Annotated in this window: 56 protein-coding genes, 1 tRNA gene and 2 pseudogenes; 34 read left to right on the top strand and 25 right to left on the bottom strand. The window is 57.3% G+C overall.

The annotated features are described in order from the left end of the window. From CKK19_RS00895 to CKK19_RS00905, 3 genes are all read left to right on the top strand, one after another. Positions 1 to 355 (top strand): response regulator transcription factor (locus CKK19_RS00895; RefSeq protein WP_225455018.1); only part of this gene is annotated, 355 nt, incomplete at its 5' end. After that, positions 352 to 2,139, top strand: a complete 1,788-nt coding sequence (locus CKK19_RS00900) for a hybrid sensor histidine kinase/response regulator (RefSeq protein WP_045623040.1) — start codon at positions 352 to 354, stop codon at positions 2,137 to 2,139. The genes CKK19_RS00895 and CKK19_RS00900, both read left to right, overlap by 4 nt. Before the next feature lie 401 nt (positions 2,140 to 2,540). Continuing rightward, positions 2,541 to 2,867 (top strand): hypothetical protein, encoded by a 327-nt coding sequence (locus CKK19_RS00905; protein WP_023298582.1) that lies wholly within the window; start codon positions 2,541 to 2,543, stop codon positions 2,865 to 2,867. On the opposite strand, the pseudogene CKK19_RS00910 reads toward CKK19_RS00905, so the two are convergent. The 3 genes and pseudogenes from CKK19_RS00910 to CKK19_RS00920 all read right to left on the bottom strand — a co-directional run bounded on the left by CKK19_RS00910 (position 2,845) and on the right by CKK19_RS00920 (position 5,069). Continuing rightward, positions 2,845 to 3,663: pseudogene (locus CKK19_RS00910) on the bottom strand (DUF4225 domain-containing protein). The gene CKK19_RS00905 and the pseudogene CKK19_RS00910 overlap by 23 nt on opposite strands. 521 nt (positions 3,664 to 4,184) lie before the next feature. After that, positions 4,185 to 4,260, bottom strand: a tRNA-Phe gene (locus CKK19_RS00915). Positions 4,261 to 4,355: 95 nt separating this feature from the next. Further along, positions 4,356 to 5,069 carry a DUF554 domain-containing protein gene (locus CKK19_RS00920; protein ID WP_003862452.1) on the bottom strand — a complete coding sequence of 238 codons (714 nt, stop codon included), beginning with the start codon at positions 5,067 to 5,069 and terminating at the stop codon, positions 4,356 to 4,358. Positions 5,070 to 5,250: 181 nt separating this feature from the next. Between CKK19_RS00920 and CKK19_RS00925 the strand changes: the two genes are divergently transcribed. Beyond that, entirely contained in the window at positions 5,251 to 7,386 is a 2,136-nt protein-coding gene (locus tag CKK19_RS00925) for an ornithine decarboxylase (protein ID WP_022649374.1), read from the top strand. A gap of 99 nt (positions 7,387 to 7,485) precedes the next feature. On the opposite strand, the gene CKK19_RS00930 is transcribed toward CKK19_RS00925, so the two are convergent. Together CKK19_RS00930 and CKK19_RS00935 are read right to left on the bottom strand one after the other, a co-directional pair. After that, positions 7,486 to 8,178 (bottom strand): response regulator, encoded by a 693-nt coding sequence (locus CKK19_RS00930; protein WP_022649373.1) that lies wholly within the window; start codon positions 8,176 to 8,178, stop codon positions 7,486 to 7,488. Beyond that, positions 8,168 to 9,805 (bottom strand): sensor histidine kinase, encoded by a 1,638-nt coding sequence (locus tag CKK19_RS00935; RefSeq protein WP_063853781.1) that lies wholly within the window; start codon positions 9,803 to 9,805, stop codon positions 8,168 to 8,170. The genes CKK19_RS00930 and CKK19_RS00935 overlap by 11 nt, the downstream gene beginning before the upstream one ends. Positions 9,806 to 10,150: 345 nt before the next feature. Here CKK19_RS00935 and CKK19_RS00940 point away from each other — a divergent pair, with 345 nt between their 5' ends. From CKK19_RS00940 to citG, 8 genes are read left to right on the top strand one after another with little or no spacing between them, the layout of a single operon-like run. Continuing rightward, positions 10,151 to 11,512 (top strand): 2-hydroxycarboxylate transporter family protein, encoded by a 1,362-nt coding sequence (locus CKK19_RS00940; protein ID WP_022649371.1) that lies wholly within the window; start codon positions 10,151 to 10,153, stop codon positions 11,510 to 11,512. Between the two features lie 17 nt (positions 11,513 to 11,529). Next, complete coding sequence (locus CKK19_RS00945; protein WP_023298578.1) at positions 11,530 to 12,393, top strand: fumarylacetoacetate hydrolase family protein; 864 nt, start codon at positions 11,530 to 11,532, stop codon at positions 12,391 to 12,393. A 13-nt stretch (positions 12,394 to 12,406) separates the two neighbouring features. Next, entirely contained in the window at positions 12,407 to 13,429 is a 1,023-nt protein-coding gene (citC, locus tag CKK19_RS00950) for a [citrate (pro-3S)-lyase] ligase (RefSeq protein ID WP_022649369.1), read from the top strand. A gap of 16 nt (positions 13,430 to 13,445) precedes the next feature. Next, on the top strand, positions 13,446 to 13,739 hold the full coding sequence (citD, locus tag CKK19_RS00955) for a citrate lyase acyl carrier protein (protein ID WP_063853782.1): 294 nt from the start codon (positions 13,446 to 13,448) through the stop codon (positions 13,737 to 13,739). Continuing rightward, positions 13,736 to 14,611: a citrate (pro-3S)-lyase subunit beta gene (gene citE / locus CKK19_RS00960; RefSeq protein WP_023306921.1), complete on the top strand. Its 876-nt coding sequence runs from the start codon at positions 13,736 to 13,738 to the stop codon at positions 14,609 to 14,611. The genes citD and citE overlap by 4 nt, the downstream gene beginning before the upstream one ends. A 10-nt stretch (positions 14,612 to 14,621) precedes the next feature. Beyond that, entirely contained in the window at positions 14,622 to 16,139 is a 1,518-nt protein-coding gene (gene citF, locus CKK19_RS00965; RefSeq protein ID WP_023298575.1) for a citrate lyase subunit alpha, read from the top strand. 2 nt (positions 16,140 to 16,141) lie between these two features. Next, on the top strand, positions 16,142 to 16,681 hold the full coding sequence (gene citX / locus CKK19_RS00970; protein ID WP_022649366.1) for a citrate lyase holo-[acyl-carrier protein] synthase: 540 nt from the start codon (positions 16,142 to 16,144) through the stop codon (positions 16,679 to 16,681). Further along, positions 16,659 to 17,462: a triphosphoribosyl-dephospho-CoA synthase CitG gene (gene citG / locus CKK19_RS00975; RefSeq protein ID WP_063853783.1), complete on the top strand. Its 804-nt coding sequence runs from the start codon at positions 16,659 to 16,661 to the stop codon at positions 17,460 to 17,462. The genes citX and citG overlap by 23 nt, the downstream gene beginning before the upstream one ends. 81 nt (positions 17,463 to 17,543) lie before the next feature. On the opposite strand, the gene CKK19_RS00980 is transcribed toward citG, so the two are convergent. The 4 genes from CKK19_RS00980 to mutY form a co-directional block, all read right to left on the bottom strand. Next, positions 17,544 to 18,800, bottom strand: a complete 1,257-nt coding sequence (locus CKK19_RS00980; RefSeq protein WP_022649364.1) for a nucleoside permease — start codon at positions 18,798 to 18,800, stop codon at positions 17,544 to 17,546. Positions 18,801 to 19,092: 292 nt separating this feature from the next. Then, a complete protein-coding gene (mltC, locus tag CKK19_RS00985) occupies positions 19,093 to 20,169 on the bottom strand; it encodes a membrane-bound lytic murein transglycosylase MltC (protein ID WP_032621902.1) in 1,077 nt (358 codons plus the stop codon). Between the two features lie 124 nt (positions 20,170 to 20,293). Further along, positions 20,294 to 20,566 (bottom strand): oxidative damage protection protein, encoded by a 273-nt coding sequence (locus CKK19_RS00990; protein ID WP_003862425.1) that lies wholly within the window; start codon positions 20,564 to 20,566, stop codon positions 20,294 to 20,296. Positions 20,567 to 20,592: 26 nt separating this feature from the next. Next, on the bottom strand, positions 20,593 to 21,645 hold the full coding sequence (mutY, locus tag CKK19_RS00995; protein WP_169810603.1) for an A/G-specific adenine glycosylase: 1,053 nt from the start codon (positions 21,643 to 21,645) through the stop codon (positions 20,593 to 20,595). Positions 21,646 to 21,789: 144 nt separating this feature from the next. On the opposite strand from mutY, the gene trmB reads away from it, so the two are divergent. Genes trmB through CKK19_RS01010 form a run of 3 tightly spaced genes read left to right on the top strand, consistent with a single transcriptional unit; the run spans position 21,790 to position 23,609 of the window. Next, positions 21,790 to 22,509, top strand: coding sequence for a tRNA (guanosine(46)-N7)-methyltransferase TrmB (trmB, locus tag CKK19_RS01000; RefSeq protein ID WP_022649361.1), 720 nt, complete (start codon positions 21,790 to 21,792; stop codon positions 22,507 to 22,509). Next, entirely contained in the window at positions 22,509 to 22,835 is a 327-nt protein-coding gene (locus CKK19_RS01005; protein ID WP_003862421.1) for a YggL family protein, read from the top strand. Before trmB ends, CKK19_RS01005 begins: the two co-directional genes overlap by 1 nt. Before the next feature lie 57 nt (positions 22,836 to 22,892). Next, the gene (locus tag CKK19_RS01010) at positions 22,893 to 23,609 is read left to right on the top strand and encodes a DUF2884 domain-containing protein (protein ID WP_022649360.1); all 717 of its coding nucleotides are present in this window, start codon (positions 22,893 to 22,895) and stop codon (positions 23,607 to 23,609) included. Positions 23,610 to 23,676: 67 nt separating this feature from the next. Here the strand turns inward: CKK19_RS01010 and CKK19_RS01015 are convergent, their stop codons facing one another. The 6 genes from CKK19_RS01015 to CKK19_RS01040 are packed head-to-tail and all read right to left on the bottom strand — an operon-like array spanning position 23,677 to position 27,416. Next, positions 23,677 to 24,039, bottom strand: coding sequence for an endonuclease domain-containing protein (locus CKK19_RS01015; protein WP_023306916.1), 363 nt, complete (start codon positions 24,037 to 24,039; stop codon positions 23,677 to 23,679). A gap of 56 nt (positions 24,040 to 24,095) precedes the next feature. Further along, complete coding sequence (gene hemW, locus CKK19_RS01020) at positions 24,096 to 25,244, bottom strand: radical SAM family heme chaperone HemW (protein ID WP_063853785.1); 1,149 nt, start codon at positions 25,242 to 25,244, stop codon at positions 24,096 to 24,098. Next, a complete protein-coding gene (locus tag CKK19_RS01025; RefSeq protein WP_022649357.1) occupies positions 25,237 to 25,830 on the bottom strand; it encodes an XTP/dITP diphosphatase in 594 nt (197 codons plus the stop codon). The genes hemW and CKK19_RS01025 overlap by 8 nt, the downstream gene beginning before the upstream one ends. Positions 25,831 to 25,833: 3 nt before the next feature. Beyond that, entirely contained in the window at positions 25,834 to 26,130 is a 297-nt protein-coding gene (gene yggU, locus CKK19_RS01030; RefSeq protein ID WP_022649356.1) for a DUF167 family protein YggU, read from the bottom strand. Continuing rightward, on the bottom strand, positions 26,127 to 26,693 hold the full coding sequence (locus tag CKK19_RS01035; protein WP_003860024.1) for a YggT family protein: 567 nt from the start codon (positions 26,691 to 26,693) through the stop codon (positions 26,127 to 26,129). Before CKK19_RS01035 ends, yggU begins: the two co-directional genes overlap by 4 nt. A gap of 21 nt (positions 26,694 to 26,714) precedes the next feature. After that, positions 26,715 to 27,416 carry a YggS family pyridoxal phosphate-dependent enzyme gene (locus tag CKK19_RS01040; RefSeq protein WP_063853786.1) on the bottom strand — a complete coding sequence of 234 codons (702 nt, stop codon included), beginning with the start codon at positions 27,414 to 27,416 and terminating at the stop codon, positions 26,715 to 26,717. Positions 27,417 to 27,433: 17 nt separating this feature from the next. Here CKK19_RS01040 and CKK19_RS01045 point away from each other — a divergent pair, with 17 nt between their 5' ends. Continuing rightward, the gene (locus CKK19_RS01045) at positions 27,434 to 28,414 is read left to right on the top strand and encodes a type IV pilus twitching motility protein PilT (RefSeq protein WP_022649354.1); all 981 of its coding nucleotides are present in this window, start codon (positions 27,434 to 27,436) and stop codon (positions 28,412 to 28,414) included. 10 nt (positions 28,415 to 28,424) lie between these two features. Here the strand turns inward: CKK19_RS01045 and ruvX are convergent, their stop codons facing one another. The 8 genes from ruvX to metK form a co-directional block, all read right to left on the bottom strand. Continuing rightward, positions 28,425 to 28,841 (bottom strand): Holliday junction resolvase RuvX, encoded by a 417-nt coding sequence (ruvX, locus tag CKK19_RS01050; RefSeq protein ID WP_006811925.1) that lies wholly within the window; start codon positions 28,839 to 28,841, stop codon positions 28,425 to 28,427. Continuing rightward, entirely contained in the window at positions 28,841 to 29,401 is a 561-nt protein-coding gene (locus CKK19_RS01055; RefSeq protein WP_022649353.1) for a YqgE/AlgH family protein, read from the bottom strand. Before CKK19_RS01055 ends, ruvX begins: the two co-directional genes overlap by 1 nt. Before the next feature lie 74 nt (positions 29,402 to 29,475). Beyond that, positions 29,476 to 30,423, bottom strand: a complete 948-nt coding sequence (gshB, locus tag CKK19_RS01060; RefSeq protein WP_003860032.1) for a glutathione synthase — start codon at positions 30,421 to 30,423, stop codon at positions 29,476 to 29,478. A gap of 31 nt (positions 30,424 to 30,454) precedes the next feature. Then, positions 30,455 to 31,186 (bottom strand): 16S rRNA (uracil(1498)-N(3))-methyltransferase, encoded by a 732-nt coding sequence (gene rsmE / locus CKK19_RS01065; RefSeq protein WP_063853787.1) that lies wholly within the window; start codon positions 31,184 to 31,186, stop codon positions 30,455 to 30,457. A gap of 51 nt (positions 31,187 to 31,237) precedes the next feature. Then, positions 31,238 to 31,945, bottom strand: a complete 708-nt coding sequence (gene endA, locus CKK19_RS01070; protein WP_022649352.1) for a deoxyribonuclease I — start codon at positions 31,943 to 31,945, stop codon at positions 31,238 to 31,240. A 94-nt stretch (positions 31,946 to 32,039) separates the two neighbouring features. Then, a complete protein-coding gene (locus CKK19_RS01075) occupies positions 32,040 to 32,537 on the bottom strand; it encodes a SprT family zinc-dependent metalloprotease (RefSeq protein WP_063853788.1) in 498 nt (165 codons plus the stop codon). A gap of 59 nt (positions 32,538 to 32,596) precedes the next feature. Further along, positions 32,597 to 33,994: a galactose/proton symporter gene (galP, locus tag CKK19_RS01080; RefSeq protein WP_023298566.1), complete on the bottom strand. Its 1,398-nt coding sequence runs from the start codon at positions 33,992 to 33,994 to the stop codon at positions 32,597 to 32,599. Positions 33,995 to 34,410: 416 nt separating this feature from the next. Beyond that, positions 34,411 to 35,565: a methionine adenosyltransferase gene (metK, locus tag CKK19_RS01085; protein WP_022649349.1), complete on the bottom strand. Its 1,155-nt coding sequence runs from the start codon at positions 35,563 to 35,565 to the stop codon at positions 34,411 to 34,413. A 660-nt stretch (positions 35,566 to 36,225) separates the two neighbouring features. Between metK and yqgB the strand changes: the two genes are divergently transcribed. The 3 genes from yqgB to speB all read left to right on the top strand — a co-directional run bounded on the left by yqgB (position 36,226) and on the right by speB (position 39,473). Beyond that, positions 36,226 to 36,357, top strand: coding sequence for an acid stress response protein YqgB (yqgB, locus tag CKK19_RS01095; RefSeq protein ID WP_057979949.1), 132 nt, complete (start codon positions 36,226 to 36,228; stop codon positions 36,355 to 36,357). Between the two features lie 8 nt (positions 36,358 to 36,365). Then, a complete protein-coding gene (gene speA, locus CKK19_RS01100; RefSeq protein ID WP_022649348.1) occupies positions 36,366 to 38,342 on the top strand; it encodes a biosynthetic arginine decarboxylase in 1,977 nt (658 codons plus the stop codon). Positions 38,343 to 38,552: 210 nt separating this feature from the next. Continuing rightward, positions 38,553 to 39,473, top strand: a complete 921-nt coding sequence (speB, locus tag CKK19_RS01105) for an agmatinase (RefSeq protein WP_017382921.1) — start codon at positions 38,553 to 38,555, stop codon at positions 39,471 to 39,473. A 68-nt stretch (positions 39,474 to 39,541) separates the two neighbouring features. Here the strand turns inward: speB and CKK19_RS01110 are convergent. After that, positions 39,542 to 39,874: pseudogene (locus CKK19_RS01110) on the bottom strand (MFS transporter); the annotation flags it as partial. A 415-nt stretch (positions 39,875 to 40,289) separates the two neighbouring features. Between CKK19_RS01110 and CKK19_RS01115 the strand changes: the two are divergent. From CKK19_RS01115 to CKK19_RS01180, 14 genes are all read left to right on the top strand, one after another. Next, on the top strand, positions 40,290 to 40,613 hold the full coding sequence (locus CKK19_RS01115) for a Rieske (2Fe-2S) protein (protein ID WP_003860044.1): 324 nt from the start codon (positions 40,290 to 40,292) through the stop codon (positions 40,611 to 40,613). Then, complete coding sequence (locus tag CKK19_RS01120) at positions 40,610 to 40,918, top strand: recombinase-like helix-turn-helix domain-containing protein (protein ID WP_063853790.1); 309 nt, start codon at positions 40,610 to 40,612, stop codon at positions 40,916 to 40,918. The genes CKK19_RS01115 and CKK19_RS01120 overlap by 4 nt, the downstream gene beginning before the upstream one ends. Before the next feature lie 10 nt (positions 40,919 to 40,928). Further along, the gene (locus CKK19_RS01125; protein ID WP_017692695.1) at positions 40,929 to 41,951 is read left to right on the top strand and encodes an aromatic ring-hydroxylating oxygenase subunit alpha; all 1,023 of its coding nucleotides are present in this window, start codon (positions 40,929 to 40,931) and stop codon (positions 41,949 to 41,951) included. Beyond that, positions 41,951 to 42,700 (top strand): SDR family oxidoreductase, encoded by a 750-nt coding sequence (locus CKK19_RS01130; RefSeq protein WP_063853791.1) that lies wholly within the window; start codon positions 41,951 to 41,953, stop codon positions 42,698 to 42,700. Before CKK19_RS01125 ends, CKK19_RS01130 begins: the two co-directional genes overlap by 1 nt. Positions 42,701 to 42,712: 12 nt before the next feature. Next, complete coding sequence (locus CKK19_RS01135) at positions 42,713 to 43,501, top strand: IclR family transcriptional regulator (protein ID WP_003860053.1); 789 nt, start codon at positions 42,713 to 42,715, stop codon at positions 43,499 to 43,501. A gap of 78 nt (positions 43,502 to 43,579) precedes the next feature. Beyond that, positions 43,580 to 44,506 carry a VOC family protein gene (locus tag CKK19_RS01140; protein WP_063853792.1) on the top strand — a complete coding sequence of 309 codons (927 nt, stop codon included), beginning with the start codon at positions 43,580 to 43,582 and terminating at the stop codon, positions 44,504 to 44,506. Continuing rightward, positions 44,503 to 45,690, top strand: a complete 1,188-nt coding sequence (locus CKK19_RS01145; RefSeq protein WP_063853793.1) for an NAD(P)/FAD-dependent oxidoreductase — start codon at positions 44,503 to 44,505, stop codon at positions 45,688 to 45,690. The genes CKK19_RS01140 and CKK19_RS01145 overlap by 4 nt, the downstream gene beginning before the upstream one ends. Positions 45,691 to 45,715: 25 nt before the next feature. Next, positions 45,716 to 46,972: an MFS transporter gene (locus tag CKK19_RS01150; RefSeq protein ID WP_022649340.1), complete on the top strand. Its 1,257-nt coding sequence runs from the start codon at positions 45,716 to 45,718 to the stop codon at positions 46,970 to 46,972. A 10-nt stretch (positions 46,973 to 46,982) separates the two neighbouring features. Continuing rightward, positions 46,983 to 47,513 (top strand): cupin domain-containing protein, encoded by a 531-nt coding sequence (locus CKK19_RS01155; protein WP_022649339.1) that lies wholly within the window; start codon positions 46,983 to 46,985, stop codon positions 47,511 to 47,513. Between the two features lie 9 nt (positions 47,514 to 47,522). After that, a complete protein-coding gene (locus tag CKK19_RS01160; RefSeq protein WP_045308337.1) occupies positions 47,523 to 48,293 on the top strand; it encodes an alpha/beta fold hydrolase in 771 nt (256 codons plus the stop codon). Beyond that, positions 48,277 to 49,071: an SDR family oxidoreductase gene (locus tag CKK19_RS01165; RefSeq protein ID WP_063148693.1), complete on the top strand. Its 795-nt coding sequence runs from the start codon at positions 48,277 to 48,279 to the stop codon at positions 49,069 to 49,071. The genes CKK19_RS01160 and CKK19_RS01165 overlap by 17 nt, the downstream gene beginning before the upstream one ends. A 9-nt stretch (positions 49,072 to 49,080) precedes the next feature. Then, positions 49,081 to 49,851, top strand: coding sequence for an aspartate dehydrogenase (locus CKK19_RS01170; protein WP_023295404.1), 771 nt, complete (start codon positions 49,081 to 49,083; stop codon positions 49,849 to 49,851). A 9-nt stretch (positions 49,852 to 49,860) separates the two neighbouring features. Next, on the top strand, positions 49,861 to 51,330 hold the full coding sequence (locus tag CKK19_RS01175; protein WP_063853794.1) for an aldehyde dehydrogenase: 1,470 nt from the start codon (positions 49,861 to 49,863) through the stop codon (positions 51,328 to 51,330). Between the two features lie 13 nt (positions 51,331 to 51,343). Beyond that, on the top strand, positions 51,344 to 52,984 hold the full coding sequence (locus CKK19_RS01180; RefSeq protein ID WP_063853795.1) for a thiamine pyrophosphate-binding protein: 1,641 nt from the start codon (positions 51,344 to 51,346) through the stop codon (positions 52,982 to 52,984). A gap of 45 nt (positions 52,985 to 53,029) precedes the next feature. Here the strand turns inward: CKK19_RS01180 and CKK19_RS01185 are convergent, their stop codons facing one another. Next, complete coding sequence (locus CKK19_RS01185; RefSeq protein WP_063853796.1) at positions 53,030 to 53,788, bottom strand: M48 family metallopeptidase; 759 nt, start codon at positions 53,786 to 53,788, stop codon at positions 53,030 to 53,032. A 272-nt stretch (positions 53,789 to 54,060) separates the two neighbouring features. On the opposite strand from CKK19_RS01185, the gene tkt reads away from it, so the two are divergent. Further along, entirely contained in the window at positions 54,061 to 56,052 is a 1,992-nt protein-coding gene (gene tkt / locus CKK19_RS01190; RefSeq protein ID WP_041908344.1) for a transketolase, read from the top strand. Positions 56,053 to 56,217 lie beyond the last annotated feature (165 nt).

Below are 56,217 nucleotides of genomic sequence, written 5' to 3' on the forward strand. Positions count from 1 at the left end.
ATATATGGGGTTCACTTCAGGGGGCCACGGTTTTGTATTGAAAAGCGAGCCACCTGAGATGTTCTCGCGGGCCGTTTTCGCACTCAGTGATAATCAGACCTGGTTTCCTGAGGGAAACGAAATTTCCGTTAAGGCAAATAATGAGAAGTTAAGTAAATTTAACTTAACGCCGCGACAAATAGACGTATTAAATATGATTATGCGCGGCCTGCCAAATAAACGAATCGCCGCACAGCTTTCAATTTCTGAGCCCACGGTCAAAGAACACATCAGCAATATATTGAAAAAGATAGGTGTTAACAGCCGGGTCGAAGCCATCACGCTTCTGCACGGCAAGCAGGAACCGTCGGAATGAGGTTTTTCCAGAGCTTACAAAACGAAGGTATCTCTGCTCCGGCGCAGATCCGTTTGCTAAACAACACCTTTCTGCGGCTGGTATTTAGCTTTAGTGCTGTGCCCTTTGTGGGTATTCCTTTCGCCATCTGGATTTATATGCTTGGGGACGACCTCGGCCCAACGATTATCTGGATAATTATTTATCTGCTATGTGCCGTGGCGATACGACTATTGCACCGACGCTATCAGCGTGAAGCGAAAGAAAACGGTGATAGGGACGTCCTGCGACGCTGGCTTCCGCGTATTAATAATATCGCCTTTATTCACGGGCTGGGCATTTCTTCGCTCTATTTAATTACTCCACAGACGCAGAATTTTGACTTTTTCCTGTTACTTAATATCAGCATCGCCGCTATCGTCGCCGCCAATGCGACGCATCTGACGCCGGTCATCAGCACCTTTACGCGTTTTTTCTTCGCCTCATGGGGGGTGCTGAACCTCGGTATTATCTGGCGGCTGGATGAGTTGATGTTCATCGTGCTCATGCTGAATCTGCTTTACGGGTTCGCAATTTACCGCCATGCGTTAACTTCCCATGCGTTCTTTATTCAGCAGGCACTGCTTGAGGAAAAAAGCTCACGCCTGGCGGAACAGTTTCGTCAGGCCAAAGAGGACGCGGAGCAGGCACTGCTGGATAAAAATCAGTTTCTGACCACCGCCAGCCACGATCTGCGCCAGCCCGTACACGCTATGGGCTTTCTGATCGAAGCCATCCTCCACCGAAACCGGGACGACAGCCTGACGCCACAGCTTCTTGACCTGCAGCAGAGCGTTCGCTCGGTACATTTAATGCTCAACTCTCTGCTCGATCTCAGCAAAATAGAATCCGGGAATGTCCTCTCTGTCCCGACCAAAGTGGATATCGGTGCTCTGCTCGACTCGGTCATCACGCTGTTTCGCGAAGAGGCCAACAGCCGCGCGCTTAGGCTGTGCATCCGGCGGCCTAAACGCCGTATCTACGTGATGGGCGATTCGCTGCTGGTACGACAGTCCCTGATTAACCTGATTCAAAACGCCCTTCGTTACACGCTCCAGGGCGGGGTGCTGGTCGCCATCCGACCGCGCGGTGACGAGTGTATGGTGGAGGTGTGGGACACGGGAGTCGGTATCGCCGATGAAGAGAAGGGCAAAATCTTCTCACCTTACTACCGCCCCGAGCTGGCATGGAAGATCGACAGCGCCGGACACGGGCTGGGACTGGCCGTAGTGGCCCGTTGTGCCAAGCTGATGAAGGTGAAATACGGGATGCAATCCATTGAAGGGAAAGGCTCACGCTTCTGGATGCGCTTCACCCAATATGCTGGCGAAGATAGCGCCCTGGATATCCCGCCCGCCGCTGACAACACCGCCACGCCGGTACGCTATGCCCCGCTGCACGGTTCCTGCCTGGTCGTCGATGACGACCCGCTGGTGACGTCTGCCTGGGAGAGCCTGATGAGCGTCTGGGGAATCGACGTACGCTGTGCGGCCTCGGCTGAAGAAGCGTTTGCCATAATCGACGACGGCTTTACGCCGTTCGCCGTGCTGTGCGACCAGCGTCTGCGATCCGGCGAAAGCGGCTTCGATATCCTGAAAGCGCTTTTTGACCGTCTGCCGGATATGAGCGGCGCCATAGTCAGCGGCGAATTTAATTCACCGGTTCTGCTGGAGGCGGAGCAGGAAGGGTATCTGGTGCTGCGCAAGCCTCTGGAGCCGGCTAAACTGCATGCGCTGCTGACGCAGTGGTCAGGGTGTCGTGGATAGGGGAATAGATAATAGCAGCATTGCGCTTCACTGTAGGGCCAGATAGTACGCGGTGTCCTGCTGTGATGCCAATGTGTCGGTATGGTTGAGCCGCTGAGGGAGGATTTCGCGGGCCTGATTAATGATTTCATCGTGCATGATTCAGCCTCCTGTGGTGATCTGCATGTTGCTTCTACCGGGCAGGGCGGGAGATGTTGGAAACGGCCCCGAAGGAGTCATTAGAGTTGCTACCAGCGAAGTTCCGCAGTGGGCAATAATGTCAGTTTTCGAGCGTATACTCTAAGATATCTTCAACTCGTTGATATATATAGATTTGACGAATATCGTCAGGTAGCGATTTATCCGCAAAATTAAGTTAAACTTCGTCACAGGTTTCAGTGAGTTATGGGACGGATAATAGAATGACCAGCGAAGAGGCACTTTTAAAATCAGGTTTTAGCAAACGAGATCTTCAAAAGTTAAAAAACAATATTGAAAATTACGGTGGTTCGTTTGATAGCGTAACTCATGATCTGGCCAATCGTTTTAAGGCTATGAAGTGGATAACTATTATTGCCTTCATCATACTGGCTTTAACTCTTTTACTTGCATCCAAGGATACAAGCCTGACACTTGCGCTCACATTATTGATTGTACTACCTTTCATCTGGTATATAACGCCAGCAAAACTTGGCTACAAATCCTGGCGTTATCGTAAAATGCTGACTAATTCTGGGACGGGTCGCTGACGGACAACAGATCAAAAATAATCTTAGCTTTCACGCCATAACCCGCTATTTTCATTGTAAGCTGCGGGCGGCTCAGTGTGCTCACCTTTCGGTAATAGTCAGCAGGGAGATAACGAAACAGTCGCCAGGTACCAGGTCGCCGTAACAAGCCAAAAATGGTGTACGCATTAGCGGCCAGTGAAATTGATTTGTAGACACCTAACCCATTCTCACGACTAAAGCCCATAAACTCAGCTGTAGACATCGCGGCATTCGCGACCAGCCCTTCACTGGTAGTGTTGTTAGTTGCGTAGCGAGCCACTTCTTTACTGATGCTGTTTGTCCCGTCAGTAACCAGAATCGCACCAGCAAGAACCCCGAGAGGGGTCATAGTGCCTATGAGGGTAAATCCTGCGGCTATTTCAGCACCGGCCAGGACAACACTAACAGCCGAGATCACATACCCAACAATTTTGTTATTCTCTCGGATAAACTCGACTTTAGCGCAAAGCTTCGCTGCCTTCGTTCTTAATTAACGCGCTTGTTCCAGCAGGTTACTGTTTTCTTCTCTGAGAATTTTAACGCATTCCATGCATTCTTCATCTGATTTAGCCCGACGAGCTAACGTAAACTGATGTTCTATGAGGTCCCGAATTTCCTGAACAAACTTCATTCGAGTCAAACTATCGCTGAGATGAAAAGCCGACAGAGTGTTGGCTGTATTTACCAGTTTCCTGGCTTCCATATTCACCATAGTTTCCGCCCAGGCTTTATTTCTTCCATCTGAGCGCATCATGTTAAGTAATGCTGCATCCATTGTAGTTCCTCTCAATTGCTTTACCGGCCTCTGCTTAGACTGATAAACGCCCCCATGACAGCCATGCGTGCCAACGCACACACAATATAGTAGCAATGTGGTTACGGTGTCTGAAGTAGAAGTCGCTTTTTACAGCTTCGTTCCTCGGCCTACTTTACTGCGGTTAGCCAGGGCCTGTTCCAGCAGTGTACGGAACGCCGAAAGGTCACTTTTCAGGATGTCCCGGATGGATTTACCACCGATGAATCTAATAAAACAGTTAGCCGATGGGGGGTAATCACGGATACGTGATGCCGCTCTGTCGGGCTCTGTCCAATTGATATGTGCATTTGTAATGCTCAAATAGATCGGTGAAGGTCAGGTTTTTCTGCTTCTGTGTGGCGGTAAAGGCGGTAAACAACGCCAGTTGTACCACCGGGAAGCGGGGCCGGAGGAGAGATAAGGGCGGTAACTACTGTTCAAACAACGAGTTGCTGACTCAGAAAGCAAAAACCCCCGCCGAAGCGAGGGTTATAAATAAGTGGTGCCCGGACTCGGAATCGAACCAAGGACACGGGGATTTTCAATCCCCTGCTCTACCGACTGAGCTATCCGGGCAACGGGGCGCATTAAACCCGATCCTCCCTCCGACGTCAACGAAATTTGTTGTTTTCGGTGCAGACTGCACACTCTCTCACCATTTCGTCGCAAACTTAAGCGAAAAAGTGCGTCCAGAGCGCGGAAAGCGGCATCGCGAGCAGCAGGGCAGGGAGCATGTTCACCACTGCAAACATCTTAATGCCACAGATGCGCAGCCCTGTCGCCAGCAGCAGCAGGCCGCCGACGGCGGTAAAGTCCGCCATCATCGCAGGCGTCGTCAGCGGCAGGATCAGCGTGGCGCAGGTGGCCAGCGCCAGCTGTATAAGCAGCATCGGTACACAAATCGCCGCCACGGCGATGCCGAGGGTGGTGGCAAAGATGGTGGCAGTAAAGAAATCCAGAAACGCTTTCGCAATCAGTATGCTGGGATCGCCGGTCATCCCTTCCTGCATCGAACCGAATATCCCCGTGCCGCTGGCGCAGAACAGAATAATGATCGCAACGTAGTTCTGAATAAACGACTCGTGCGTGCCGTGCTTTGCCTTGCCCGGTCGGGCAATCAGATTTTTGGCTTTGCCTACCGCGTGATTAATGCCTTTTTCCAGATAGCAAAACTCGCCGATCAGCGCGCCGAGCAGCGTCGCCAGTACCATCACCGGCAGGTTGGCGCATTTCACCACTAAAAGGATACCAATCCCTAACGACGCCAGGCCAAAAATGGAGGGCATGGAGACGCGAATACGCTCCGGCAACCGCTGGCTTAATACTGCCCCAAGTACACCGCCCAGCAATACGGCTCCCGCATTGATAAAGGGTCCAATCACCACGTTTAACTCCTGTTATTTAAGCACTGGCATTGCATGATTATGGCACGTCCGTCCCTGATTATGCTTAGCTTTGGGAGGCGTAACGCATACTGATTCCTTCTTGCACCTGAAAATAAAAGGTGACATGATTGCGCGAATTTTCTCCTTCCTGTCTCACCGTTCGGTGAGGGTATTTGCGCTTATGAAAACCATGAAAATTGCCGTCAGCCGTGAGCTGGTATCCAAAGTTTCTACGCATCGCGAAAAGGTTATGCTGGATAACACCGATTTCACCGATGTGGCGGCAGTCGTCATTACGGTTGTTGAAAGCTACAGCGGCATTCTTGCGTTGCTGAAACGTACGGGCTTTCAGCTACCGGTATTTATGTTCTCAACAGAGCCAGGAGAGGTGCCAGAGGGTGTCACGGCGATCATCTCGGGTAAAGCACAGGAATTGCTGGAACTGGAATCTGCCGCCTGCCGGTATGAAGAGAACCTGCTGCCACCCTTTTTTGACACCCTGAGCCAGTATGTGGCGATGGGAAACAGCACCTTTGCCTGTCCGGGTCACCAGCACGGCGCCTTTTTTAAAAAACATCCCGCCGGGCGGCAGTTTTACGACTTCTTCGGTGAAAACGTGTTTCGTGCCGATATGTGCAATGCCGACGTGAAGCTCGGTGATTTGCTGATCCACGAAGGTTCTGCCAAGCACGCGCAAAAGTTCGCGGCGAAAGTGTTCAACGCGGATAAAACCTACTTCGTGCTGAACGGCACGTCGGCGGCCAATAAAGTGGTGACCAATGCGCTTCTGACCCGTGGCGATCTGGTGCTGTTCGATCGTAACAACCATAAGTCCAACCATCATGGGGCGCTGATCCAGGCCGGGGCAACGCCTGTCTATCTTGAGGCAGCCCGTAATCCGTTTGGTTTTATCGGCGGGATCGATGAACACTGCTTTGATGAGGCCTGGCTGCGGGAACTGATCCGTGACGTCGCGCCGCAGAAAGCCGCCGAGGCGCGCCCGTTCCGTCTGGCGATCATTCAGCTCGGCACCTACGACGGCACGATCTACAACGCCCGTCAGGTGATCGACAAGATCGGTCACCTTTGCGACTACATCCTCTTTGACTCCGCCTGGGTCGGCTACGAGCAATTTATCCCGATGATGGCGGAAACGTCTCCGCTTCTGCTGGAACTGAACGAGAACGATCCGGGAATTTTCGTGACCCAGTCGGTCCACAAACAGCAGGCCGGGTTCTCGCAAACCTCACAGATCCATAAAAAGGATAACCATATTCGCGGTCAATCGCGCTTCTGCCCGCACAAGCGGCTGAACAATGCGTTCATGCTGCATGCCTCCACCAGCCCGTTTTACCCGCTGTTTGCGGCGCTGGACGTGAACGCCAAGATCCACGAGGGTGAGAGCGGACGCAGGTTGTGGGCTGAGTGCGTCGAGCTGGGCATTGAAGCGCGCAAGGCCATCATCGCCAACTGCAATATGATCAAACCCTTTATCCCACCGGTGGTGGCGGGTCGGCCATGGCAGGATCACCCCACGCAGGCTATCGCCAGCGAGCGTCGCTTCTTTAGTTTTGAACCGGGTGCAAAATGGCACGGTTTTGAAGGCTATGCCCGTGAACAGTATTTCGTCGATCCGTGCAAGCTGCTGCTGACCACGCCGGGCATTGATGCGGAAACAGGGCACTATACCGATTTCGGCATTCCGGCGACCATTCTCGCCCACTACCTGCGCGAAAACGGCATTGTGCCGGAGAAGTGCGATCTCAACTCCATCCTGTTCCTGCTGACGCCAGCCGAGAGCGCGGAGAAGCTAATGCAGCTGGTGGCGATGCTGGGGCAGTTTGAACAGCATATTGAAGACGATACGCCGCTCGTGGATGTGCTGCCGACCATCTATCAGAAATACCCGGTGCGTTACCGCGACTATACGATCCGTCAGCTGTGCCAGGAGATGCACGATCTCTACGTCAGCTTTAACGTGAAGGATTTACAGAAGGCGATGTTCCGCCAGGAGAGCCTGCCTGCCGTGGTGATGAACCCGCAGGATGCCAACCAGGAGTACATTCGCGGGAATGTCGAACTGGTGCGTATTCGTGACGCCGAAGGACGCATTGCCGCCGAAGGTGCGCTGCCATACCCGCCGGGCGTGCTGTGCGTGGTACCGGGGGAAGTCTGGGGTGGAGCAGTACAGCGCTACTTCCTGGCGCTGGAAGAGGGCATTAATATGCTGCCGGGTTTCTCGCCAGAGTTGCAGGGCGTTTACAGCGAGAAGGATGCCGACGGGATCAAGCGACTGTATGGGTACGTGTTAAAGTAGGGCCCCTCACCCTAACCCCCTCCCCAAAGGGGAGAAGAGATTGCACGGAGCCGTCTTTTCACCCTCGCCCCTTTGGGGAGAGGGCCGGGGTGAGGGGAGTTAAGTCGCACTACGCCGGTACATCCTTCTCGGATGCCCAATCTTCCCGTACAGCATCTCCACCGTCAGAAAACCCACCTCCACGCAGTGTTCCAGATAGCGCCGGGTGGTGGTTTTACTCAGTCCCGTCTCGCTCACCACCTCATCCACCGTAAAGCAGTGCGCCGCCTTGTTGTTAAACAGCGTTTGCACCCGCGCCAGCGTGTTCTCCTCTATCCCTTTGCTGCCGTTGTCCAGTCGATAATTTTTCGCCTGTAGCTGATAGAGTGAATCCACGTTCTGCTGGTCGACAATCTTCCAGACGCGCTGCTGTTCGGCAAACTGCACAAAACGTTCCAGCGACTGGCTCAGGCGCTTCCAGGAAACCGGCTTGAGGATGTAGTCGAACGCGCCGTTACGAATGGCCTGGCTACAGGTGTCCATATCGCTGGCGGCGGTGATGAAAATCACCGAGCAGTTGGCGCGGGTGAGCATCGGGTTGCTGATAAGGGTGATGCCTTTGCCGTCCGGCAGATAGTTATCCAGCAGCATCAGCTTCGGCTGTTTGCTCTCCAGTTGTACCTGCGCGTCGGCCAGTGACGCGGCAATCCCCACCAGCCTCAGGCGCGGATGTTTACCGATAAGCTCCGCGTGCAGTTGCGCCAGTTCGTTCTCGTCTTCAACAATCAGTACGTCGATAAGTTCATGTTGCATAGTCGGTATCTTCCAGTTCCTGTACGGGGTACCGGACCGTTCCCGTGGCGGGAATAAACAGTGAGAAAATGGCACCGCGTGGGGTGTTATCGGCAACTTCAATTGCACCGCCAGCCTGCGTGACGTAGCTTTCAATCAGATACAGGCCAATACCGTGATCGCCGCGCGTTTTGGTAGTGATGCCGCGCTCAAAGATGCGGTCGCGGATCGCCGGTGTGATGCCGACGCCCTGGTCGGCGACTTCAATAATCAGTTCCTGCTCGTTCAACTTTATTAGCACGTCTACCGGGGCATGCGGGAGCGGGGCGCGCTGGGTCGCTTCGATGGCGTTATCCAGCAAGTTCCCGATGATCGAGACTAGTTCCGATTCGAGCAGCGGCAGGAAGGGTTTGTCCACCCGGCAGGCCGGATCGAAGCTCAGCTCAACGCCTTTTTCACGCGCGCGGGCGGCCTTTCCAAGCAGCAAACCGCACAGCGTCGGGGAGCTAAAGCGGGACGAGATAAAGTCCAGCAGCTCCTGAGCGTGTTCAGACTGCGCCTGTATATAGCGAATTGCCTCGTCATAACGGCCCATATGCAGCAGGCCGGACAGCGTGGTCATGCGGTTCAGCTGTTCATGGCGCATAATGCGCAGGTTATCAACATAGCGCTTCACCTGGCTGAGCTGGGCGCTGAGCGAGTCGATCTCGTTGCGATCGCGAAAGGTGATCACCCAGCCCTGCAACGCATCTTCCAGCATGATCCGCACCCGGCTGGCAATGACCGTGAGATCGTTAAAGCGACAGATCTCATCGTGGGTGTCTTTCGCAAGCATGGTTTGTGCGTTAAAGAACGGGACGGGCGCGATCACCTGGCTGATGAGTTGACCCCGCAGTTCGCGGGCGGGCTGGCGTAAGCCTAATAATTTACGCGCCGCCTGGTTAATCACCTCAATGCGGAGATCGTCGTCGATGGCAATCACCCCTTCATAAATGGATTCCATCATCGCCTTTTGCTGACGCACCAGCAGGCCGATTTCGCGCGGCTCCAGAGAGAATATCTGCTTCTTGATGCTGCGGGTGAAGAACCAGGAGAAAATAAACAGGGCGATAAGCAGCAGCACGGCGGCAATCAGGATATTAACCACCTTGCTGACGGTGATGGTGTCCAGATAGCTTGTGAGATAGCCTACCGAAACAATCCCCACCACCTGCCCGGCATCATTAAAAATGGGCGCTTTGCTGCGCAGCGAAATGCCTAACCCGCCCTTGCGGATGGTGATGGTGCTTTTGCCGTGTAATACCTCGTCGTTGTCTCCGCCAACCAGCGTTTTGCCTACCCGGTCGGCAAACACGGAATGGAAAAGATGCAGCCCTTTATTGTCACCAATCACAATAAAACTGGCGTCGCTGCGGGCAGCTATTTTCTGCATAAAGTCATGGATGCCCTGGATATCCTTTTGTTCGACTTCTTTTCGCAAAGAAGGAATAAGCGCAATTTCTTCGGCCTGTATTTTTGCGCGCGCGCTCATTTCCTGATAAAGCTGCCTGCCGACATCGACATAATAATATCCGCCCAGTAATGCGAACAGCACTGAGAAAAAGGCGACCAGCGAAATAAACAGCTTGATCTGAAACGATACTTTCATAACTATCACGCGAGATATCAACAGGTCGGCTGAATATATCATCTTTTAAGGCCAGGATGCCCGCTTTGCCGAAAACTTGTGATCCCTTGCACAGCGCAGCCTGTAAAAGATTTTTCCGAAAGTCTCATCCTCTTAAGGTTAAATGAATAAATGTTATTTCTTTGTTCAGTTAAGAAAAGAAACCATAAAAACCACGGCAATAAATAAGGCATAAATCACATTAAATAAAAGAAACCATTAAAACCATAGCGGCCATTAAAACTTCGCTTTTAATATGCCATCCCTCACATAAAGTAAGCCTTTGTGACTCTAAGCTGGACGCACAAAATAACTAAGGGGCTTATTATGAGCACAACTGACGATTCATTCTCTGTTACCCACGACCCGATTGATATTCAGCGGCCATCGCTCAAAGAGCGCTGGTGGCATATTATGGATACCTGGAAAATCGGCATTATTCCTCTGCCACTGTTCGTTCTGGCGGGCGCGCTGATTGCGATAGATTGCCTGGGCGGAAAACTGCCGAGCGACATCGTAGTCATGGTGGCCACGCTGGCCTTCTTCGGCTTTGCCTGCGGCGAGTTCGGCAAACGCCTGCCGATTGTCGGCAAGCTCGGCGCGGCGGCAATTTGCGCCACCTTTATCCCTTCCGCGTTGGTCTATTACGGCCTGCTGCCGGACGTGGTGGTCGAGTCCACGACCAAATTCTATAAATCCACCAATATTCTCTACCTCTATATCTGCTGCATTATTGTCGGCAGCATCATGAGCATGAACCGCACCGTGCTGATCCAGGGCTTCCTGCGCATCTTCTTCCCGATGCTGTGCGGTGAAATCGTCGGCATGATTGTCGGCATGGGCGTTGGGCTGGCGCTGGGCCTCGAGCCGTTCCAGATCTTCTTCTTTATCATTCTGCCGATCATGGCGGGCGGCGTCGGGGAAGGGGCGATCCCGCTCTCTATCGGCTATGCCACCCTGCTGCACATGGATCAGGGCGTGGCGCTCGGCCGCGTGCTGCCGATGGTAATGCTCGGCGGCCTGACGGCGATCATCATCTCCGGTTGCCTCAACCAGCTCGGGAAACGCTACCCGCACCTGACCGGTGAAGGCCAGCTGATGCCTAACCGCGCCAACGCCGATGCCACCGTCTCTCAACCCGCGTTCTCCGGCAAAGCGGATGTGACCACCATCGCCTCCGGCGCGCTGCTGGCGGTGCTGCTGTACATGCTGGGCATGCTCGGTCACAAGCTGATTGGTCTGCCAGCGCCGGTGGGCATGTTGTTTATGGCGGTGCTGGTGAAGCTCTGTAATGGCGCCTCTCCGCGTCTGCTGGAGGGTTCTCAGGTGGTGTACAAATTCTTCCAGACCTCCGTGACCTACCCGATTCTCTTCGCCGTTGGCGTGGCGATTACCCCATGGCATGAACTGGTGGCGGCGTTCACCGTCAGCAACCTGCTGGTGATTATCAGCACCGTTTCCGCGCTGGTGGCAACCGGATTCTTCGTTGGCAAAAAGATTGGTATGCACCCGATTGATGTCGCCATCGTCTCCTGCTGTCAGAGCGGGCAGGGCGGTACCGGTGACGTGGCGATCCTGACCGCAGGCAACCGCATGAGCCTGATGCCATTCGCCCAGATTGCTACCCGTATCGGCGGGGCGATTAACGTCTCTGTCTCACTGCTGATTCTGGGCAACTTCCTCGTTTAAGTTTTCAGGAAAGAACAATGAAACTCGCAAGCTTTTTATACCAGGGTAAACGCAGCTACGGCATCGTTCAGGCCGGGGGCGTGATTGATTTAGGCCGCCGCCTGGGCGACCGCTATGGCGACCTTAAAGCGCTGTTGCAGGGGAACGGGCTGGCGCAGGCCACCCGTTTTCTGAACGACGCGGTGGATGTACCGCTGAACGCCATCACCTTCTTACCGGTGATTGTCCAGCCGGAAAAAATTCTCTGCGTGGGCATGAACTATGCCGACAAGCGCAAGGAGTTTGATCAGCATAACCCGGCCCCGACCCTGTTTGTCCGCTTCCCGGATTCACAGACCGGCCACAACGAGCCGGTGCTGAAGCCGCGCCACTCCAGCGAGTTCGACTACGAAGGCGAGCTGGCGGTGATCATCGGCAAAGGCGGGGAGAACATCAGCCGCGACGACGCCCTGCGCCACGTGGCGGGCTACAGCTGCTACATGGACGGCTCCGCCCGCGACTGGCAGCACACCTGGTTCACCGCCGGGAAAAACTGGCGGCAGACCGGGGCGTTCGGCCCGTGGATGGCGACGGCGGATGAGATCCCGGACCCGCACAGCCTGGCGATCCGCACCTGGCTGAACGGCCGCATGGTGCAGGAGGACAACACCAGCAGCATGATCCACAAGGTGGCGGAGCTGATCGAGTACATCAGCACCTTCACCCGTCTCAGCCCGGGCGACGTGATCATCACCGGCTCGCCTGGCGGGGTGGGTAAAAAGCGCAACCCGCCACTGTTTATGAAGGAGGGGGATCGCATTGAGGTGGAGATCGAACATATCGGTCATCTGAGCAACGTGATCGTGGAAGCGCCAGCCGTCGGGCTCGCGGCAGCGCACTGAGTAAGGCGGCAGCATGCAATCGCAACCCATTGATTTTCGCCACACCGTTGTGGCGAAACACCCGGAACGCTTAAGCCAGATCCGCTACCTGCTGGCAGACAGCGGCCTTGGCCTGGACAACGACATCACGCTGTTTGTTGAAGCCTGGTCCGGCGCGCAGCTGGTGGGTTGCGCCGGACTTGCTGCCAACGTCATCAAGTGCGTGGCGGTCAACGAGCAGCTTCGTGGGGAAAACCTCAGCGCGCGTCTGCTGGCAGAGGTGGAAAATGCGGCGCTGGAGCGCGGCCATTTTCACCTCTTCCTCTGCACCCGTCCGTGTAATAAGGAGCGCTTTGGCCGCAGCGGTTTCTGGCCGGTTGCCCAGAGTGGGAACAACGCGGTGCTAATGGAGAACACTCCGCAAGGGATCGTGCGCTACTGCCGATCCCTGCGCGCTAGCCGCAAGTGTGGGGAGAAGATTGGTGCCATCGTGATGAACGCCAACCCGTTCACCCTCGGTCACCGTCATCTGGTGGAGCAGGCGGCGGCGCAGTGCGATGCTCTGCATCTGTTCGTGGTGCGTGAAGACGCCTCGTTCTTCCCGTTCAGCGCGCGCCTTGAGATGGTGCGCGCGGGCGTGGCGCATCTGCCGAACGTGGTGGTGCATGAAGGCTCGCAGTACATCATCTCCCGCGCCACGTTTCCGGCCTACTTCCTGAAGGAGACCGGCAAAGTGCAGCAGGCGTGGAGCGAGATCGACGTGCTGATCTTCCGGGACTTTATCGCCCCGGCGCTGGGCATCACGCACCGCTTCATCGGCTCGGAGCCGTTCTGCGATATCACCCGCCAGTACAACCAGACGCTGCACGATCTGCTGGCCTCGCACATCGACGTGGTGGAAATGCCGCGCATCAAAGCCACCGGCAACGCCATTTCGGCCTCGGAAGTGCGCCGTTTACTCAAGACACAGCAGTTTTCCCGGATCCGGGAGATTGTTCCGGACTCCACCTTCGCGCACCTCGAAGCACATTATCGTGCGAGTGCGGAAGTCGCATAACTATCAGGAATTTATCATGAATATTGTAAGGGAGGCGCTGGCCGGAACGCAGGAGTCCAGCGACCTGATGGTGAAAATCGCCCCCGCTCACGGTGAGCTGGAGATTGTCATCCACAGTGAAGTGATTAAGCAGTTTGGCGAGCAAATACGCCAGGTGGTCAACGACACATTGCGCGCCATGAAAGTGCACCAGGGATTAATCATTATTGAAGACAAAGGGGCGCTGGACTGTGTGATCCGCGCCCGCCTGCAAAGCGCGCTTCTGCGTGCCGCCGATGAACAGGCCATCAACTGGGGGGCGCTGAAATGAGTAAACTCCGCCGCAGTATGCTGTTCCTGCCGGGCGCCAATGCCGCCATGCTCTCCACCGCCTTTATCTACCGCCCCGACTCCATCATGTTTGACCTTGAGGACGCCGTGGCCCTGCGCGAGAAAGACACCGCACGCATGCTGGTGTTCCACGCGTTGCAGCACCCGATGTATCAGGATATCGAAACCGTGGTGCGTATTAACCCGCTGAGCACGCCGTTTGGCCTGCTGGATCTGGAGGCCGCCGTACGCGCGGGCGTAGACGTGATTCGCCTGCCAAAAACCGACACCCCGGACGATATCTACGAGCTGGAAGGCCACCTCGAGCGCATTGAGCAGGAGTGCGGGCGTGAAGTAGGTTCCACCCGCGTGATGGCGGCGATTGAATCGGCCATTGGCGTCATCAACGCCGTGGCGATTGCCCGCAGCTCCCCGCGCCTGATCGGCATCGCGCTGGCCGCCTTTGACTACGTAATGGACATGCAGACCGAGCGCGGCGACGGCACCGAGCTGTTCTACGCCCGCTGCGCTGTGCTGCACGCCGCTCGCGCTGCGGGCATCGACGCTTTCGACGTGGTGTGGTCAGACGTTAACGACGAAGCCGGGTTCCTGCGCGAGGTCGATCTGATCCGCAAGATGGGCTTTAACGGCAAATCGCTGATTAACCCGCGCCAGATTGACCTGCTGCACAACGCCTACGCCCCGACTCAGGAAGAGGTGGATCACGCGAAACGGGTGATTGAAGCGGCAGAAGAGGGCGAGCGTAACGGCCTGGGCGTGGTCTCGCTCAACGGCAAAATGGTGGATGCACCGATTATTAACCACGCGCAGGTGGTGCTGGAGCGCGCGGCGGCCTCCGGCGTGCGTCGGTAAGGATGACATAATGAATCAGACAGAACTTCTCCATGTGAATTTCCCCCATCTGCGGGATCTGAAGCCCTTTGATACCGCCCACAGCGCGACGCCGTGGCTGGCGGACAGCGAGGCGAAACACAACCGTAAGCTTTGCGCCTCCCTCGAAGAAGCCGTCATGCGCAGCGGCTTGCAGGACGGGATGACCATCTCTTTCCACCATGCCTTTCGCGAAGGCGACCGGGTGATCAACACCGTTGTGGCGCTGCTGGCGCGGATGGGTTTTAAAAATTTGACCCTGGCCTCCAGCTCGCTGATGACCTGCAACGACGCGCTGATCGAGCATATTCAAAACGGCGTGATCGCCCGAATTTACACCTCCGGTATGCGCGGCAGGCTGGCGGAGGCCATCTCGCACGGGCTGATGGACGAGCCGGTACAAATTCACTCCCACGGGGGGCGCGTGAAGCTGCTCCAGGATGGCGAGCTGAATATCGACGTGGCATTTCTCGGCGTGCCGTGCAGCGATGAGTTTGGCAACGCCAACGGCACGCAGGGCAAATCGTGCTGCGGTTCGCTGGGCTACGCCATGGTGGACGCACACTTTGCCCGTAAGGTGGTGCTGCTGACCGAAGAGCTGGTGCCGTTCCCGAATATGCCCGCCAGCCTGGTGCAGGATCAGGTGGACTACATCGTGCAGGTGGAGAGCGTGGGCGACCCGGCGAAAATCAGCGTCGGTGCGGCGCGCGTCACCAGCAACCCGCGCGAGCTGATGATTGCCCGCTATGCGGCGGACGTGATTGAGCACTCAGGCTATTTCAAACCAGGTTTCTCGATGCAGACCGGCTCCGGCGCGGCGGCGACAGCCTGCACCCGCTTTATGGAAGAGAAGATGGAGCGCAGCGGCGTGAAGGCGCGCTTCGCCCTTGGCGGTATCACCGGCAGCCTGGTGGATTTGCACGAGAAGGGGCTCATCGAAAAGCTGCTCGACACCCAGTGCTTTGACGGCCAGGCAGCGGCCTCGCTGGCGCGCAACCCGAACCACGTGGAGATCTCCACCAACGTCTACGCCAACCCCGGCAGCAAGGCGGCAAGCTGCGACCAGCTCGACGTGGTGATCCTCAGCGCGCTGGAAATCGACGTCGATTTTAACGTCAACGTCATCACCGGATCCGACGGCGTGATGCGCGGTGCATCCGGCGGGCACTGCGACGTGGCGTCGGCAGCCAACCTGACCATTGTGGTCGCGCCGCTGCTGCGAAGCCGCATCCCGACCGTCGTGAAGCGCGTTACCACGCGCCTCACGCCGGGGGAGAGCATTGACGTGCTGGTCACCGACCACGGTATTGCGGTCAACCCGGCGCGCCCGGAGATCCGCGAACGACTCATGGAAGCAGGCCTGAAGGTTGTAGATATCAACGCGCTCTATGAGCGGGCGATTTCCCTGACCGGCGTACCGAAACCGATTGAGTTCACCGACAAAATTGTCGGGGTGATCCGCTACCGCGACGGCAGCGTGATCGACACCGTTCGACAGGTAAAGGAGTGAATATGACTATTGCGACACCCGTGCGGACGGGTGTCAGCCTGGACGCGCTGCTGGCGGCGAAAGAGCGCCGCGCAGCCCGTCAGGCTGACTGGCTTACGCACCATCAACAACCGGTGATCTCCCTAACGCTGGTCACGCCCGGGCAAATTAAAGACAGCCTTCGCTATCGCAACACCATGGGCGTGGCGTTACAGATGTGCGACCAGCTGCTGTGGGAAAACCGCTGGCAGGTGCTGGACCGCCAGGTGCTCTGGCTACCCACCGGACCTGAAGCGCTGTGGTGCGTCGCGCATCCGGCGGCGGAAATTAAAGCGCACTGTGCTGAACTGGAGCAGACGCACCCGCTCGGCAGACTGTGGGATCTGGATGTGATCTGCCCTGAAAACGGCCACGTTGGCCGTCAGTCGTTGGGTTCACACCTCAGGCGCTGTCTGATTTGCGACGAGCCTGCCCACGCTTGTTCCCGTTCTCGGCACCATCCCGTTGAGCAGGTGGTTTCCCGCGTGGAGAAAATGATAGATGACTGGTTTGCTCGCGACTAAACCGCGCCCGGTTGATGTCCCTGCGCTTGCCGCAGAGGCGCTGTGGCAGGAGCTGGAGCTGACGCCCAAACCGGGGCTGGTGGACAGGCTCAATAACGGCTCACATCGCGATATGGACCATACCTTATTCGTCCACAGCATTGCGGCGATTACGCCGTGGTTTGCCCGTTTTGCGGAACTGGGTGAAGCACATGCGGCCAAACCTGCCGATCAGCAGTTGCGGATTATCCGCCCGATGGGGATGGCCTGCGAGCAGGCGATGTACGCCGCCACGGGCGGGGTGAACACGCACAAGGGCGGGATTTTTGCCCTTGGTTTGCTCTGCTTCGCCGCCGGACGTGTGAAAAATATCTCTGCGGATAGCCTCTGTTGTGAGGTAAGTAACATCTGTCGTGGGCTCGTGGCGCGGGAACTGGGCGGGCGCAGCGGGCAGGCAACGGCGGGAGAGCGACAGTTTCAACAGTACGGTTTAACCGGCGCGCGCGGTGAGGCAGAAAGCGGCTTCAGCACGGTGCGTAAGGCGCTGGCGCAGTGGAAGGGAAACACCCTTCATGACCTGTTATTGCGCCTGATGGCCATCAACCAGGACAGTAATCTCGTTTCGCGCGGCGGCACTGAAGGGCTGCGCTACGTCCAGGATTATGCACAGGAGCTGCTGGCGAACGGCTGGGATCAGGATGCGTTACTTAGGATGGATAACGCGTTGATTGAACGAAACCTGAGTCCGGGTGGCAGCGCGGATTTGCTGTCGGTGGGGTGGGTGCTGTCTGGAATAAAATAGCCGGGTGGCGCTAACGCTTACCCGGCCTACGGTTTGCGGTTTGTAGGCCCGGTAAGGCGAAGCCGCCACCGGGCACAACAATCAATGCGCGATCGGCTGCGCACCGTGTGGTTCGCGTACGTGCTTGTACTTGAACAGCACGATGAACGCGAAGAACAGCACCAGTGAGTACCCGGCGAAGATCAGCCACACTGGCTGCCAGTTGGTGATGCCGTTGGTGGTATACATCTCAACCACTTTACCGCTCACCACGCCGCCCAGAATACAGCCGAAGCCGTTGGTCATCATCAGGAACATGCCCTGCGCACTGGCGCGGATTTCAGGCTTCACCTCTTTTTCTACAAACACCGAGCCGGAGATGTTGAAGAAGTCGAAGGCGCAGCCGTAAACAATCATCGACAGAACCAGCAGCACGGTGCCGAACGCGCTTGGGTCGCCGTAGGCGAACAGACCGAAGCGCAACATCCAGGCAGCGATACTGATCAGCATGACGTTCTTGATGCCGTAGCGGCTCAGGAAGAACGGGATGGTCAGGATGAACAGCGTCTCAGAGATCTGCGAGATGGACATCATCACCGACGCGTGTTCAACGATAAAGCTCCCGGCAAACAGGGGATCGTTATCGAAGCTGTGCAGGAAAGTATTACCGAACATGTTGGTGATTTGCAGTTCCGCGCCCAGCAGCATGGAGAAAATAAAGAAGATCGCCATGCGCTTGTTTTTGAACAGGGCGAAGGCGTCCAGGCCAAGCATGGTGCTCCAGCTCTGGTTTTTCTGCTGGTTAGAAACCGGAATGGTGGGCAGCGTCAGGGTGAACAGCGCCAGCAGCACGGAGAGCGCGGCACCAATATACAGCTGCATGTGGCTCAGCTCGAAGCCCGCGAAGCTCACGCCCCACATTGCCATGATAAAGCCGATGGTGCCCCAGATACGGATTGGCGGGAAGTCGGTGACGATATCCAGACCGGCAGATTTCAGGCGGTAGTAAGAGATAGTGTTGATCAGGCCAAGCGTTGGCATATACGCCAGCGAGTTAAGCAGGATCACCATAAACATCGCCCCCGGCGTGGTCACTTCGGCCGCCATAAACAGCGTCCCCGCACCCACCAGATGGCAAAGCATATACAGCCATTTCGCACTTAACCATTTATCTGCCACGATACCGAGCAGCGTTGGCATGAAAACAGCCGCAATACCCAGCGAGCTGTAGACGGCACCGATCGACGCACCATCGAACTTGAGCGTCACAAACATATAGGAGCCGAGTGTAGTCAGCCAGCTACCCCACAGGCAGAACTGCAGAAACGACAAGATTTTAAGCTGCAGCTTAAGGTTCATGTTACTTTCCTCACAAGTGAGCGGGAGATATGTTGTTTTGGGAACATTCAGGGTTGTTATTTGATGCAATTCTATCAGTTGGCAACGATATGTTTTGTTACCTCCCGCAAAAAAATGCAATCCACATTAATTTGCAGTTTGGATTGTGATGCAAATAGCATTTTTGTATGGGTGGGGTGGAGTGAGTGCGGTCTGATGCCCCCTCACCCTAACCCTCTCCCCAAAGGGGAGAGGGAACTTGAACACCCTCTCCCCTTTGGGGAGAGGGTAGGGTGAGGGATGGTGTTGGTTTCTAGCGACGACGATAGTTCTTCTGCGCCGTATTCACCTTATACAGATAGCGGCGTGATTCCGCAGACGGGTGGCGAGTGGTGAGGGTTGAGTAGACATCCCCCGGCGCCATGCTGTTGATGATGTTCGCGGCCTGAACTTTATCGTTCGAGAAGACGCGCAGGACGCTGCCCGCGCCGCCGTTGTAGGCGGTGATCACCGCATAGCGACGTGAAGTCGGGTTATCAATCCCGCCGAGATAAACATTGTTCAGCATCGCCAGATATGCGGTACCGGTATCAATGTTGCTTTGCGGGTCAAACAGGTAGCTGCGGCTCGGCGTACCGGATTTCCCCTGCGCGCGGAACACGTCTTTACCGGCGCTGTGCTGCACAACCTGCATCAGCCCCAGCGCGTCGGAACGGCTCACCGCATACGGGTTGAACGAGGATTCGGTCTGCATAATCGCCAGGATCAGCGACTCATCCACGCCATACTTACGCGACGCCTGACGCACCATGCCCAGATACTTATGCGCACGCTTGTCGAGGTGGTTCGGCACCAGGTTTATCGTAACGCTATAGATCACCTTCAGGCCATTGGTGCGGCTTTTCAGGCGCGTTTGCAGCAAATAGTCTGCGAAGTTCGTCGCGCGACCTTCCCAGCGAATCGGCTGACCGGTCTGGTCAACGACCTGCCCATACAGGAATGGCTCTTTGGAGATAGTGATGTCATCGGCATCAGAGTAGAGATCGATAGATCCCGGATCGTCGCCCATCAGCAGGGTTTTGATGATGGCCTGACGTAAATGCGCCGCAGGTTCAGTCCCCGCGATGGTTTCAATCGTAATCGTACCGTCATCGAAGTTGATGTGGCTACGGGTCTGATAGGCGTCGGTATACTTAACGTAGTCCTTCGGTCCGGCAATAAGAACTTCGTTAAATCCCCATATGTTCTCGATGTTATGGGCAAACTGCCCCATCAAAATGTCAAAACCGTTGGTGTCCTTAACCCAGGCTTCGTTATAGCTATCGCCCTTTTTGGAAGAACAAGACACAAGCAACGGCGCAACAAGTGCTAGCGCTAATAGTTTTTTCATCATTCCGGGAGTGCGTGTTGTGTTTGCTTTGAGGTTGCTGTTGCCGGGTGGCGCTGCGCTTACCCGGCCTACATAACCGTAGGCCCGTGCAAGCGCAGCGCCGCCGGGCAGCAGCCGCAGAGTATTATTTTTCCGGTGGCGTATAGCCTTCGATGTGGACGTCTTTACCCTCGAACAGGAAGTTCACCATCTCCTGCTCCAGCAGCTTGCGGTGTTCCGGGTTCATCATGCTGAGCTTTTTCTCGTTGATCAGCATGGTCTGTTTTTTCTGCCACTGTCCCCAGGCTTCTTTGGAGATCTCGTTGTAAATGCGTTTACCCAGGTCGCCCGGGTAGAGCTGGAAATCCTGGCCTTCAGCGTCGCGCTGCAGGAAAGTACAAAAAATGGTTCTGGCCATACTCATTCCTCTTTGTCTTGCCGATGCTAAACCATTGCACCGACACGTAATTGCTGTAACAGGCGCTCCACGGGAGCCGCCAGCCCGACTGATGGCGGTTGCGCTAAGTTATACCAGAGAGCGGTGCCTTCATCCATGCAGGAGGTGAATGAGGACACGGGAAGCCACATAGGCACAATATCCAGATGGAAATGGCTGAAGGTATGACGGAACGCGTTGAGTTGCGTCAGGGTATCGGCCGCAATGCCGCGCTGTTCAAGCCATGCCCGAAGCGAAGCTTCATCCTCAAACTGTGGGAAGCAGTATAGACCACCCCACAGGCCACTCGGCGGGCGCTGGGCGAGAAACACCTCGTCGCCATGCTGCATCAGCAGCATGTACCCGGTGCGTTTAGGCAGCGTCTGCTTCGGTTTTTTCCCCGGATACTGCGCCCAGGAGTGGTTCGCATAGGCCACGCAGAGGTTATTTACCGGGCAGAGTTCGCACTTCGGTTTTGAACGGGTGCAGACCATCGCGCCCAGATCCATCATCGCCTGGTTAAAACGTTCCACCCCTTTCGCCGGAGTGACCGCTTCACTGATCTCCCACAGGCGCTTCTCAACCTCTTTCTTGCCCGGCCAGCCTTCTACGGCGTAGCAGCGTGCCAGCACGCGCTTGACGTTGCCGTCGAGAATAGGGAAATGCTTGCCTAAAGACAGGGAAAGGATTGCGCCTGCGGTTGAACGCCCGACGCCGGGCAAATCCGCAACCTCGTCAAAGGTCTCCGGGAATTTACCGTTGTGGCGGGTGGCGACCTGCTGTGCGGCTTTGTGCAGGTTGCGCGCGCGGGCGTAATAGCCGAGGCCTGTCCACAAGTGCAGTACCTCGTCTAACGGCGCGTTGGCCAGATCGGTGATTGTCGGGAAGCGCGCCATAAAACGCTCGAAGTAAGGAATGACCGTCGCGACCTGCGTTTGTTGCAACATCACCTCGGAGAGCCATACTTTGTAAGGCGTTTTTTCAATTTGCCAGGGCAGGGTTTTACGCCCGTATTTGTCGTACCAGTCCAGCACCTGGGCTGAAAATTGAGAGGCTTGCATGGTCATCGATTCGCTTAATCAGGGAGGCAGATTGCAGCACAGCGTCAATCTGCTGTAAACCGGATCTTTCCCATGCTTGCATAGAAGCCTTAACTTTGGATAATGCCCGTTTCCCGTACACTCTCACAAGCAGACAACTCTTTTATGAAAAACGACGTCATTTCACCGGAATTTGATGAAAACGGTCGCCCGCTGCGCCGTATTCGCAGCTTTGTCCGCCGTCAGGGCCGCCTGACAAAAGGGCAGCAACACGCGCTGGACAACTACTGGCCGGTGATGGGCGTTGAGTTCAGCGAGCAGCCGCTCGACTTTACCGAGCTGTTTGGCCGCGATGCGCCAGTGACGCTGGAGATCGGTTTTGGCATGGGCACCTCGCTGGTCACTATGGCGAAAGCGCGACCGGAGCAGAACTTCCTCGGTATTGAAGTGCACTCGCCAGGCGTCGGTGCGTGTCTGGCAACGGCCCATGAAGAGGGCGTTGAGAACCTGCGCGTTATGTGTCACGACGCGGTGGAAGTGCTGCACAAAATGATTCCTGACAATTCTTTGAACATGGTTCAGCTCTTTTTCCCTGACCCGTGGCACAAAGCGCGTCATAATAAACGCCGTATCGTTCAGGCACCGTTTGCCGAGCTGGTGAAAAGTAAGCTTAAGCTGGGCGGCGTCTTCCACATGGCGACCGACTGGGAACCTTATGCGGAACACATGCTGGAAGTGATGTCGTCGCTGGACGGGTATAAAAACCAGTCTGAAAGCAACGACTACGTACCGCGTCCGGATTCACGTCCGGTGACAAAATTTGAACAGCGTGGCCATCGTCTTGGTCACGGCGTATGGGACTTAATGTTCGAGAGGGTGAAATAATGGCAAAGAATCGTAGCCGTCGTCTGCGTAAAAAGATGCACATCGAAGAATTCCAGGAAGTGGGTTTCTCCGTTGCCTGGCGTTTCCCGGAAGGCACCAGCGTTGAGCAGATCGATCAGGACGTTGATGCGTTCATCAACGAGGTGATCGAACCCAACAAGCTGGCCTTCGACGGTAGCGGCTATCTGGCGTGGGAAGGTCTGATTTGCACCCAGGAAGTGGGGAAATGCACCGAAGAACATCAGGCGCTGGTACGCAAATGGCTTGAAGACCACAAACTGGAAGATGTCCGCGTCAGCGAACTTTTCGACGTTTGGTGGGACTAATAAAGCAAGAACGGGGCCAGCATTAGCTGGCCCATTTTGTCTGAGGGAGTGTTGAAGATGCGTAAAACGTTGCTGGCGGTTGCTTTACTGGCAATCGGAACCACCGCCCATGCGGAGTATAAATGTAGCGTCACCCCGCGTGACGACGTGGTATTAAGCCCGCAAACCGTGCAGGTTAAGGGCGAGAATGGCAATCTGGTGATCACGCCGGATGGCAACGTGACGTTTAACGGCAAACAGCAAAACCTGACGGCCGCCCAGCGCGAGCAGGCGATGGACTACCAGGCCGAGTTGCGTACCGCGCTGCCATGGATAAACGATGGCGCGCTGACCCGCGTTGAGAAGGGCCGCGTGGCGCTGGATAAAATCATCACCAAAGAGGTGGGGGAGAGCAGCAATATGCGCACCCGCCTGACGAAGCTGGATAAACAGCTGAAAGAACAGATGAACCGCATTATTGAGACGCGCTCTGATGGCCTGACGTTCCACTATAAGGCGATCGATCAGGTGCGAGCCGACGGTCAGCAGCTGGTGAACCAGGCGATGGGCGGCATTCTCCAGGACAGCATCAACGAGATGGGCGCCAAAGCGGTGCTGAAAGGCGGCGGTAATCCGTTGCAGGGTGTACTGGGTAGCCTGGGCGGACTGCAAACCTCTATTCAGAACGAGTGGAAGAATCAGGAAGCCGATTTCCAGCAGTTCGGCAAAGACGTGTGTAAACGCGTGGTGTCCCTGGAAGACAGCCGGAAGGCGCTGGTGGGGACGCTGAAGTAATTTACTTCACCCCTCACCCTAACCCTCTCCCCAAAGGGGCGAGGGGATGGTTTGCTCCCTCTCCCTTTCAGGGAGAGGGCCGGGGTGAGGGTTGCAGCATTTGCAGTGTTTCAAGGATCTTTTCTAACACCACCTCTTCGTTATCCCAGAGTTCGTTGTTCCAGAAACGAATGACGTACCAGCCCTTTCGATTTAGCCAGAGCGTCCTTTGACGATCGTATTCCTGATTCTCATCATGTTGCCCGCCATCCAGCTCAACAGCCAGACGAGCCGCGCAGCAGGCGAAATCCAGAATGTAATTACCTACCGGATGCTGTCGACGAAATTTATAATTTTCGAAACGGCGGCTGCGCAGTAGATACCAAAGCCGCCTTTCTTCTTTTGTCAGCTCACGTCTGAGCTGTTTTGCATAAGAACGAGTAATTTCCATCCCCACACTCTGCCAGCCTTTCCCTCAACCAGCAGAACGGGATGTAAAATCCTGAATCAGCCTTCAGGATTTTCAGCGAGGAACAGCTCAAGAAGGGAGTTTAGGAACAGCTTACCGTGCTCGGTGATCTGCCAGTACTCATTACACTCGGTCAGATACCCCTGCGCCAGCGCCTCGTCAATCTGCGGACGAATCACCGACTCTGACAACCCGGTGTAGAGCGCAAACTCCGCGCGCGGTGCGGCTTCCAGCAGACGGAAGCGGTTCATAAAGAACTCAAACGGCTTATCCACCGCCTCGACGTCATGCTGACGCTCCAGGTAGCGGCCTTCCATAAACCCGCGCGGATGACGCGTTTTTGCAGTACGCAGAATGCGCCCGTCCGGGAAGGTCACTTTGCCGTGTGCCCCGCAGCCAATCCCCAGATAATCACCAAAGCGCCAGTAGTTCAGGTTGTGCTGACACTGATAGCCCGGCTTCGCATACGCCGAGGTTTCGTATTGCTGATACCCCGCCGCGGTCAAAAGCTGGTGGCCCTGCTCGAAGATATCCCACAGCGCGTCATCGTCCGGCAGCACCGGAGGACGGGAACCAAACAGGGTGTTCGGTTCAATGGTCAACTGATACCACGACAGATGCGGCGGGTTCAGTTCAATTGCCTGACGCAAATCGTCCAGCGCTTCTTCGAGGGACTGATCCGGCAGGCCGTGCATCAAATCGAGGTTAAAACTGCGCAGCCCAAGCCCCGTTGCCAGGTTCGCCGCGCGCTTTGCCTCTTCCGGGCCGTGAATGCGCCCCAGACGCTTCAGCTTTGGCTCGCTAAAGCTCTGCACGCCGATGGAGATACGGTTCACGCCCGCGCGCTGATACTCGACAAAACGGTCGGCCTCAACGGTGCCCGGGTTGGCTTCCATCGTAATTTCAGCATCCGCTGCCAGGTTCAGGCGTGCGCGCACACCGTCCAGCAGCTTCTGCATCGCCGGGCCTGAAAGCAGGCTCGGCGTACCGCCACCAATAAAAATGGTCTTCACTTCACGTCCCTGTGCGTACGGTACATCGGCATCCAGATCGGCCAGCAGATGCGCGACGTAATCATCGTGCGGCACTTCGCCCTTCAGCGCGTGCGAGTTGAAATCGCAGTACGGGCATTTCTGCACGCACCATGGGATGTGAATATAAAGACTCAGAGGTGGCAAATTAGCCATTACGCAGTGCTTCCAGTAACAGTTTCAGGGCGCGTCCACGGTGGGAGATCGCGCTTTTCTCTTCGCGGGTGAGTTCCGCAGCGGTTTTGCCCTCGGTCGGGACAAAGAAAATCGGGTCGTAACCAAAGCCGCCGTTGCCCGCCGCTTCACGGGTGATCACGCCCGGCCAGCTGCCGTGACAGACAATCGGCGTGGGATCTTCCGCGTGACGCATGTAGACCAGCACGCAGTGGAACTGCGCGGTACGCTGTTCGTCAGGGACGTCGTTCAGGGCCACAAGCAGCTTTTCCAGGTTCTGCTGGTCGGTGGCGTCCACCCCGGAATAGCGGGCGGAGTAAATCCCCGGCGCACCGCCCAGAAAATCCACGGCCAGACCGGAGTCATCGGCAATCGCGGGCAGCCCGGTGATCTGCGCCGCATGGCGCGCTTTCAGAATGGCGTTTTCGATAAACGTCAGGCCGGTCTCTTCGGCGGAGTCCACGCCCAGCTCGGTCTGAGCCACCACGTCCAGCCCAAAATCATGTAATAGCGAGGCCAGCTCGCGCACTTTACCGGCGTTTCCGGTGGCGAGAACAACTTTCTGCATGGTTTAGTCCTGTTTTGTCAGAGCCGCGACTTCCGTCGGGATAGATTGCGGGTTAAGGATTTTTACCTGTTTATGCCGGCCAAGTTCACCTTTCTCAATGATGACCTGGCTTTTAGCGACGCGAAACTGTTTTGCCAGATATTTAGTCAGATGCGCATTCGCCTGGCCGTCAACGGGCGGGGCAGTGATGGCGACTTTTAGCTCGTCGCCATGCAGCCCAACAATGCTGTCGCGGCTGGCTTTCGGCTGAATGTACAGCCGTAAAACCAGCCCGTCGGCGCAGGGGCTAACTGCACTCATAACGCCATCCACAGCCCCGGCAGCAGCATATTACCCGTCGCCTGTAACAGTTCCGCGATACCCATATTCAGCACGTACAGTAGCAGAACGAGAAGCATCGGGGAGAAGTCGATTCCGCCCATCGCAGGCAGCAGGCTACGGATCGGACGCAGTAACGGTTCAGTCAGCTGAATCAACGCGTACTCCACCGGGCTACGGCCCCGGCTTACCCAGCTCATAATCGCCATCACCAGCAGGACCCAGAAGATCAGCGAGCCGACGGTTTTAACCAGGATCAGAACGGCTGAAATCCAGATAATCGGCTGGAAAGTGATGACCATAAACAGCACGATCGCTTTGATAACGCTCAGAATAAACGCCATCAGCAGAGATGAACTGTCAATCGGCCCCATTGCCGGAATGATGCGGCGAAGCGGCCCCACAATGGGCTGCGTGATTTTCACGATAAATTGTGAGAATGGATTGTAAAAATCACAACGGGCCCACTGCATCCAGACGCGCAGTAGCAGCGCCATCGTATACAGTTCAATGACCGTTGAAAGCAGGAAAGTCAACGTCTTCATGGCGTTCCTCAGGTTTCCTTATTATTGGGTGTAATCGCGCGCACCGAAAATTGCTGTGCCGATGCGCACCATGGTGCTGCCTGCCGCGATGGCGGCTTCCATATCGTCCGACATGCCCAGAGAAAGCGTGTCTACCGTGTTATAGCGCGCTTTAAGCGCCTCAAATGCTACAGCCATTTGCTGTGCTACGGCAAACTGCCTTTCATAACTTGACTCTGGTGCCGGAATGGCCATCAGCCCGCGCAGGGTTAAGCGCGGCAGCGCCGCCACGTCCGCCGCCAGCGCATCCAGTTCGCTCAGCGTAATGCCGGACTTGCTGTTTTCATCACTGATGTTGATTTGAATCAGCACGTTAAGCGCTGGCATCTCCATAGGGCGCTGGTCGCTCAAACGGGTAGCGATACGCAGACGATCGATGGTGTGACACCAGTCGAAGTGCTCTGCTACCAGACGGCTTTTGTTCGACTGTAGCGGACCGATAAAGTGCCACTGCAGGTCTGTATTTCCCCGCTCCTGGAAAGCGCGAATCTTATCTACGCCTTCCTGCACATAGTTTTCACCAAAGGCACGATGACCGGCGGCTATCGCTTCTGCGATGGCGCTCGCAGGCTTGGTTTTGCTGACTGCAAGCAACGTAATTTCTTCTGAAGCACGGCCGCAACGCGTTGCCGCGGCTGAGATTTTGTCCCGGACCTGTGCCAGGTTATGCGCAATGTCGTTCATTTTCCGAGGAGTTGTCTATGGATGTGGAAGAAATTGTGGCCCTTAGTGTAAAGCATAACGTCTCCGATCTACACCTGTGCAGTGATTCACCACCGCGCTGGCGCAGGTCAGGCCGTCTTGAACCTGCGCCGTTTCCGCCCCCCGATGTGGAGGCGTTATTAAAAGCGTGGCTCAATGACGAACAGCAGGGCGCCTGGTGGGCAAACGGGCAGGTAGATTTTGCCGTTACCCTCACAGGCGGTCAGCGGCTGCGCGGCAGTGCGTTTAAGCATATGCACGGCGTTTCGATCGCGCTACGCCTGTTGCCGCTGACGTGTCCGCAGCTCTCTGCGCTAGGCGTGCCGCGCGCGATCCCGGAGCTTTTGTCCAATGACAATGGCCTGATTCTGGTCACCGGCGCCACCGGCAGCGGGAAATCGACCACCCTGGCCGCGATGGTCGATTTTCTCAATCACCATACGGACGGGCACATTCTGACCCTGGAAGATCCGGTGGAGTTTATGTACCAGAGTGAACGTTGCCTCATCCGGCAGCGGGAGATAGGCCAGCATAGCCCGTCCTTTGCCGAGGCCCTGCGCAGTGCGCTGCGTGAAGATCCGGATGTGATTCTGCTTGGTGAGCTGCGCGACAGCGAGACGATACGCCTGGCGCTGACGGCGGCTGAGACTGGCCATCTGGTGTTGGCCACGCTGCACACGCGCGGTGCGGCGCAGGCGATCGAGCGCCTGGTCGATACCTTCCCGGCGCAGGAGAAAGATCCGGTTCGTAATCAGCTGGCGGGAAGCCTGCGTGCGGTACTGGCGCAGAAGCTGCGTCAGGATGTCCAGGGCGGGCGCGTGGCGCTGTATGAGCTACTGGTGAATACGTCGGCGGCGGCAAACCTGATCCGCGAAGGCAAAACCTGGCAACTGCCGGGCATTATTCAAACGGGGCAGCAGGCGGGGATGCAGAACTTTGAGCAGAGTCTGGCGGAGCGACGGGCGCAGGGGCGGCTGTAGGCCCCGGCGCTCAGTAACCCTGTTCGAAATAGCTTTCGAGGATAATGACGGCTGAAGCTGAATCCACGCTGCCTTTGTTCAACGCCCGGAAGCCACCGTGCTCGAACAGGCCAGCGCGTGCCTCGACGGTGCTCAAACGTTCATCGTGCAGCTTAACGGAGACACCAAAGCGGCCATGAATTTTGTTCGCGAACTTGCGCGCGCGGGCGGTAAGCGGCTGCTCGGTGCCGTCCATGTTCAACGGCAGACCGACAATCACGTCGTCCGGCTGCCACTCTTTGAGCAAGCGCTCAATAAGGTTCCAGTCCGGCGTGCCGTCGTTAGCTTTCAGCGCCGTGAGCGGGCGGGCGGTGCCGGTGATCCGTTGACCCACAGCGACGCCGATGCTTTTGGTGCCGAAGTCAAAGGCGAGAAGGGTGCCGCTCATTACGCGTGCCCCGCAACGCCAGGCATGGTCAGAATATCAATGCCAATCAGTTTTGCCGCGTCACGCCAGCGATCGGCGATAGGGGTTTTAAACAGGATATTCATATCCGCAGGGGCCGTCAGCCAGGCGTTGTCCAGAATTTCTTGTTCCAGCTGCCCTTTTTCCCAGGAAGCGTAGCCGAGCGCAACCAGCACCTCAGAAGGCTGATTTGCCGTGCCCAGTGTTTCGAGCACATCGCGAGAGGTGGTGACGACGGTGTTATCGGAGATACGAATGCTGGACGAGAAAACCGGCGGGGTATGCAGGATAAAGCCACGATCTTCTGCAAGCGGTCCGCCGAGCATCACCGGTTTATCAAGACGGATTTCCGGCAGCCGCGCTTCAGCAGGGATTTTCAGCTTGTCCAGAATGCCTTCGACCTGAAGGTTTTCCAGCGGCTTATTGATGATAATCCCCATTGCGCCGTCTTCGTTGTATTCGCAAATATAGACCACGGCGCGGCGGAAAATCGGATCCTGGAGAGCAGGCATGGCAATAAGAAAGTGATGCTGTAAATTCATTGTCAGAGGTACTGTTTCCTGGTTTAAAAAGCGACAGCGCCCAGTATGGGGATAAACACAGGCGCTGTCACAGGTTATTTCTGTAAACGTTTTTCGATAGCGTCCATCAGCATTCCGGTGATCGAGATCGGGAATTCCGCTTCGATCTCACGAATGCAGGTCGGGCTGGTGACGTTCACTTCGGTCAGACGATCGCCGATAATATCGAGGCCAACGAAGATCAGGCCTTTGGCTTTCAGCGTAGGGCCGACACGGCGGGCAATTTCCCAGTCGCTTTCGCTTAACGGACGCGGTTCGCCACGACCTCCGGCCGCCAGGTTGCCACGGGTTTCACCACCCTGCGGGATACGCGCCAGGCAGTAAGGCACCGGCTCGCCGTCTACAACCAGCACACGCTTGTCACCGTCTTTAATGGCCGGCAGATAGTTTTGCGCCATGCAGTAGCGGGTCCCCAGCTCGGTCAGCGTTTCGGCAATCACGCCAATGTTCGGGTCGCCCTCTTTCACGCGGAAGATCGATGCGCCGCCCATGCCGTCCAGCGGCTTCATGATGATGTCGCCGTGCTTCTGCCAGAATTCTTTCAGCTGCGTTTTGCTGCGGGTGACCAGCGTTTCCGGCGTCAGGTCAGAGAACCATGCGGTATAGAGCTTCTCGTTGCAGTCGCGCAGGCTCTGCGGCTTGTTGACGATCAGCGTGCCTTTCTCTTCGGCACGCTCAAGGATATAGGTGGAGTAAATGTATTCGGTGTCGAACGGCGGATCTTTACGCATCAGGATGACGTTAAGGTCGGCCAGGGCAATATCCTGCTCGGTGCCGAATTCGTACCATTTTTCGTAGTTCTGCTCGACGTTAACGATGCGGGTACGTGCGCGGGCTTCACCGTTGATCAGGTACAGATCGTTCATCTCCATATAGTGGAGTTCATAGCCGCGACGCTGCGCTTCCAGCAGCATAGCGAAGCTGGAATCTTTCTTAATGTTAATGTTTGCGATGGGGTCCATCACGATGCCGAGCTTAATCATGTTCTTCTCCGGTTATGGGTCAGGCTTTGCTTCAACCCAGATCGCCAAATCGCACCTGTAGGGCGGTAATGGCGGTGAGTGCCGTTGTCTCAGTGCGCAGAACGCGAGGTCCCAACAGAATATCAGTAAACTGGTAACGCGCCGTCATGGCGATTTCGTCAGCCGACAGGCCGCCTTCCGGGCCAATCAGCAGGCGTACGCGCTCAACGGGCAGCGGCAGCGTATTGATGCTGGCGCTGGCGCGCGGATGAAGATTAAGCTTAAGCCCGCTTTCCTCTTCTGCACACCAGTCCTCCAGATCCATCGCCGGGCGGATCTCCGGGATGCGGTTGCGGCCACTCTGTTCACAGGCTGCAATGGCAATTTTCTGCCACTGCTGGATCTTTTTGTTCAGACGTTCCGCATCCAGTTTAACGCCGCAGCGCTCAGAAAAAAGTGGCGTAATGAGGCTTACACCCAGTTCAATGGATTTCTGAATGGTGAACTCCATCTTTTCCCCGCGCGACATCACCTGGCCAAGGTGAATGTGCAGCGGGGATTCCCGGTCGTCCACGTCGCCACGCAGCACCTTCACGTGCACGCTTTTTTTATCGGCGCGCGTAATTTCAGCGTCAAAAATCTGATTAGAGCCGTCAAAGAGCTGAATCGCCTGGCCTGCGCCCATGCGCAGCACGCGACCTACATGGTTCGCGGCATCATCAGGCAGGGCGATTTCGCCGCCTGGGGTAATCAGTTCAGGGTGATAGATGCGAGGGATGCGCATAGTCAGAAATTCCATGTGTCATGCGATATAAGCGAATTGCCGTAGTGTAGGTTAGCTCTTTTGCGCCTGGCAAGCCCGCTGGACGTAAGGGTTGTGATTCCCCTGGACTTTGGCGATACGTTCGTCGCGCTGGCATTCCCAGTCCGTCACCGGGTAGAGCTTGTCCCAGGCATTGAAGAGTTGCGTCTGCTGGCGGGAAAGGTTGAGATCGTAGCGGTCACGCATATAGAAGTAAGTGCGGGCGATGCTGCCGCGCGCGCGGGCAGGCGGTTCGGCGAGTTTCTCTTTGAAATCGACCTTCATGGCGCACTGACCGTACTGGCCTTCGCCACCGTTCCACTGGCTGTACATGAAGTTTCCGCGGTCGCCATTGACTTCACCCACTGCGGGTTGCAGGTTGTGCATATCGCTTTCCATCTGGCGGTAGACCGGATCTTTTGCGCAATTTTTACGTCCACCGTCCTGCCAGCACTGGCGCTGGTGGCCAAACTGCCAGGCCGGAACAACGTGTTCCCATTCGATTCGGCTGGCGCGGTTCTCGTTCTTGCGCACCTTATAGCCGCAGGATCCCAGATCCACGACCCCTTTCTTACCCTGCCAGTTAATTTTACAGCCGCAGTAGAAATCACCCGGTACGTCGGCGTTAATCTTTACGCCTGCGGTTTTTGCCTGTGAGAAACTGTGAATACCGTCGGCCAGAGCATGGCCGGAGAGCGCCGTCGCCAGAAAAGCGACTGCGAGAGAAACATTACGGGACATCTTACACTCCGTGTCAAAACGAGCCCGCAACGTAACGAATGTTGTTCCCGTATGCAATCAGTCAGATCAGGAAAGTTCCTGAAAGTTCGAGCGATTATTCCGCCACCAGTGGTTCGCCGCACTTTACGCAGCGATAGGTCGCCTCGCCGCGCACCACGCGGTTGTGACGGCGGACGGTAAGCTGGTGCTGCTGGCACTGGCAGCGGTAGGGAAACGTATTGCGGCGTACCGATTCCAGCTCGAACTGGTGGGTGCGGCGAGCCGGAACGCCGAGCACCTCCTCCATCATCCATTTCCACTCTTTGCCGTGCGGCGCGACGCGGCCAAAGTGTTTCCACACCAGAAGGTGGGCCAGCTCGTGCGGCACCACTTCTTCGATAAACGCCTGCTGATTTTCCATCATCAACACCGGATTCAGGCGGATCTCATACGATTCCAGCCAGGCGGTGCCCGCCGCGGTGCCACGCTGCTGATAGACCAGCTTCGGTTCAGGATAATTGCGGCCGAGCTTCAGGTTGGCCTGGGCGAGTTTTTCCCGCAGGCTGCGCATAACGGCTTGCTGAATGGCGATGGGGAGACGGGGAGATTTCATAGGGGCAGAGCATAAAGCGGGAAGCGGGGAGGCGCAAGAGGCGCCTCCCCGCAGGAGGATCAGTCGTGTGCGCCGATTTCGCGCAGAGGACGACCTTTCATCAGGTTACGTTCAATGTGTTCCAGTGAAACATGTTTGGTTTCAGGAACCAGCCAGATCGTGAGAACAATAAAGAACAGGTTCAGACCGGCGTAGACCCAGAAGGTATTGGCATTACCCAGGGTATTGAGCATGGTCAGGAACGTTGCGCCGACGATCATGTTGGCAATCCAGTTGGTTGCGGTAGAGCAGGTGATACCAAAATCACGCCCTTTCAGCGGCTGGATCTCAGAACACAGTACCCAAATCAGCGGACCGGCGCTCATCGCAAACCCAATAATAAACATCAGCAGCATCGCCACGGCGAAGTACTGTGCCGTTGGGGAGTGAATGCCCATGTGCATCATGGTACCCAGCACGCCCATCCCGACGGCCATGACCAAGAAGCCCAGCGTCAGGGTTGGTTTACGCCCCCAGCGGTCCACCAGACCGATAGCGATAAAGGTCGCCAGCACGTTGGTCAGGCCGACGATCACGGTGCCCCACATCTGTTCGGTGGTGTTGGTGTAGCCCGCCAGTTCGAAGATTTTCGGCGCGTAATACATGATGACGTTCATCCCGGTGAACTGTTGCATGATCTGTAACAGCACACCGAGGAACACCGCGCGGCGGAAGTTGCTGTTCTCTTTGAACAGCGCCCAGCCGGACTGTTTGACCTTCAGGCTTTCGCGGATCTCTTCCAGCTCGTTTTTGGCTTCGGCGCTGGTATCACGCAGGCGTAAGAGCACGCGTTCGGCATCGTGGAAGCGGCGTTTGGCGGCGAACCAGCGCGGGCTGTCCGGCAGGAAGAAGACACCAATCAGCAGCAGAATGGCCGGAATGATGATGACGCCCAGCATCCAGCGCCATGCGCCGCTGTAGCTGAAGGCGGTATCGGAAAGATAAGCCCCCAGAATACCGATGGTGATCATCAGCTGATACATGGAAATCATGCTGCCGCGGATTTTTTCCGGTGCGATTTCAGACAGGTACAGCGGGGCAGTATAAGACGCCACGCCCACTGCCAGACCGAGCAGCACGCGGGAGAGGATCAGCACTTCAACGTTAGGCGCAGCGGCAGAGAACAGTGAGCCGGCAACGAACAGGATCGCGCCGATCATCAGGCTCTTTTTACGCCCGAGCTTAAAGGAGAGCCAGCCGCTGCCGACCGCGCCGACGGCGGCACCGAACATCATGGAGCTGACCACCCATTCCTGAGTGTGTGCGCTAATCTGGAACTCATCGGTGATGAAAGGTAATGCACCGGCAATTACGCCAATATCCAGGCCAAAGAGTAATCCTGCCAGAGCGGCGAGGAAGCAGACGAAGAACGTCATTGCCTTATTGGACGTACGCCCCTGTTTATTATTGTCAGGCATTATGCCCTCCAGTTGGGTTATCAGTTTTTACGATATTAAGAGTAGGTGAGCGGCTCATAAAAATATGTGAGTCAAATCACAACGGTGTAATCGGTTACACTAGTTTGTAACCGTAAAAATAATTAAAGCTTTGAAAATATAGAGGTAAATTAATTGATATGCATCGCGTTTGCACAAATTTCAGACTTAACTGAAAGGGAATGTAACAGCAGAAGAAATGCGATCATGCAAAGAGAATATTCTGAAAGCGGGGTATAGAGAGTGAGGTGTAAACGGTTCCAAAAATTGCCGGGTGGCGGCTGCGCCTTACCCGGCCTACCAAAATTCACTACCCGTAGGTCGGGTAAGGCATAGCCGCTACCCGACATAAAAAAGGCCAGCACAAAGGCTGGCCTGTTTAAGCTGCTGGCAGTCGATTATTTCAGACCGGCAGCATCACGCAGCAGGGCGGCTTTGTCGGTTTTTTCCCAAGGGAAATGTTCGCGACCAAAGTGACCGTACGCTGCGGTTTCCTGGTAGATTGGGTGCAGCAGATCCAGCATCTGAATCAGACCGTATGGACGCAGGTCGAAGAACTCACGCACCAGCAGGGTTAGCTGTTCAGAAGGCACTTTTTCAGTACCGAAGGTTTCCACCATGATGGAGGTTGGCTCAGCCACGCCGATGGCGTAGGAAACCTGAATTTCACAGCGGTCAGCCAGGCCCGCAGCAACGATGTTTTTCGCCACATAACGTGCAGCGTACGCCGCAGAACGGTCCACTTTAGACGGGTCTTTACCGGAGAACGCGCCGCCACCGTGGCGCGCCATGCCGCCGTAGGTATCAACGATGATTTTACGACCGGTCAGACCGCAGTCACCCATTGGGCCGCCGATAACGAAGCGTCCGGTTGGGTTGATGAAGAATTTGGTCGCAGAGCTCAGCCATTCAGTTGGCAGAACCGGCTTGATGATCTCTTCCATCACCGCTTCCTGCAGGGATTTCTGGTCAATATCTTCAGCATGCTGCGTGGAAAGAACCACGGCATCAATGCCGACGATTTTCCCGTCGTCATACTGGAAGGTCACCTGGCTTTTCGCATCCGGACGCAGCCACGGCAGGGTGCCGTTTTTACGCACTTCAGCCTGACGCTGCACCAGACGGTGTGCGTAAGTCACCGGCGCTGGCATCAGCACGTCGGTTTCGTTGGTCGCGTAGCCGAACATCAGGCCCTGGTCGCCCGCGCCCTGTTCCAGCGGATCGGCACGGTCAACGCCCTGGTTGATGTCCGGGGACTGTTTGCCGATAGCGCTCAGTACGGCGCAGGAGTTGGCATCAAAGCCCATATCAGAATGTACATAACCGATCTCACGCACCGTGTTACGGGTGATCTCTTCGATATCAACCCATGCGCTGGTGGTGATCTCACCGCCAACCAGAACCATGCCGGTTTTGACATAGGTTTCACACGCTACGCGCGCCTTTGGATCCTGCGCGAGGATCGCATCCAGCACCGCATCGGAGATTTGGTCAGCAATTTTATCAGGATGTCCTTCTGATACGGACTCGGACGTAAACAGGTGTTTTGCCATGATTTATTTCACCTAAAAGGAATTTGGTTAGCTCGAACTGCTGTGTGGAATAGCCAAAGGAGATAATTCTACCAAGGCCTGCAGGATTTTGACACTGGCAGTCTGAGTGTTAATCGGTATGGATGGATTAACATCTGGACGTCTATTTTAGGTCACTTCTTCACCCGATTTCCAGTTTTTTTTGACTCACCTCTCACTGCGTTGAAAACACGGCTGGAAATTTTTCCTGACGGCGCTGGCAACCTGCGCATTTTTGTTTTGCTTTTTAGCGACCTTCTCGGTATAAAACGCGGCGCGCGGCTCATATAAAATAAGCGCTCGATGAACACATCGTGTCGCCACTTCCAGCCGGGTTAAGCAGTGAACTTTTAGCTTTGGCTTGTGGTCCGTTTCAGCAGAGGCGGCCGTGGAGGTGATACGAGATAATGAACCATTGTTTTCCGCTCATTCAGCGCAGTCGTTCTGGCGCGCATTTGATTCCCACCCGCACTTCTGGTCTAAACACCTGCCGATGTTATACCCATCTCGGTGCTTCTCAGGATTCCAGAGCCGGTCACGCTTTGTGAAAACTGAACAAGGGCGCTCTTGTTAATACAGGAGTTTTCTCGTGGTTTCGCCGAACCTTGTCATACAGAGTTCGGATACGTGTTTTACAATGATATGAATAAGAAACCGGTCGCACGGTCTGGATTTCAGCATACTCTGCTGGGAAATGGAGCCGTTAATGGGTTGTTATCGCCGTATAACGCTGCGATAGTAGTCAACTGTTTTACACTTAATACAAAGAGTTGAGGTTCGCTATGTCTGACGACATGTCTTCGCTTTCGCCTTCGTCAGCAGGCGAACAGGGTGTACTACGTTCTATGCAGGAGGTTGCGATGAGCTCCCAGGAAGCCAGCAAGATGCTGCGCACTTACAATATTGCCTGGTGGGGCAATAACTACTACGACGTTAACGAGCTGGGCCACATCAGTGTCTGCCCGGATCCGGACGTCCCGGAAGCGCGCGTGGATCTCGCTAAGCTGGTGAAAGCCCGTGAAGCACAGGGTCAGCGCTTGCCTGCACTGTTCTGCTTCCCGCAGATCCTGCAACATCGCCTGCGTTCTATTAACGCCGCGTTCAAACGCGCGCGGGAATCGTATGGTTATAACGGCGACTATTTCCTCGTTTACCCGATCAAGGTAAACCAGCACCGTCGCGTGATTGAGTCCCTGATCCACTCCGGCGAACCGCTGGGCCTGGAAGCTGGCTCCAAAGCGGAGCTGATGGCGGTTCTGGCGCACGCGGGCATGACCCGGTCGGTGATCGTCTGTAACGGCTATAAAGACCGCGAATACATTCGTCTGGCGCTGATTGGCGAGAAGATGGGCCACAAGGTCTATCTGGTGATCGAGAAGATGACCGAAATCGCGATCGTGCTGGAAGAGGCCGAGCGTCTAAACGTGATCCCACGCCTTGGCGTGCGTGCGCGACTGGCGTCGCAGGGTTCCGGTAAATGGCAGTCTTCCGGCGGTGAAAAATCCAAGTTCGGCCTCGCTGCGAACCAGGTGCTTCAGCTGGTGGAAATTCTGCGTGAGCGCGGTCGTCTGGACAGCATTCAGCTGTTGCACTTCCACCTTGGCTCGCAGATGGCCAACATTCGCGACATTGCCACCGGCGTGCGTGAATCGGCACGTTTCTACGTTGAGCTGCACAAGCTTGGCGTAAATATTCAGTGCTTTGACGTGGGCGGTGGCCTGGGTGTGGATTACGAAGGGACACGCTCGCAGTCTGACTGCTCGGTCAACTACGGCCTGAACGAATACGCCAACAACATTATCTGGGCGATTGGCGATGCCTGCGAAGAGCACGGCCTGCCGCACCCGACGGTGATCACCGAATCCGGCCGCGCGGTCACTGCGCACCATACGGTGCTGGTCTCTAACATCATCGGCGTTGAGCGCAGCGAAATCACTGAAGCCACGCCTCCGGCAGACGATGCTCCACGTTCCCTGCAAAGCATGTGGGAAACCTGGCAGGAGATGCACGAGCCGGGCACGCGTCGTTCTCTGCGCGAATGGCTGCACGACAGCCAGATGGATCTGCACGACATTCACGTCGGTTATTCTTCAGGCACCTTTAGCCTGCAGGAACGCGCGTGGGCGGAGCAGCTCTATCTGAACATGTGCCATGAAGTGCAGAAGCAGCTCGATCCGAGCAACCGCGCACACCGTCCGATTATCGACGAGTTGCAGGAACGTATGGCGGACAAAATGTACGTCAACTTCTCCCTGTTCCAGTCGATGCCGGATGCCTGGGGTATCGACCAGCTGTTCCCGGTTCTGCCGCTGGAAGGGTTGAATCATGCGCCGGAACGCCGCGCGGTGCTGCTGGACATTACCTGTGACTCCGACGGCGCGATTGACCACTACGTCGACGGTGACGGTATCGCAACGACCATGCCAATGCCGGAGTACGATCCGGAGAACCCGCCAATGCTGGGCTTCTTTATGGTGGGTGCGTATCAGGAGATCCTCGGCAACATGCACAACCTGTTCGGTGATACCGAAGCGGTTGACGTGTTTGTCTTCCCTGACGGCAGCGTGGAGGTTGAGCTGTCCGACGAAGGGGACACCGTGGCGGATATGCTCGAATACGTTCAGCTGGATCCGAAAAAACTGCTCACCCAGTTCCGCGATCAGGTCAAAAACACCGGTCTGGACGATGCCTTGCAGCAGCAGTTCCTGGAAGAGTTTGAAGCGGGTCTGTACGGGTATACGTATCTAGAAGACGAGTAGTAAAACCTCCCTCTCCCGGTGGGAGAGGGTTGGGGTGAGGGCATCAGACCGCACGATGCCCTATACTCACTTGAACCCGTATGAATTAACGGCGATAATTCGCCCCACTATGCGATTTACGAATCAATCCCTTCCTCGTCGGGTTTAACGACGCGGAGGGGATTTTTTTTCATCTGTTTTTAATGTATCGACTTTATAAGAGGTCAGGACATGAGCACTTTAGGTCATCAGTACGATAATTCTCTGGTATCTAACGCGTTTGGTTTTTTACGCCTTCCGATGAACTTCCAGCCTTACGACAGCGATGCTGACTGGGTGATCACCGGCGTACCGTTCGACATGGCAACGTCCGGTCGTGCGGGTGGACGTCATGGCCCGGCGGCAATCCGTCAGGTTTCCACCAACCTGGCCTGGGAGCACAACCGCTTCCCGTGGAACTTCGACATGCGCGAGCGCCTGAACGTGGTGGACTGCGGTGATCTGGTGTACGCCTTCGGTGACGCGCGCGAAATGAGCGAAAAATTGCAGGCGCACGCCGAGAAGCTGCTGGCGGCCGGTAAACGCATGCTCTCCTTCGGCGGTGACCACTTCGTGACACTGCCGCTGCTGCGCGCCCACGCGAAGCACTTCGGTAAAATGGCGCTGGTGCACTTTGACGCGCATACCGACACCTACGCGAACGGCTGCGAATTCGACCACGGCACCATGTTCTACACCGCGCCGAAAGAAGGCCTGATCGATCCGAACCACTCCGTGCAGATCGGCATCCGCACCGAGTTCGACAAAGACAACGGCTTTACCGTACTCGACGCGGGCCAGGTGAACGATCGCGGCGTGGACGATATTCTGGCTCAGGTTAAGCAGATCGTCGGCGATATGCCTGTCTACCTGACCTTCGACATTGACTGCCTGGATCCGGCATTCGCACCGGGTACCGGTACGCCGGTGATCGGCGGCCTGACGTCAGACCGCGCCATCAAGCTGGTGCGCGGCCTGAAGGATCTGAACATTGTCGGGATGGACGTGGTGGAAGTGGCTCCGGCCTATGACCAGTCCGAGATCACCGCGCTGGCCGCGGCGACCCTGGCGCTGGAAATGCTCTACATCCAGGCAGCGAAAAAAGGCGAATAAGCCTTACTGCTGCTGCGCGCCGCATGCGCAGCAGCAACATTCCCCAGGCCAGCGTGAAGGTGTGGACAAACCCCGGTTATTTCGCGGGCGATGACCATTCCCGTCAGCGAGCCTAACAAAGGCGAAACCGCGCAGACCGCGGCCCAAAGCGCAATGCTGCTCAATAATCCCTGCCGATAATGAAGTTTGCTTTCAATAACCGACGTTAATAATAGAGCGGAAAAACCATAACCCAGAAGAAAGCAGGTCATAAGTAGACCCTGTAACATTCTGTTTTCATTTAACTGAAAATGTTCGGCAAATTCCGGGTTTAAAATCATTACCGAGATATTTACCCGATCGACGTACGAAATAATAATGAGTAATAAAAGCGCAATCGTGCCTTGCCATCTTGCCGTCATTATGTCCGCCTTACGTTTTTTGTAACTTATATTTTTCATCAATGTGATTGTCACGGAGCTAAAATGATTAACCTGTGAAACTCATTGTTTATTAAAGATAAATTAAAAATGAGTTTCACCGGTGAAACGCGAAAGAGGTGACGTTAATTTATTTTTAGAGAGTAAAAAGAAAGGAAGTCAATATCTTTTATTCAAAATAAGAGACCATTAAAAAAACGTATTTCTCACGCTGTAATAATGAAAATTTCATATCGCTGCATTTTTTCGTGATCCCTTGCACACTTAGTTAATTAATTGCCGATCGATTAACAAATTCGTCACATTGTCGCTTGACGAAACATTCATCGCTTTTATATTGACCGTATTAAATAAGAAACAGAGTTTCATATATGAAACAAAAGCCTGGAGGATCGTGATGAGCTGGATAGGCGTATGTGACGCAGAACAAGTACAGGAAGATTTCCCTTTTAGCGGCAACGTCGACGGGAAAGAGATCGGCGTTTACCTGATCGACGGTGAATATTACGCGCTGGAAGACGTATGCCCCCACGCCTATGCCCTGCTGAGTCAGGGCTTCGTAGAAGACGGCAAGGTGGAATGCCCGCTGCACGAGGCGGTGTTCGACGTCAAAACCGGCCAGTGTCTGCACGGCCCCGGAGGACGCAACCTCAACCGTTACCCGGTTCGGGTCTTTGAAAACCAGATTCAGATTACCTTTGTTGAGGAGACCGTGGCATGAGCGACACGCTGAACTACAACCCGGCGCTGCCGGAAAGCCGCCAGTTTACCCCGCCGGCAGAGGGCGGTAATGGCGCCATTCACAAGCCGGGCGAGTACCAGAACCTGATCTGGCAGACCCGCAGCCGCGAGCCGGAAAGCTGGGAGGTGAAGCTGATTGCGACGCTGGAAGATCTCTTCGAGCAGGGCGTTGAAACCTTACCGGAGCTGGTAAACGGGCTGAACGCGGTGCGCATGCTCGACCAGCAGGGTGAGCCGTGGAGCGACGCCAGCTTCCAGGCATTCTTACAGGTTAACGGCTACTGAGGGCAACGCGATGACGACGACCGTACAACACTATCTGGATAAAGGCCTGCGCGGCCTCTGGTATCCGGTGCTGGCGAGCTGGGAAGTGCAGTCTGCGCCGGTGGGCATCACCCGCCTGGGCGAGCAGATTGTGGTCTGGCGCAACAAAGACGGCCAGGTGCAGGCGCTGGAGGACCGCTGTCCGCACCGCGGCGCGCGCCTGTCGATGGGCTGGAACCTCGGCGACCGCATCGCCTGCTGGTATCACGGCGTAGAGGTGGCGGGCAACGGCGAGGTGAAAGACGTGCCCGCTGTGGATAAATGTCCGCTGGTCGGCCAGCAGTGCGTGCGCAGCTATAACGTGCAGGAGGCGCACGGCGCCATCTTCCTCTGGTTTGGCGTCACCGCGGATCAGCAGCCGGACGAACTGACCTTCCCGGATGAACTCGCCGACACGGAAAACTTCAGCAACTTCCTCTGCACCGCCGCGTGGAAATGCAATTACCAGTACGCGCTGGAAAACGTGATGGACCCGATGCACGGCACCTATCTGCACTCCTCCTCGCACTCAATGGCGGAAGGGGATCGCAAGGCCGACATGGTGCTCCAGCCGACCAAAACCGGCTTTATCTTTGAGAAGAAAGGGCAGAGCGGCGTCAACTTCGACTGGGTGGAGCTGGGCAACAGCGGCACCTGCTGGATGCGTCTCTCCATTCCGTACAAGAAGCGTTTCGGGCCGGGCGGCCACTTCTTTATCGTCGGTATGGTGGTGCCGGAAGATAACGACAACTGCCGCGTCTTCTTCTGGCGCATCCGCCGCGTGCAGGGCTGGCAGCGCGATATGTGGCGCTTCATGTACCGCAACCGGCTGGAAAAACTGCACTGGGAAGTGCTGGAGCAGGACCGCGTGGTGCTGGAGAGCCTGGCGCCAAACGCCCGCGATCATGAATACCTGTATCAGCACGACGTTGGCCTCTCGCGCCTGCGTCGCATGATGCAAAAGGCCGCCAAAGAGCAGCTGGCGATGCGTGAAGCACAGCAGGGGGCCGCCTGATGAACGGGCTGCTGAGCGGTAAGCGCATCGTCATAACCGGCGCCGCGCGCGGGCTGGGCTTTCACTTTTCCCAGGCCTGCGCGGAGCAGGGCGCGGCGGTGGTGATGTGCGACATCCTCAAAGGCGAGCTGGCCGAGAGCGCCCACCGGCTGTGTGAGCAAGGCTATGCGATCGAATCGCACGTTATCGATCTGGCCGATCCGCAGTCCATTGAGCAGGTGTTCAGCGCGATTGGCGAGCAGGGGCTGATTGACGGCCTGGTGAACAACGCGGCGATGGCGACGGGCGTCGGCGGCAAAAATATGCTCGATTACGATCCGGATCTCTGGGATCGGGTGATGAGCGTCAATGTCAAAGGCACCTGGCTGGTGACGCGCGCAGCGGTGCCGCTGCTACGCGAGGGGGCGGGCATCGTGAACGTCGCGTCCGACACCGCACTGTGGGGCGCGCCGCGCCTGATGGCCTACGTCGCCAGCAAGGGCGCCGTGATTGCCATGACCCGCTCAATGGCGCGCGAACTGGGTGAAAAGCGTATACGCATTAACGCCATCGCGCCGGGGCTAACCCGCGTCGAGGCGACGGAATATGTCCCCGCCGAACGGCATCAGCTCTACGAAAACGGCCGTGCGTTAACGGGCGCGCAGCAGCCGGAAGACGTCACCGGCAGCGTGGTCTGGCTGTTAAGCGATCTGTCGCGGTTCATCACCGGACAGCTGATCCCGGTCAACGGCGGTTTTGTCTTTAACTAAGGTAGGGCAATGATGGCAAACGATCAGGAAGTGAAGTATCTGGTGCCGGGGCTGGAGCGCGGTTTACAGCTGCTGTTGGCCTTTGGCGAGCAGCATCGCGATCTGACCTTTGCCGAACTGCATCGGCTGGTGGATATGCCGAAGGCCACCGCCTATCGCGTGGTACAGACGCTGGAGTACATGGGATTTCTGGAGCGCAACACGCGCACCAATACCTTTTCGCTGGGCATGAACGTGCTGCGTCTTGGCTTTGAGTACATCGCCTCGCTGGACGTGGCGCAGGTCGGCCAGCCGGTGATCGAGCAATTGCGCGACGTGAGCCAGTGCAGCAGCCATCTGGCGATCCGCGACGGGCGCGACATTATCTATATCGCCCGCGTCAGCGCCGCCGGGTCGCGTATCAACCAGGTCAGCATTGGTACCCGTCTGCCGGTGCACTGCACCTCGCTGGGCCGCATGCTGTTGACCGATATTTCCCGCGCTGATTTCGAACAGCTGTTCCCGCATGAGCGCCTGCCGGGCAACACGCCGGGGCAGCTTCACGACCGTGAAGCCCTGTGGCAGATGGTGCAGCAGGACAAAGCCCGCGGGTATGTCATCGGCGAATCCTTCTTCCGCCACGGCATCTCTTCCATCGTCTACCCGGTGTATGACCGAAGCGGCCGCGTGGCGGCGGTGGTCAGCATTCTGGTGCCGTCGGAGGAGATCCCACAGAGCGACCGCGAGCGCCTGCAAAACGAGGTTCGCCTTGCGGCGGATAAAATTTCTGGCTTCTTAGGGTATCTGTCACAGGCCAGTTAAATCAGTGAGTTAACGTCAGGCGCTTGACTGCGTCGGGCATGTTTTACGCCCAATCTGGGCCAGATGAGGCAACGAACGATGAGTATAACCGGAATTGAAAAGCTGGAATTTGGTGTGGAAGACCTGACGCACTGCGCCAAATTTATGCGTGATTTTGGCCTGACGGGCGATGCCAGCGGCCAGCGTTTCATCACCCTGAGCGGCGCGCGCGTGGAGCTTAACCCGATCGACAGCCCCGACCTGCCGCCCGCGTTTGAAGCGGGCAACACCCTGCGCCGCATGACCTGGGCGGTTGCCAGCCAGTCTGAGCTGGATGCGCTGCGCCCGAAGCTGGCGCAACAGCCAGGTTTTCGTGAAGTGGGCGACGCGCTGGAATGCCTGGATCCGAACGGCATGACGCTGCGCGTGCAGGTGACCCAGCAGACCGACGTGGAGCTTAACGTCGAGCCAATAAACCAGTGGGGCGACGCCCGCCGTATCGACACACCCAGTCCGGTTTACGATCGCGCCCAGCCGATCAACGTGGGGCATGTGGTGTTCTTCGTGGAAGAGCTGGCGGCAGTAGAGAAATTCTACCGCGAGGTGCTCGGCTTCCAGGTCTCGGATCGCTATATCAACCGCGCCGTGTTCCTGCGCTGCGGGGCGCGTGGCGGCCATCACAACCTGTTCTTGCTGCAACTGCCGAACCGCAAGCGCGGCCTCAACCATGTGGCCTTCACCGTGCGCGACATCCACGAGGTGATCGGCGGCGGTATCGCGATGAATAAACATGACTGGAGCACCTTTATCGGGCCGGGCCGTCATCCGGTGTCGTCGGCGTACTTCTGGTACGTCAACAGCCCGACCGGCGGCGCGTTTGAGTATTACACCAACGACGACTACCTGACCGAAAACTGGCAGCCGCGTGAGCTGGAGCACTCCCTGGTCTCCTTTACCGAATGGGCGGTGGAGGGCGGGATTGACCACGACACGCGCCGTCAGCAGAAAAAGCCGGAGGCGGTATGACATCGCGCATTGTCATTATCGGCGGCGGCCAGGCGGGCGGCTGGGCGGCGAAAACCCTGCGTGACGAGGGCTTCGACGGCGAGATTTGCGTGGTGGCGGAAGAGGAATGGGATTTCTACGAGCGGCCGCCGCTGTCAAAAGCGTCTCTGCTGGAGCCGGACGCGGCGCTCCCGCGGCTGTTTAGCGAAGAAGCGCAGCAGGCGCTGAACCTGATCTGGTACCGCCCGCTGCGTGCTGAATCAGTCGATCGTGAAGAGAAAATCGTGCGTTTAAGCAACGGCGAACGTCTTAGTTACAACATTCTTTTGATCGCTACCGGCGGGCGGGCGCGCCTGCCTTCGCAGGCGTGGGCCAGCCATCCGCAGGTTTATACCCTGCGCCACTGGCAGGACGCGCAGCGCCTGAAAAGTCGCCTGTCGGAAAGTCACAATCTGGCGATTATCGGCGGCGGCTGGATAGGCCTTGAGATTGCCGCTTCCGCGCGGAAAAGCGGCGTGGCGGTCACCCTGTTCGAGCAGCAGCCTGCGCTGTGCATGCGCTCGGTGAGCGGCGAGGTGTCGCAGCGCCTGGAGGCCATCCACCGCGAGCAGGGGGTGGAGATCCGTACCGGCTGCGGCGTGCTGGAGCTGGAGGACGATAATGGCCTGCCGGTCATCCACTGCGACGGCAACCGTGAAACCTTTGATACGGTCGTGGTCGGGATCGGCGTCGATCTCAATCTGGAGCTGGCGCTTGATGCGGGGCTGAAAACCGGGCGCGGGATCGTGGTGGATGCCCATGGACGCACCTCGGATCCATTCATCTTTGCCGCAGGAGATGTCGCCCAGCACCATCACTACGGCCTGTGCATCCAGTCCTGGGCCTTCGCCCAGAATCAGGCGGTGGCGACGGCGAAAGCGATGCTCAACCCCGATGCGCCAGGTTATGACGACGCGCCGTGGCTGTGGTCGGATCAATATCAGCACAATATTCAGATCCTCGGTATTCCGCAGCCGGAGAGTAAAACGATAGTGCGTGAAGATGCGCTGTTCTTCTCGCTGGATGAAAACGGGCGGCTGACGCAGCTGGTGGCGTTCAACGATGCGCGCACCGTCAAGCTGGCGAAGCGCTGGTTGGCGGCGGGGCGGGATCTGTCGAACGTACCGCTTGCCGACCCGACATTTTCACTGATGTCACTGCGATAGCTAACCCGCACCCGTAGGGGGAGAGATGACCACACTAGAGACGAACACCGCGCCGGTTGAGGCGAGCGGTGAGGGGACCCGCACGCCCGAAAAAGCGGTGCGCTGGGCCATCCCGTTGTCGCTGCTGGCCTGCGTGCTGCTGGCGTTTTTCGACAAAATCAGCATCGCGGCGCTCTTTTCGGATACCCATTTCCAGCAGGCGATGGGCATTGATTTCGACACCACGCGCCTCGGCATATTGATGAGCGCCTTCCTGCTGAGCTACGGCTTTTCGTCGGTATTTTTGAGCGGTTTAGGCGACAAAATTGCGCCGCTGCGCCTGCTCACCGGGATGATGGCTGTGTGGTGCGTGCTGATGGTGGCGATGGGCTTTACCCATAACTACACGCTGATGATCGTCCTGCGCATCCTGCTGGGCGTGGCGGAAGGGCCGCTGTTCCCGCTGGCTTTCGCCATCGTGCGCCACAACTTCCCGCAGCATCTGCAGGCGCGCGCCACCATGCTGTGGCTGCTGGGCACACCGGTAGGGGCGGCAATTGGCTTCCCGCTCTCCCTCTGGCTGCTGAACACCTTCGGCTGGCAGAGCACCTTCTTTGTCATGGCCATGCTTACCGTGCCGGTGCTTATCTTTGTACGCATCGGCCTGCGCGGGATCCGTCTGGAGGCTAAACCCGGCACTTCGCAGGCGTCACAGGACGAGCGGCGTGCCGCGCGGCGCGAGCTGTTCGTCAGCCCGCACTTCTGGATCATCTGCATCTTTAACATCGCGTTCCTGACCTACCTGTGGGGCATCAACGGCTGGCTGCCGGGCTACCTGATCAAAGGCAAAGGCATCCACCTGGAGCATGCAGGCTGGCTGTCGTCGATGCCGTTCATCGCCATGCTGGCGGGCGAGGTGATTGGCGCGTGGCTCTCGGACAGGGTCGATAAGCGCGCGGCGGCCTGCTTTATCTCGATGGCGGGGGCGGCGGTGGGGCTGGCGGCGGTGATGCACCTCGATACCCCGCTCGCCGTCATCGCGGCGATGAGCTTCAGCACCTTTATGTGGGGCACCGGAGCGCCCAACATTTTCGCCCTGCTGGCGAAGGCCACCCATCCCCGGGTGAGCGCCACGGCAGGCGGCATTTTCAACGGGCTGGGAAACTTTGCAGGCGCGCTGTCGCCGGCGGTGATGGGCGCGCTTATCGCCTTCACCCACAGCATGGATTCCGGGCTGATTTTTCTGGCGGTGATGGCGGCGGTGGGCTGCGTCCTGTTACTGCCGCTGCTGAGACGTTACTGAGGAGAGTGTCATGACTGATTCAACCGTAACCCACAAAACGGGCATCAAACCTGACCATCTGACGATGGAAGAGTGGGTCGAGTCGCGCATCGCGCGCTTCGAAGGCCGTAAATACGACTGGAACGCGCTGAAGTTCCAGGCCGATTTTGACCCGAAATACCGCCGGGCGCAGATGCGCTACATCGGCACCGGCGCAACCGGCGTGGCGAACGACACCAATACCGTGCAGGCGGACCATTTCACCTTCTCCACCATGGTACTGCCGTCGAAGTGCGAAGGGCCGCTGCACCTGCACGACGACGTGGAAGAGGTGTTCTTCATGCTCAAGGGGCAGATCACGCTGATGATCCAGGACGGCGACAACTACACCGAAACGGTGCTGCGCGAGCGTGACCTGATCTCCGTCCCGCCGGGCATCTATCGCGGCCTGTTTAACCACGGGGAAGAGGAGGCGCTGATGTGCGTCATGCTGGGGACCAACAAGCCGGAAATCCCGACCTATCCGTCCGACCATCCGCTCTCGAAAGTGAAGCGGAACTAAGGGGGCATGATGACGGGTTTTCGTGAACAGGGAAGCGGCATTCCGCTGATGCTGCTACACGGGATCAGCTCTGGCGCTGCGTCCTGGCACAAGCAGATGGCGCTGAACGGTTTTCGCGTGCTGGCGTGGGACATGCCCGGTTATGGCGAAAGCCCGATGCTGGCCGTCGCGCGGGCAAACGCGGGGGATTACGCCGACGTGCTGGCGGCGATGCTGGATCGCGCCGGTGTCTGGCAGGCGGTGCTGGTGGGCCATTCCCTGGGGGCACTGGTCGCAAGTGCGTTTGCGGCGAAGTTCCCGGATCGCGTCATTCATCTTGTACTGGCCGACGCTGCGCAGGGCTACGGCAATGCCGCGCCGGAGCAGCGGGAGCAGGTCTGGCGCAACCGCGAGCAGCAGATGGCATTGGGCGGCGAAATCCTCGCCCAGACCCGTGCCGCGAAGCTGCTGCGCCCCGGCGCGCGCGCGGAAGATATCGCCACCGTCGCGGCGGGCATGCGCACGCTGCGCCCGGAAGGCTACCTTGCCGCCGCGTGGATGCTGGCGCATGACGACATTCACGGCTGGCTTAAACGATACTCCGGCACGTTTGAAGTCTGGTGCGGCGAGCAGGACGCGATAACGCAGCCCGAACTGGTGCAGGGGCTGGCGCTGCGCTACGGCATGCCGTTTACCACCATTCCGCAGGCCGGGCACGCCAGCTATCTCGATAACGACGTGTTTTTCAACCAACAGCTTTTACGCATTAACGAAGAGGTGCGCGATGAATGCACAAATTGACGGGCGCGTAGCGGTAGTCACCGGCGGTTCTTCTGGCATTGGCTTTGAAACGCTGCGCCTGCTGCTGGGGGAAGGGGCGAAAGTCGCCTTCTGCGGCCGTGACCCGGACCGGCTCGCCAGCGCCCATGCGACGCTGCAAAACGAATTCCCCCACGGGGAGATTTTTTCTTACCGCTGCGACGTGCTGAACGCCGACGAGGTTCAGGCCTTTGCGGATGCGGTGCAGGCGCGCTTTGGCGCGGCTGATCTGCTGATCAACAACGCCGGGCAGGGCTACGTGGCGCACTTCCATGACACCCCGCGCGAGGCGTGGCTGCACGAGGCAGAGCTGAAGCTGTTTGGCGTCATCAATCCGGTGCAGGCGTTTCAGCCGCTGCTGGAGCAGTCAGACATTGCCTCTGTTACCTGCGTCAACTCCCTGCTGGCGCTACAGCCGGAGGAGCACATGATCGCTACCTCCGCTGCTCGTGCCGCGCTGCTGAACATGACGCTGACGCTCTCGAAAGAGCTGGTGGGTAAAGGCATTCGCGTCAATTCCATTTTGCTCGGCATGGTGGAGTCCGGCCAGTGGCAGCGCCGCTTTGAAAACCGGGCGGACAAAAGCCAGAGCTGGCCGGAGTGGACGGCGGATATCGCGCGCAAGCGCGGCATTCCAATGGCGCGCCTCGGCAAGCCGCAGGAGCCCGCGCAGGCGCTGCTGTTCCTCGCCTCGCCGCTGGCCTCGTTTACCACCGGCGCCGCGCTGGACGTTTCCGGCGGCTTCTGTCGCCATCTGTAAGGACGCATCATGAAAAAGGTAATGTTGATTGGTTTTGGTGCCATGGCGCAGGCGGTGATTGAGCGCCTGCCCGCCGGTGTGGCTATCGGCTGGATCGTGGCGCGCGCATCTCACCATGCCGCCATTCACGACCAGTTTGGCGATGCGGTCGAGGCGCTGACGTCGCCAATGGCGTGCGCGCAAACGCCGGATCTGGTGCTGGAATGCGCCAGCCAGCAGGCGGTGGCCCAGTACGGGGAAGAGATCCTGCGTCGCGGCTGGCATCTGGCCGTCATTTCCACCGGCGCGCTGGCGGACAGCGCGCTGGAGCAGCGTCTGCTCGCCGCGGGCGGAAAACTGACTCTGCTTTCCGGTGCAGTGGCCGGTATCGACGGGCTGGCGGCAGCGAAAGAGGGTGGGCTTGAGCGCGTCACCTATCAGTCGCGCAAAAGCCCGGCCAGCTGGCGCGGCAGCTATGCCGAGCAGCTTATCGATCTGAATGCGGTGTCAGAGGCAAAGGTCTTTTTTGAAGGCAGCGCCCGCGAGGCGGCGCGGCTGTTCCCGGCGAACGCCAACGTAGCGGCGACCGTGGCGCTCGGCGGCGTCGGGATGGATGACACCCGCGTGCAGCTGATGGTTGACCCGGCAACGAAACGTAACACCCACACGCTGCACGTCGAAGGGCTGTTTGGCGAATTCCATCTGGAGCTGAGCGGACTGCCGCTGGCGTCTAACCCTAAAACCTCCACCCTGGCGGCACTGAGCGCGGTGCGCGCCTGCCGCGAGCTGGCCCTGAGCTGAGGAGTGACGATGGACGATCTGAAGATTTTTATCGGCGGCCAGTGGCGACACGGCGGAGGTAACCCGATGCAGAGCCACTTCCCGGCAGACGGGTCGATCAATGCGACGCTGAACGCCGCCAGTCTGGATGACCTGGAGGAGGCGGTAGACGCCGGAGAGCGCGCCTGGCGCGATCCAGCCTGGCGTAACAGCCTGCCGCACGTGCGGGCGAAGATCCTGCACAAGGTGGCGGATCTTATTGAATCCCGTGTGGATGAACTGGCGCAGATGCAGAGCCGGGATAACGGCAAGCCGCTGGCGGAAGCGTGCGGGCTGGTGATGAGCGCGGCGGGAACGGCGCGCTACTTTGCCGCCGCCTGCGAGCTGCTGGAAGGGGAACTTCCGACACCGCGCCAGCCGGATCTGCTGACGCTGAGCCGCTACGAGCCCCTTGGCGTGGTAGCGGCCATCACGCCGTGGAACTCGCCGATTGCCAGCGAAATGCAGAAGGTCGCACCGGCGATTGCCGCCGGGAACGCGGTGATCCTCAAGCCCGCCGAAGCCACGCCGCTGATGGCGCTGGAGCTGGCGCGGATTTTTGAACAGGCCGGGCTGCCCGCCGGGCTGCTGAGCGTGCTGCCGGGCAAAGGCTCGGTGATTGGTGATGCGCTGGCGCGTCATCCTCGCATGCGCAAAATTTCCTTTACCGGCGGAACCACTACGGGCCGTCATCTGGCGCACGTGGCGGCGGAAAAACTGATCCCGGCCTCGCTGGAGCTGGGCGGCAAATCGCCGACCATCGTGCTGGAGGATGCCGATATCGAACAGGCGGCGCGCGGGATCTGCTACGGCATTTTCAGCTCGGCGGGGCAGGCGTGCATCGCCGGATCGCGGCTGTTTATCCACGAGAGTATTTACGCCCCGCTGATGGCGAGGCTGCTGGAATTAACTCGCGGGCTGCGCGTCGGGCATCCGTTTACCGACGGCGTGCATGTAGGACCGCTGATCGGCGAGAAACATCGCCAGAGCGTGATCGAGTACGTCGAACTTGCGAAGCGGGAAGGGGGCCGCGTGCTGTGCGGCGGCGAGATCCCCGCCGATCCCGCTCTGGCAAACGGCAGCTTTTTCCAGCCAACCATTATCGAAGGGCTAAACAACAGCGCTCGCGCCTGTCAGGAGGAGATCTTCGGCCCGGTGCTGGTGGCGATGCCGTTTGGCGATGAAGCGGCGTTGATCAGCGAGGCGAACGACTCGGTTTACGGCCTGGCGGCGGGGATCTGGACGCGCGATACCGGGCGCGCCCTGCGTCTCAGCGAGCAGCTGGAGGCAGGCACGGTGTGGATCAACACCTACAAAGTTTTTGCGATTTCGACCCCGTTCGGGGGCTTTAAAGAGAGCGGTCTGGGCCGCGAGAAGGGTATCCAGGGGCTGAAAGCCTGGATGCAACAAAAGAGCATTTATCTGGCGACGGGTAACAGCGTCAACCACTGGTGCGACTGAGAAAGGGTGAGCAATGAGCGAAATGATAACCGTCGGCGACGCCATCGCCAGAACGCTGGAGCAGTATCAGGTTGAGGCCATCTACGGCGTCATCTCCATTCACAACCTGCCGATAGCGGATGCGGTTGGGCAGCGGGGCAATATCCGCTTTGTACCCGCGCGCGGTGAAGCCGGTTCCGTCACCATGGCCGATGCTCACGGGCGCTTTTCCGGCCTCGGCGTGGCGCTGACCAGCACCGGCGCGGGGGCCGGGAACGCGGTAGGCGCGCTGGTGGAAGCGATGAATGCCTGCACGCCGCTGCTGCATTTAACCGGGCAGGTAGAGAAAGCCTGGCTGGACGCCGACACCGGGTTTATCCATGAAACCCGCGATCAGCTGACCTTCCTGAAGGCCAGCTCAAAACGGGCGTACCGTATCAGCAATGCGAATCAGGCGATAGCCATTCTGCATAAAGCCATCCAGGACGCGCAGACCCCGCCGTGCGGACCGGTTTCGGTGGAAATCCCGATTGATATTCAGGGCGCCAAAATTCCGCTGTCGCTGGTAACCGCCCCGGTCAAACCGGCATCGGTTCCAGCCGTGGATACCGGGATGGTTGACGCGCTGTGGGCGCAGCTCAAACAGGCGAAACAGCCGCTGCTGTGGCTGGGCGGCGGGGCGCTGGGAAGCGCTGAGGCGGTGAAAAAACTGGCGGATGCGGGCATCACCGTGATTTCCAGCACCCACGCGCGCGGCGTGCTGCCGGACGACCACCGCGCCAGCCTGCGGGCGTTCCACAACTCGCCGTCGGTGGAGGCGCTGATTGCGCAGTGTGATTTTACGCTGGTCGCCGGTTCACGTCTGCGCAGCAACGAAACCCGCTCCTGGACGCTTGAGCTGCCGTCCCCGCGCGTGCAGATTGATATCGACCCGGCGGCAGCCAGCCGTAACTACCTGATGGATAGCACGTTGATAGCCGATTGTTCCGCGGTGCTTGGCGCGCTGGCTGAAAAAGTGCAGGGCCGCGAGTGGGGCAACGCCCAGTGGGATATGCAGGTGCAGCAGGCGGTCGGGCAAGCTGAGCAGGGGCTGCGCGAGCAGTGCGGCGCCTATGCGAAGCTTAACGACGCCATAGAAAAAGCCCTGCCGAAAGACGGCCTGCTGGTGCGCGATATCACCGTGTCCGGCAGCCTGTGGGGTAGCCGTCTGTTCAGGGCTAACGGTCCGCTGCTGAACATTCACTCTCTCGCCGGGGCGATTGGTATGGGACTGCCGATGGCCATCGGCACCGCGATTGCCAACCCGCAGCGCAGGGTGGTGGGACTGGTGGGCGACGGCGGCCTGAGCCTCAATTTAGGCGAGCTGGCGACGCTGGCGCAGGAGAAAGCCAACGTGACGCTGCTCATCATGAACGACGGGGGCTACGGCGTAATGCGCGGTATTCAGGATAAATATTTTGGCGGGCGTCAGTATTATAACGAACTGCATACACCGGACTTTACCCTGCTGGCGCAGGCGATTGGCCTACAGGCCTGGAGCGTTGAGCGGGCTGAGGACTTTGATGCGGTGATGACGGAAGCGCTGGCGATGCCGGGGCCGTCGGTGGTGGAAGTGCGGATGGGGCAGATTGGCGCCCTTAAGTTTGCCGGGCCGCCACAGAAAACGCTGTACTGATTGAGCCTTGTTGCCCGGTAGCGCGGCGCGCACCGGGCCGAAGTTTTATTTAATTCCGTCTGCCGCCATGCGGTCACGGATATGCTGCGCGCGTTCAACGGAGGCCGGGTGATCGTCAAACATGGAGCTTTGACGGCCTTCCTCCAGTTTCGCCAGTTTTTCGAAGCTGGTGGCTAAACCCGATGGATTGATGCCGCGTTTGCGCAACAGATCGTAAGAGTAGTCATCCGCTTCCGACTCCTGACGCTGGGAGAACTGGGAGTTAACCAGTTTCTCACCCACGTCGCCCAGCTGCGACTGGGACAGGCTGCCGACAATGCCGCCCGCAGAGGCCGCCGCAGCACGCACGGCATTGGTGCCCAGCGCAACCTGCATCCCTTTCTTCACGTGACCGAGAGCAACGTGACCCATTTCATGGCCGATCACCGCTTCCACTTCGTTGTCGTTCATCATGTCCATCAGGCCGCTGTAAACGCGGATACAGCCGTTAGCCATCGCGAAGGCGTTGACGTCTTTCGCCATATACACCTTGTAGTTCACCGGCTGACCGTTAATGTTGTCGCCCAGCGCGGAAGCAATCTTGTTCAGACGCTGCGTGTAGGTGCTGTTTGCCGGGGCAAGCGTAGCTTTTCCATCCATATCCTTACAGGCCTCGTCGCTCAGCGCTTTCACCTGCGCATCGCTCAATGAGTAGGCCTGAAAAGCTTCTGCGCCTGAGGTCATCAGGCCGTTAGAATCCATATTCTGACAGCCGCTTAGCAGGAGCGTTGTTCCCACAGCCAGCCCAATTGCACGCATTTTCATGATGTTGCTTCCGTACTCGTTAATCTGAATTAATTCCGAAAAATGCACCGTCAACAAAGCCGGTGTCGGGCTAAGTATAAGGAATATCTACAGGGGCGGGCGAGTAGATTGCGCAACATGCGAGCATGATCCAGAGATTTCTTAAGCTGCAAAAGAATGGTCCATGTACATGCCCTGCGGCTTGGGTTACATTGTTGGCACTTTTTTCCGGCGTAGCCCAAAACGCGCTGTCGTCAAGGGCATGGCCTTTAACAGTCCGATCTGGAGTTAAAATGTCCTCACGTAAAGAGCTTGCTAATGCTATTCGTGCGCTGAGCATGGACGCAGTACAGAAAGCCAAATCCGGCCACCCGGGCGCCCCTATGGGCATGGCTGACATCGCCGAAGTCCTGTGGCGTGATTTCCTTAACCACAACCCGCAGAACCCGGCATGGGCAGACCGCGACCGTTTCGTGCTGTCTAACGGCCATGGCTCTATGCTGATCTACAGCCTGCTGCACCTCACTGGCTACGATCTGCCAATCGAAGAGCTGAAAAACTTCCGTCAGCTGCACTCCAAAACTCCAGGTCACCCGGAAGTGGGCTACACCGCTGGCGTTGAAACCACTACCGGTCCGCTGGGGCAGGGCATTGCGAATGCCGTGGGTATGGCGATTGCTGAGAAGACCCTGGCGGCACAGTTCAACCGTCCTGGCCACGACATCGTTGACCACTTCACCTATGCGTTCCTGGGCGACGGCTGCATGATGGAAGGCATTTCTCACGAAGTGTGCTCCCTGGCAGGCACCCTGAAGCTGGGTAAACTGGTTGCGTTCTACGACGACAACGGCATCTCCATCGACGGTCACGTTGAAGGCTGGTTCACTGACGACACCGCCGCACGTTTCGAAGCCTACGGCTGGCACGTTGTGCGGGGCGTTGATGGCCACGATGCTGACTCGATTAAACGTGCCGTAGAAGAAGCGCGCGCCGTGACCGACAAACCGTCCCTGCTGATGTGCAAAACCATCATCGGCTTCGGTTCTCCGAACAAAGCGGGCACTCACGACTCCCACGGCGCACCACTGGGCGACGCGGAAATCGCACTGACCCGTGAAGCGCTTGGCTGGAAACACCCTGCCTTCGAAATCCCATCTGAAATCTACGCGCAGTGGGATGCGAAAGAAGTGGGCCAGGCGAAAGAAGCAGCCTGGAACGAGAAGTTCGCGGCTTACGCGAAAGCCTTCCCACAGGAAGCGGCTGAATTCACCCGTCGTATGAAAGGCGACATGCCGTCTGACTTCGACGCGAAAGCGAACGAGTTCATTGCGAAGTTGCAGGCGAACCCGTCTAAAATCGCCAGCCGTAAAGCGTCTCAGAATGCGATCGAAGCGTTTGGTCCTCTGCTTCCAGAATTCCTCGGCGGCTCCGCTGACCTGGCGCCATCTAACCTGACCCTGTGGTCTGGCTCTAAGCCAATCAACGAAGACACTGCCGGTAACTACATCCATTATGGTGTACGTGAATTCGGTATGACTGCGATTGCCAACGGTATCGCTCTACACGGTGGTTTCCTGCCGTACACCTCTACCTTCCTGATGTTCGTAGAATATGCACGTAACGCCGTGCGTATGGCCGCGCTGATGAAACAGCGTCAGGTGATGGTCTACACCCACGACTCCATCGGTCTGGGCGAAGATGGTCCAACTCACCAGCCGGTAGAGCAGGTGGCTTCCCTGCGCGTGACCCCGAACATGAGCACATGGCGTCCATGTGACCAGGTTGAATCTGCGGTGGCGTGGAAATACGGCGTTGAGCGTCAGGACGGCCCGACCGCGTTGATCCTCTCCCGTCAGAACCTGGCGCAGCAGGAACGTACCCCAGAGCAGCTGGCAAACATCGCCCGCGGTGGTTACGTGCTGAAAGATTGCGCAGGCCAGCCTGAGCTGATCTTCATCGCGACCGGTTCTGAAGTTGAACTGGCCGTTGCCGCATGGGAAAAACTGACTGCCGAAGGCGTGAAAGCGCGTGTGGTTTCTATGCCATCTACCGATGCGTTCGACAAGCAGGATGCCGCATACCGCGAATCCGTACTGCCTAAAGCTGTCTCCGCTCGCGTGGCAGTGGAAGCGGGTATCGCTGACTACTGGTTCAAATACGTTGGCCTGAACGGCGCTATCGTCGGTATGACCACGTTTGGTGAGTCTGCACCAGCTGAACAGCTGTTTGAAGAGTTCGGCTTCACCGTTGAGAACGTTGTCGCTAAGGCGAAAGAACTGCTGTAATTGCCGTTTTGCCCGGTGGCGCTAACGCTTACCGGGCCTACAAATGGCATAAAATGTAGGCCGGGTAAGCGTTAGCGCCGCCCGGCTTTCTTGTATGCACGATTCCTCAGACATGTAACTGCTCTGTAAATTATTCCACCGAAAATGTGATGCAAGTCATATAGC

Origin of the sequence: Enterobacter sp. CCUG 70166, from assembly GCF_020224095.1 — a bacterium.
Classification (GTDB): Bacteria; Pseudomonadota; Gammaproteobacteria; order Enterobacterales; family Enterobacteriaceae; genus Enterobacter; species Enterobacter intestinihominis.

Coding starts and splice junctions, on each gene's coding strand:
- CKK19_RS00900 (WP_045623040.1), top strand. CDS start 352: ATGAGGTTTTTCCAGAGCTTACAAAACGAAGGTATCTCTGCTCCGGCG.
- CKK19_RS00905 (WP_023298582.1), top strand. CDS start 2,541: ATGACCAGCGAAGAGGCACTTTTAAAATCAGGTTTTAGCAAACGAGAT.
- CKK19_RS00925 (WP_022649374.1), top strand. CDS start 5,251: ATGAAAACCATGAAAATTGCCGTCAGCCGTGAGCTGGTATCCAAAGTT.
- CKK19_RS00930 (WP_022649373.1), bottom strand. CDS start 8,178: ATGCAACATGAACTTATCGACGTACTGATTGTTGAAGACGAGAACGAA.
- CKK19_RS00935 (WP_063853781.1), bottom strand. CDS start 9,805: ATGAAAGTATCGTTTCAGATCAAGCTGTTTATTTCGCTGGTCGCCTTT.
- CKK19_RS00940 (WP_022649371.1), top strand. CDS start 10,151: ATGAGCACAACTGACGATTCATTCTCTGTTACCCACGACCCGATTGAT.
- CKK19_RS00945 (WP_023298578.1), top strand. CDS start 11,530: ATGAAACTCGCAAGCTTTTTATACCAGGGTAAACGCAGCTACGGCATC.
- citC (WP_022649369.1), top strand. CDS start 12,407: ATGCAATCGCAACCCATTGATTTTCGCCACACCGTTGTGGCGAAACAC.
- citD (WP_063853782.1), top strand. CDS start 13,446: ATGAATATTGTAAGGGAGGCGCTGGCCGGAACGCAGGAGTCCAGCGAC.
- citE (WP_023306921.1), top strand. CDS start 13,736: ATGAGTAAACTCCGCCGCAGTATGCTGTTCCTGCCGGGCGCCAATGCC.
- citF (WP_023298575.1), top strand. CDS start 14,622: ATGAATCAGACAGAACTTCTCCATGTGAATTTCCCCCATCTGCGGGAT.
- citX (WP_022649366.1), top strand. CDS start 16,142: ATGACTATTGCGACACCCGTGCGGACGGGTGTCAGCCTGGACGCGCTG.
- citG (WP_063853783.1), top strand. CDS start 16,659: ATGACTGGTTTGCTCGCGACTAAACCGCGCCCGGTTGATGTCCCTGCG.
- CKK19_RS00980 (WP_022649364.1), bottom strand. CDS start 18,800: ATGAACCTTAAGCTGCAGCTTAAAATCTTGTCGTTTCTGCAGTTCTGC.
- mltC (WP_032621902.1), bottom strand. CDS start 20,169: ATGAAAAAACTATTAGCGCTAGCACTTGTTGCGCCGTTGCTTGTGTCT.
- CKK19_RS00990 (WP_003862425.1), bottom strand. CDS start 20,566: ATGGCCAGAACCATTTTTTGTACTTTCCTGCAGCGCGACGCTGAAGGC.
- mutY (WP_169810603.1), bottom strand. CDS start 21,645: ATGCAAGCCTCTCAATTTTCAGCCCAGGTGCTGGACTGGTACGACAAA.
- trmB (WP_022649361.1), top strand. CDS start 21,790: ATGAAAAACGACGTCATTTCACCGGAATTTGATGAAAACGGTCGCCCG.
- CKK19_RS01005 (WP_003862421.1), top strand. CDS start 22,509: ATGGCAAAGAATCGTAGCCGTCGTCTGCGTAAAAAGATGCACATCGAA.
- CKK19_RS01010 (WP_022649360.1), top strand. CDS start 22,893: ATGCGTAAAACGTTGCTGGCGGTTGCTTTACTGGCAATCGGAACCACC.
- CKK19_RS01015 (WP_023306916.1), bottom strand. CDS start 24,039: ATGGAAATTACTCGTTCTTATGCAAAACAGCTCAGACGTGAGCTGACA.
- hemW (WP_063853785.1), bottom strand. CDS start 25,244: ATGGCTAATTTGCCACCTCTGAGTCTTTATATTCACATCCCATGGTGC.
- CKK19_RS01025 (WP_022649357.1), bottom strand. CDS start 25,830: ATGCAGAAAGTTGTTCTCGCCACCGGAAACGCCGGTAAAGTGCGCGAG.
- yggU (WP_022649356.1), bottom strand. CDS start 26,130: ATGAGTGCAGTTAGCCCCTGCGCCGACGGGCTGGTTTTACGGCTGTAC.
- CKK19_RS01035 (WP_003860024.1), bottom strand. CDS start 26,693: ATGAAGACGTTGACTTTCCTGCTTTCAACGGTCATTGAACTGTATACG.
- CKK19_RS01040 (WP_063853786.1), bottom strand. CDS start 27,416: ATGAACGACATTGCGCATAACCTGGCACAGGTCCGGGACAAAATCTCA.
- CKK19_RS01045 (WP_022649354.1), top strand. CDS start 27,434: ATGGATGTGGAAGAAATTGTGGCCCTTAGTGTAAAGCATAACGTCTCC.
- ruvX (WP_006811925.1), bottom strand. CDS start 28,841: ATGAGCGGCACCCTTCTCGCCTTTGACTTCGGCACCAAAAGCATCGGC.
- CKK19_RS01055 (WP_022649353.1), bottom strand. CDS start 29,401: ATGAATTTACAGCATCACTTTCTTATTGCCATGCCTGCTCTCCAGGAT.
- gshB (WP_003860032.1), bottom strand. CDS start 30,423: ATGATTAAGCTCGGCATCGTGATGGACCCCATCGCAAACATTAACATT.
- rsmE (WP_063853787.1), bottom strand. CDS start 31,186: ATGCGCATCCCTCGCATCTATCACCCTGAACTGATTACCCCAGGCGGC.
- endA (WP_022649352.1), bottom strand. CDS start 31,945: ATGTCCCGTAATGTTTCTCTCGCAGTCGCTTTTCTGGCGACGGCGCTC.
- CKK19_RS01075 (WP_063853788.1), bottom strand. CDS start 32,537: ATGAAATCTCCCCGTCTCCCCATCGCCATTCAGCAAGCCGTTATGCGC.
- galP (WP_023298566.1), bottom strand. CDS start 33,994: ATGCCTGACAATAATAAACAGGGGCGTACGTCCAATAAGGCAATGACG.
- metK (WP_022649349.1), bottom strand. CDS start 35,565: ATGGCAAAACACCTGTTTACGTCCGAGTCCGTATCAGAAGGACATCCT.
- yqgB (WP_057979949.1), top strand. CDS start 36,226: ATGAATAAGAAACCGGTCGCACGGTCTGGATTTCAGCATACTCTGCTG.
- speA (WP_022649348.1), top strand. CDS start 36,366: ATGTCTGACGACATGTCTTCGCTTTCGCCTTCGTCAGCAGGCGAACAG.
- speB (WP_017382921.1), top strand. CDS start 38,553: ATGAGCACTTTAGGTCATCAGTACGATAATTCTCTGGTATCTAACGCG.
- CKK19_RS01115 (WP_003860044.1), top strand. CDS start 40,290: ATGAGCTGGATAGGCGTATGTGACGCAGAACAAGTACAGGAAGATTTC.
- CKK19_RS01120 (WP_063853790.1), top strand. CDS start 40,610: ATGAGCGACACGCTGAACTACAACCCGGCGCTGCCGGAAAGCCGCCAG.
- CKK19_RS01125 (WP_017692695.1), top strand. CDS start 40,929: ATGACGACGACCGTACAACACTATCTGGATAAAGGCCTGCGCGGCCTC.
- CKK19_RS01130 (WP_063853791.1), top strand. CDS start 41,951: ATGAACGGGCTGCTGAGCGGTAAGCGCATCGTCATAACCGGCGCCGCG.
- CKK19_RS01135 (WP_003860053.1), top strand. CDS start 42,713: ATGGCAAACGATCAGGAAGTGAAGTATCTGGTGCCGGGGCTGGAGCGC.
- CKK19_RS01140 (WP_063853792.1), top strand. CDS start 43,580: ATGAGTATAACCGGAATTGAAAAGCTGGAATTTGGTGTGGAAGACCTG.
- CKK19_RS01145 (WP_063853793.1), top strand. CDS start 44,503: ATGACATCGCGCATTGTCATTATCGGCGGCGGCCAGGCGGGCGGCTGG.
- CKK19_RS01150 (WP_022649340.1), top strand. CDS start 45,716: ATGACCACACTAGAGACGAACACCGCGCCGGTTGAGGCGAGCGGTGAG.
- CKK19_RS01155 (WP_022649339.1), top strand. CDS start 46,983: ATGACTGATTCAACCGTAACCCACAAAACGGGCATCAAACCTGACCAT.
- CKK19_RS01160 (WP_045308337.1), top strand. CDS start 47,523: ATGACGGGTTTTCGTGAACAGGGAAGCGGCATTCCGCTGATGCTGCTA.
- CKK19_RS01165 (WP_063148693.1), top strand. CDS start 48,277: ATGAATGCACAAATTGACGGGCGCGTAGCGGTAGTCACCGGCGGTTCT.
- CKK19_RS01170 (WP_023295404.1), top strand. CDS start 49,081: ATGAAAAAGGTAATGTTGATTGGTTTTGGTGCCATGGCGCAGGCGGTG.
- CKK19_RS01175 (WP_063853794.1), top strand. CDS start 49,861: ATGGACGATCTGAAGATTTTTATCGGCGGCCAGTGGCGACACGGCGGA.
- CKK19_RS01180 (WP_063853795.1), top strand. CDS start 51,344: ATGAGCGAAATGATAACCGTCGGCGACGCCATCGCCAGAACGCTGGAG.
- CKK19_RS01185 (WP_063853796.1), bottom strand. CDS start 53,788: ATGAAAATGCGTGCAATTGGGCTGGCTGTGGGAACAACGCTCCTGCTA.
- tkt (WP_041908344.1), top strand. CDS start 54,061: ATGTCCTCACGTAAAGAGCTTGCTAATGCTATTCGTGCGCTGAGCATG.